56 protein-coding genes (1 of these 56 only partly in view) are annotated in these 55,053 nt (G+C 68.8%); 26 read left to right on the plus strand and 30 right to left on the minus strand.

All coding sequences use genetic code 11. The features are described from left to right. On the plus strand, window positions 1–351 hold a 351-nt coding region (locus tag K0H49_RS30530), incomplete at its 5' end, for a tripartite tricarboxylate transporter permease (protein WP_257624628.1). A 260-nt stretch (window positions 352–611) separates the two neighbouring features. Here the strand turns inward: K0H49_RS30530 and K0H49_RS08145 are convergent. From K0H49_RS08145 to K0H49_RS08165, 5 genes are all read right to left on the minus strand, one after another. Continuing rightward, window positions 612–1,847, minus strand: coding sequence for an acetyl-CoA acetyltransferase (locus K0H49_RS08145; protein WP_219211006.1), 1,236 nt, complete (start codon window positions 1,845–1,847; stop codon window positions 612–614). Next, on the minus strand, window positions 1,844–3,475 hold the full coding sequence (locus K0H49_RS08150; protein ID WP_219211008.1) for a class I adenylate-forming enzyme family protein: 1,632 nt from the start codon (window positions 3,473–3,475) through the stop codon (window positions 1,844–1,846). The genes K0H49_RS08145 and K0H49_RS08150 overlap by 4 nt, the downstream gene beginning before the upstream one ends. Continuing rightward, a complete protein-coding gene (locus K0H49_RS08155) occupies window positions 3,472–4,284 on the minus strand; it encodes an SDR family NAD(P)-dependent oxidoreductase (RefSeq protein WP_219211009.1) in 813 nt (270 codons plus the stop codon). The genes K0H49_RS08150 and K0H49_RS08155 overlap by 4 nt, the downstream gene beginning before the upstream one ends. 35 nt (window positions 4,285–4,319) lie before the next feature. Beyond that, complete coding sequence (locus K0H49_RS08160; RefSeq protein ID WP_257624629.1) at window positions 4,320–5,105, minus strand: SDR family NAD(P)-dependent oxidoreductase; 786 nt, start codon at window positions 5,103–5,105, stop codon at window positions 4,320–4,322. Between the two features lie 144 nt (window positions 5,106–5,249). Beyond that, window positions 5,250–6,509 (minus strand): branched-chain amino acid ABC transporter substrate-binding protein, encoded by a 1,260-nt coding sequence (locus K0H49_RS08165; RefSeq protein WP_219211011.1) that lies wholly within the window; start codon window positions 6,507–6,509, stop codon window positions 5,250–5,252. Between the two features lie 165 nt (window positions 6,510–6,674). Between K0H49_RS08165 and K0H49_RS08170 the strand changes: the two genes are divergently transcribed. Further along, a complete protein-coding gene (locus tag K0H49_RS08170) occupies window positions 6,675–7,349 on the plus strand; it encodes a TetR/AcrR family transcriptional regulator (protein ID WP_219211013.1) in 675 nt (224 codons plus the stop codon). Window positions 7,350–7,352: 3 nt separating this feature from the next. Here K0H49_RS08170 and K0H49_RS08175 read toward each other — a convergent pair whose 3' ends face one another. Genes K0H49_RS08175 through K0H49_RS08185 form a run of 3 tightly spaced genes read right to left on the minus strand, consistent with a single transcriptional unit; the run spans window position 7,353 to window position 10,046 of the window. Next, entirely contained in the window at window positions 7,353–8,282 is a 930-nt protein-coding gene (locus K0H49_RS08175; protein WP_219211014.1) for an alpha/beta hydrolase, read from the minus strand. Between the two features lie 37 nt (window positions 8,283–8,319). Further along, complete coding sequence (gene purT, locus K0H49_RS08180) at window positions 8,320–9,522, minus strand: formate-dependent phosphoribosylglycinamide formyltransferase (protein WP_219211020.1); 1,203 nt, start codon at window positions 9,520–9,522, stop codon at window positions 8,320–8,322. 53 nt (window positions 9,523–9,575) lie between these two features. Beyond that, on the minus strand, window positions 9,576–10,046 hold the full coding sequence (locus K0H49_RS08185) for a hypothetical protein (protein WP_219211021.1): 471 nt from the start codon (window positions 10,044–10,046) through the stop codon (window positions 9,576–9,578). A 151-nt stretch (window positions 10,047–10,197) separates the two neighbouring features. Between K0H49_RS08185 and K0H49_RS08190 the strand changes: the two genes are divergently transcribed. The 7 genes from K0H49_RS08190 to K0H49_RS08220 all read left to right on the plus strand — a co-directional run bounded on the left by K0H49_RS08190 (window position 10,198) and on the right by K0H49_RS08220 (window position 16,836). After that, window positions 10,198–11,046 (plus strand): 3-hydroxybutyryl-CoA dehydrogenase, encoded by an 849-nt coding sequence (locus K0H49_RS08190; protein WP_219211022.1) that lies wholly within the window; start codon window positions 10,198–10,200, stop codon window positions 11,044–11,046. Window positions 11,047–11,192: 146 nt separating this feature from the next. Next, window positions 11,193–12,008, plus strand: coding sequence for a crotonase/enoyl-CoA hydratase family protein (locus K0H49_RS08195; RefSeq protein WP_219211029.1), 816 nt, complete (start codon window positions 11,193–11,195; stop codon window positions 12,006–12,008). Window positions 12,009–12,076: 68 nt separating this feature from the next. After that, complete coding sequence (locus K0H49_RS08200) at window positions 12,077–13,399, plus strand: serine hydrolase domain-containing protein (protein ID WP_219211031.1); 1,323 nt, start codon at window positions 12,077–12,079, stop codon at window positions 13,397–13,399. A gap of 131 nt (window positions 13,400–13,530) precedes the next feature. Further along, window positions 13,531–13,980 (plus strand): MarR family winged helix-turn-helix transcriptional regulator, encoded by a 450-nt coding sequence (locus K0H49_RS08205; protein WP_219211033.1) that lies wholly within the window; start codon window positions 13,531–13,533, stop codon window positions 13,978–13,980. A gap of 73 nt (window positions 13,981–14,053) precedes the next feature. Beyond that, window positions 14,054–14,479 carry an organic hydroperoxide resistance protein gene (locus tag K0H49_RS08210; RefSeq protein ID WP_219211035.1) on the plus strand — a complete coding sequence of 142 codons (426 nt, stop codon included), beginning with the start codon at window positions 14,054–14,056 and terminating at the stop codon, window positions 14,477–14,479. Between the two features lie 169 nt (window positions 14,480–14,648). Then, a complete protein-coding gene (locus K0H49_RS08215; protein ID WP_219211037.1) occupies window positions 14,649–15,767 on the plus strand; it encodes a DUF2855 family protein in 1,119 nt (372 codons plus the stop codon). Between the two features lie 34 nt (window positions 15,768–15,801). Next, the gene (locus tag K0H49_RS08220; RefSeq protein WP_219211039.1) at window positions 15,802–16,836 is read left to right on the plus strand and encodes a serine/threonine protein kinase; all 1,035 of its coding nucleotides are present in this window, start codon (window positions 15,802–15,804) and stop codon (window positions 16,834–16,836) included. On the opposite strand, the gene K0H49_RS08225 is transcribed toward K0H49_RS08220, so the two are convergent. From K0H49_RS08225 to htpG, 3 genes are all read right to left on the minus strand, one after another. After that, window positions 16,827–17,054 carry a 4-oxalocrotonate tautomerase gene (locus K0H49_RS08225; RefSeq protein WP_219211041.1) on the minus strand — a complete coding sequence of 76 codons (228 nt, stop codon included), beginning with the start codon at window positions 17,052–17,054 and terminating at the stop codon, window positions 16,827–16,829. The two genes, K0H49_RS08220 and K0H49_RS08225, sit on opposite strands and share 10 nt — an antisense overlap. A 191-nt stretch (window positions 17,055–17,245) precedes the next feature. Further along, window positions 17,246–17,617 (minus strand): hypothetical protein, encoded by a 372-nt coding sequence (locus tag K0H49_RS08230; protein ID WP_257624630.1) that lies wholly within the window; start codon window positions 17,615–17,617, stop codon window positions 17,246–17,248. 57 nt (window positions 17,618–17,674) lie between these two features. Then, the gene (gene htpG / locus K0H49_RS08235) at window positions 17,675–19,720 is read right to left on the minus strand and encodes a molecular chaperone HtpG (RefSeq protein ID WP_219211043.1); all 2,046 of its coding nucleotides are present in this window, start codon (window positions 19,718–19,720) and stop codon (window positions 17,675–17,677) included. A 342-nt stretch (window positions 19,721–20,062) separates the two neighbouring features. Here htpG and K0H49_RS08240 point away from each other — a divergent pair, with 342 nt between their 5' ends. The 5 genes from K0H49_RS08240 to aqpZ all read left to right on the plus strand — a co-directional run bounded on the left by K0H49_RS08240 (window position 20,063) and on the right by aqpZ (window position 25,640). Continuing rightward, entirely contained in the window at window positions 20,063–20,557 is a 495-nt protein-coding gene (locus K0H49_RS08240) for a Csu type fimbrial protein (protein ID WP_219211046.1), read from the plus strand. A 30-nt stretch (window positions 20,558–20,587) separates the two neighbouring features. Then, window positions 20,588–21,385 (plus strand): fimbrial biogenesis chaperone, encoded by a 798-nt coding sequence (locus K0H49_RS08245; protein WP_219211049.1) that lies wholly within the window; start codon window positions 20,588–20,590, stop codon window positions 21,383–21,385. Window positions 21,386–21,396: 11 nt separating this feature from the next. After that, window positions 21,397–23,757, plus strand: a complete 2,361-nt coding sequence (locus tag K0H49_RS08250) for a fimbria/pilus outer membrane usher protein (protein ID WP_219211050.1) — start codon at window positions 21,397–21,399, stop codon at window positions 23,755–23,757. Next, window positions 23,757–24,755, plus strand: coding sequence for a Csu type fimbrial protein (locus K0H49_RS08255; protein ID WP_219211052.1), 999 nt, complete (start codon window positions 23,757–23,759; stop codon window positions 24,753–24,755). The genes K0H49_RS08250 and K0H49_RS08255 overlap by 1 nt, the downstream gene beginning before the upstream one ends. Before the next feature lie 186 nt (window positions 24,756–24,941). Then, complete coding sequence (aqpZ, locus tag K0H49_RS08260) at window positions 24,942–25,640, plus strand: aquaporin Z (RefSeq protein WP_219211054.1); 699 nt, start codon at window positions 24,942–24,944, stop codon at window positions 25,638–25,640. A 13-nt stretch (window positions 25,641–25,653) separates the two neighbouring features. Here aqpZ and K0H49_RS08265 read toward each other — a convergent pair whose 3' ends face one another. The 6 genes from K0H49_RS08265 to K0H49_RS08290 all read right to left on the minus strand — a co-directional run bounded on the left by K0H49_RS08265 (window position 25,654) and on the right by K0H49_RS08290 (window position 29,858). After that, entirely contained in the window at window positions 25,654–25,995 is a 342-nt protein-coding gene (locus K0H49_RS08265) for a hypothetical protein (protein ID WP_219211057.1), read from the minus strand. A 113-nt stretch (window positions 25,996–26,108) separates the two neighbouring features. Next, window positions 26,109–27,491 carry an ATP-binding protein gene (locus K0H49_RS08270; protein ID WP_219211058.1) on the minus strand — a complete coding sequence of 461 codons (1,383 nt, stop codon included), beginning with the start codon at window positions 27,489–27,491 and terminating at the stop codon, window positions 26,109–26,111. After that, window positions 27,488–28,147 carry a response regulator gene (locus tag K0H49_RS08275; RefSeq protein ID WP_219211059.1) on the minus strand — a complete coding sequence of 220 codons (660 nt, stop codon included), beginning with the start codon at window positions 28,145–28,147 and terminating at the stop codon, window positions 27,488–27,490. Before K0H49_RS08275 ends, K0H49_RS08270 begins: the two co-directional genes overlap by 4 nt. 69 nt (window positions 28,148–28,216) lie before the next feature. After that, the gene (locus K0H49_RS08280) at window positions 28,217–29,029 is read right to left on the minus strand and encodes a pseudouridine synthase (protein WP_219211060.1); all 813 of its coding nucleotides are present in this window, start codon (window positions 29,027–29,029) and stop codon (window positions 28,217–28,219) included. A 52-nt stretch (window positions 29,030–29,081) separates the two neighbouring features. Beyond that, window positions 29,082–29,306: a DUF3606 domain-containing protein gene (locus K0H49_RS08285; protein WP_183028000.1), complete on the minus strand. Its 225-nt coding sequence runs from the start codon at window positions 29,304–29,306 to the stop codon at window positions 29,082–29,084. Between the two features lie 192 nt (window positions 29,307–29,498). Continuing rightward, the gene (locus K0H49_RS08290; protein WP_219211062.1) at window positions 29,499–29,858 is read right to left on the minus strand and encodes a hypothetical protein; all 360 of its coding nucleotides are present in this window, start codon (window positions 29,856–29,858) and stop codon (window positions 29,499–29,501) included. Between the two features lie 244 nt (window positions 29,859–30,102). Between K0H49_RS08290 and K0H49_RS08295 the strand changes: the two genes are divergently transcribed. Together K0H49_RS08295 and K0H49_RS08300 are read left to right on the plus strand one after the other, a co-directional pair. Next, window positions 30,103–30,990 (plus strand): YihY/virulence factor BrkB family protein, encoded by an 888-nt coding sequence (locus K0H49_RS08295; protein WP_219211064.1) that lies wholly within the window; start codon window positions 30,103–30,105, stop codon window positions 30,988–30,990. A gap of 27 nt (window positions 30,991–31,017) precedes the next feature. Beyond that, window positions 31,018–31,446 (plus strand): PPC domain-containing DNA-binding protein, encoded by a 429-nt coding sequence (locus tag K0H49_RS08300; protein ID WP_219211066.1) that lies wholly within the window; start codon window positions 31,018–31,020, stop codon window positions 31,444–31,446. On the opposite strand, the gene K0H49_RS08305 is transcribed toward K0H49_RS08300, so the two are convergent. Then, window positions 31,443–32,153 carry a Crp/Fnr family transcriptional regulator gene (locus K0H49_RS08305; protein ID WP_219211067.1) on the minus strand — a complete coding sequence of 237 codons (711 nt, stop codon included), beginning with the start codon at window positions 32,151–32,153 and terminating at the stop codon, window positions 31,443–31,445. The two genes, K0H49_RS08300 and K0H49_RS08305, sit on opposite strands and share 4 nt — an antisense overlap. A 59-nt stretch (window positions 32,154–32,212) precedes the next feature. On the opposite strand from K0H49_RS08305, the gene K0H49_RS08310 reads away from it, so the two are divergent. The 6 genes from K0H49_RS08310 (at window position 32,213) to K0H49_RS08335 (ending at window position 37,121) form a co-directional block, all read left to right on the plus strand. Further along, window positions 32,213–33,859, plus strand: a complete 1,647-nt coding sequence (locus tag K0H49_RS08310) for an adenylate/guanylate cyclase domain-containing protein (protein ID WP_219211068.1) — start codon at window positions 32,213–32,215, stop codon at window positions 33,857–33,859. A 135-nt stretch (window positions 33,860–33,994) separates the two neighbouring features. Next, window positions 33,995–34,444 (plus strand): hypothetical protein, encoded by a 450-nt coding sequence (locus K0H49_RS08315; RefSeq protein WP_219211069.1) that lies wholly within the window; start codon window positions 33,995–33,997, stop codon window positions 34,442–34,444. A 6-nt stretch (window positions 34,445–34,450) separates the two neighbouring features. Next, window positions 34,451–34,864 (plus strand): DoxX family protein, encoded by a 414-nt coding sequence (locus tag K0H49_RS08320; RefSeq protein WP_219211070.1) that lies wholly within the window; start codon window positions 34,451–34,453, stop codon window positions 34,862–34,864. A gap of 77 nt (window positions 34,865–34,941) precedes the next feature. After that, on the plus strand, window positions 34,942–36,081 hold the full coding sequence (locus K0H49_RS08325) for an MGDG synthase family glycosyltransferase (RefSeq protein ID WP_219211071.1): 1,140 nt from the start codon (window positions 34,942–34,944) through the stop codon (window positions 36,079–36,081). After that, on the plus strand, window positions 36,078–36,593 hold the full coding sequence (locus tag K0H49_RS08330; protein WP_219211072.1) for a hypothetical protein: 516 nt from the start codon (window positions 36,078–36,080) through the stop codon (window positions 36,591–36,593). The genes K0H49_RS08325 and K0H49_RS08330 overlap by 4 nt, the downstream gene beginning before the upstream one ends. A gap of 27 nt (window positions 36,594–36,620) precedes the next feature. Continuing rightward, window positions 36,621–37,121 carry a GNAT family N-acetyltransferase gene (locus tag K0H49_RS08335; RefSeq protein WP_219211073.1) on the plus strand — a complete coding sequence of 167 codons (501 nt, stop codon included), beginning with the start codon at window positions 36,621–36,623 and terminating at the stop codon, window positions 37,119–37,121. A gap of 59 nt (window positions 37,122–37,180) precedes the next feature. On the opposite strand, the gene K0H49_RS08340 is transcribed toward K0H49_RS08335, so the two are convergent. The 7 genes from K0H49_RS08340 to K0H49_RS08370 form a co-directional block, all read right to left on the minus strand. After that, window positions 37,181–38,434, minus strand: a complete 1,254-nt coding sequence (locus tag K0H49_RS08340; RefSeq protein ID WP_219211075.1) for an acyl-CoA dehydrogenase family protein — start codon at window positions 38,432–38,434, stop codon at window positions 37,181–37,183. A 9-nt stretch (window positions 38,435–38,443) separates the two neighbouring features. After that, window positions 38,444–39,811, minus strand: a complete 1,368-nt coding sequence (locus K0H49_RS08345) for an NtaA/DmoA family FMN-dependent monooxygenase (RefSeq protein WP_219211077.1) — start codon at window positions 39,809–39,811, stop codon at window positions 38,444–38,446. A gap of 40 nt (window positions 39,812–39,851) precedes the next feature. Continuing rightward, a complete protein-coding gene (locus K0H49_RS08350; protein WP_219211079.1) occupies window positions 39,852–40,886 on the minus strand; it encodes an NrtA/SsuA/CpmA family ABC transporter substrate-binding protein in 1,035 nt (344 codons plus the stop codon). A gap of 29 nt (window positions 40,887–40,915) precedes the next feature. After that, window positions 40,916–41,683: an ABC transporter ATP-binding protein gene (locus tag K0H49_RS08355; RefSeq protein WP_257624631.1), complete on the minus strand. Its 768-nt coding sequence runs from the start codon at window positions 41,681–41,683 to the stop codon at window positions 40,916–40,918. Beyond that, window positions 41,680–42,609, minus strand: coding sequence for an ABC transporter permease subunit (locus tag K0H49_RS08360; RefSeq protein ID WP_257624632.1), 930 nt, complete (start codon window positions 42,607–42,609; stop codon window positions 41,680–41,682). Before K0H49_RS08360 ends, K0H49_RS08355 begins: the two co-directional genes overlap by 4 nt. A 428-nt stretch (window positions 42,610–43,037) precedes the next feature. Continuing rightward, window positions 43,038–43,742, minus strand: coding sequence for a two-component system response regulator KdpE (kdpE, locus tag K0H49_RS08365; RefSeq protein ID WP_219211090.1), 705 nt, complete (start codon window positions 43,740–43,742; stop codon window positions 43,038–43,040). A gap of 8 nt (window positions 43,743–43,750) precedes the next feature. Continuing rightward, a complete protein-coding gene (locus tag K0H49_RS08370; RefSeq protein ID WP_219213135.1) occupies window positions 43,751–46,477 on the minus strand; it encodes a DUF4118 domain-containing protein in 2,727 nt (908 codons plus the stop codon). 236 nt (window positions 46,478–46,713) lie between these two features. On the opposite strand from K0H49_RS08370, the gene K0H49_RS08375 reads away from it, so the two are divergent. The 3 genes from K0H49_RS08375 (at window position 46,714) to K0H49_RS08385 (ending at window position 48,706) form a co-directional block, all read left to right on the plus strand. Beyond that, window positions 46,714–47,250: a PAAR domain-containing protein gene (locus tag K0H49_RS08375; protein ID WP_219211092.1), complete on the plus strand. Its 537-nt coding sequence runs from the start codon at window positions 46,714–46,716 to the stop codon at window positions 47,248–47,250. A gap of 1 nt (window position 47,251) precedes the next feature. Next, window positions 47,252–47,962, plus strand: a complete 711-nt coding sequence (locus tag K0H49_RS08380; protein ID WP_219211094.1) for a thioesterase domain-containing protein — start codon at window positions 47,252–47,254, stop codon at window positions 47,960–47,962. A gap of 438 nt (window positions 47,963–48,400) precedes the next feature. After that, the gene (locus tag K0H49_RS08385) at window positions 48,401–48,706 is read left to right on the plus strand and encodes a hypothetical protein (protein WP_219211096.1); all 306 of its coding nucleotides are present in this window, start codon (window positions 48,401–48,403) and stop codon (window positions 48,704–48,706) included. Between the two features lie 68 nt (window positions 48,707–48,774). On the opposite strand, the gene kdpC is transcribed toward K0H49_RS08385, so the two are convergent. The 5 genes from kdpC to K0H49_RS08410 form a co-directional block, all read right to left on the minus strand. After that, the gene (gene kdpC, locus K0H49_RS08390) at window positions 48,775–49,350 is read right to left on the minus strand and encodes a potassium-transporting ATPase subunit KdpC (RefSeq protein ID WP_219211098.1); all 576 of its coding nucleotides are present in this window, start codon (window positions 49,348–49,350) and stop codon (window positions 48,775–48,777) included. A gap of 13 nt (window positions 49,351–49,363) precedes the next feature. Beyond that, complete coding sequence (kdpB, locus tag K0H49_RS08395) at window positions 49,364–51,463, minus strand: potassium-transporting ATPase subunit KdpB (protein ID WP_219211100.1); 2,100 nt, start codon at window positions 51,461–51,463, stop codon at window positions 49,364–49,366. A gap of 10 nt (window positions 51,464–51,473) precedes the next feature. After that, window positions 51,474–53,276, minus strand: a complete 1,803-nt coding sequence (gene kdpA / locus K0H49_RS08400) for a potassium-transporting ATPase subunit KdpA (protein ID WP_219211102.1) — start codon at window positions 53,274–53,276, stop codon at window positions 51,474–51,476. A gap of 2 nt (window positions 53,277–53,278) precedes the next feature. Next, window positions 53,279–53,377, minus strand: a complete 99-nt coding sequence (kdpF, locus tag K0H49_RS08405) for a K(+)-transporting ATPase subunit F (RefSeq protein WP_183027985.1) — start codon at window positions 53,375–53,377, stop codon at window positions 53,279–53,281. 239 nt (window positions 53,378–53,616) lie between these two features. Continuing rightward, window positions 53,617–54,360, minus strand: a complete 744-nt coding sequence (locus K0H49_RS08410) for a CPBP family intramembrane glutamic endopeptidase (protein WP_374122319.1) — start codon at window positions 54,358–54,360, stop codon at window positions 53,617–53,619. Between the two features lie 548 nt (window positions 54,361–54,908). Between K0H49_RS08410 and K0H49_RS08415 the strand changes: the two genes are divergently transcribed. Then, window positions 54,909–55,053: the start of a TolC family protein gene (locus tag K0H49_RS08415; RefSeq protein ID WP_219211107.1), read on the plus strand. The gene runs 1,295 nt beyond the window's last position; only the first 145 of its 1,440 coding nucleotides appear in the window; its start codon is at window positions 54,909–54,911; its stop codon lies beyond the right edge, outside the window.

Below are 55,053 nucleotides of genomic sequence, written 5' to 3' on the forward strand. Positions count from 1 at the left end.
ACGGTGCCCTACAAGTTCCTGTTCCCGGCCATCGTGCTGTTCTGCGCAGTGGGCGTGTACTCGACCAACAACAACACCTTCGACGTCTGGATGGTGGGCCTGTTCGGTTTCATCGGCTACCTGTTCCTCAAGCTCAAGGCCGAACCCGCGCCGCTGCTGCTGGGCTTCATCCTGGGCCCGATGATGGAAGAGAACCTGCGCCGTGCGCTGCTGCTGTCGCGCGGCACCTGGAGCGTGTTCGTCACGCGGCCGCTGTCGGCCGGCCTGCTGGTCGCCGCCGTGCTGCTGCTGGGCATCGTGCTGCTGCCGTCGATCAAGGCCAAGCGCGAGGAAGCCTTCGTAGAGGAATGACTCTCCCCCGGGGGCTCGCGCACCGCGTGTCGCTTCGCCCTCCCCCCTTCCGGGGGGCGACACCGGCGGCCCGGCAGAGCCGGTTCCGCGGTAGTACTTGGCTCTCCCCCAAGGGCTCGCGCACTGCGTGTCGCTTCGCCCCTCCCCCTTCCGGGGGCGACACCAGCGGCCCGGCAAAGCCGGTTCCGCGGTGTCTCACGAACAAGAAAGCCGCCCTCTCGGGCGGTTTTCTGCTTTGGGGCGGGATGGTTTGTTTGCGTTCAGCTCGCTTCGACGACGAAGCTCACGACCGTGGTGGCGCTGCCGCCGATGTTCAGGGTCGCGAAGCGGCGGGCGCCTTCGACCTGGCAGGCGCCGGCGCGGCCGGTGACCTGGCGGGCGGCGTCGAGGACCATGCGCACGCCGGTGGCGCCGACCGGGTGGCCCAGGCCGATCAGGCCGCCGCTGGGGTTGATGGGCAGGCGGCCGCCGTGGGCGATGGTGCCGTCCTCGATCGCGCGCCAGCTCTGGCCGGGCGCGGTGAGGCCGAAGTGGTCGATGGCCATGTACTCGGTGGTGGTGAAGCAGTCGTGCGTCTCGATGCCGTCGAGCGCGAAGACGTCGGCCACGCCCGCGCGCCGGAACGCGCCCTGGATCGCCTCGCGCACATGCGGGAACACATAGGGCTGGCCCGCGCTGGCCTGCAGCTTGGGCGCGAGCTGCAGGTGCGCGGTGCGGTGACCCCAGCCCGCGATGCGCGGCAGCGCTTCGAGCGACAACCCCTGGCGTGCAGCCCAGGCTTTCGCAAAGCGCGGCGAGGCGAGGACCACGGCCGCGGCGCCGTCGGTCACCTGGCCGCAGTCCTGGCGCCGGATCATGCCTTCGATCACCGGGTTGGCCTCGTCGTCGGCGGTGAAGCTGGCGTCGGTGTACAGCCAGCCGCGCGTCTGCGCCAAGGGGTTGCGGCGCGCGTTGCCGATGTTGATCTCGGCGATGCGCGCCAGGTGTTCGTACTTCAGGCCGAAGCGCCGCTCGTATTCCTGCCCCACCAGATGGAACATGTGCGGCCAGACGTAGGTCGCGCCCTCGCCTTCCTGGCCGACCCAGGTGGCCGCGCCCAGGTGCTGCGCCGCCACCGCGCCGGGCACGTTGCGCTCGAGCTCCACGCCGGTGACCAGCACGCAGTCGTAGCGGCCGCATTCGATCTCCGCGGTCGCGGCCAGCAGCGCGATGCTGCCCGAAGCGCAGGCCGCTTCGTGCCGGCCCGCGGGCGTGCCGTCGAAACCCGGGTCGATGGCCGCGAGCATGCCGCCCAGCTGGCCCTGGCCGGTGAACAGCTCGCCCACGAAATTGCCGACGTGGCCGGCCTCGATGTCGCGCGCGTCGAGCCGTGCATCGGCCAGCGCGCCCTGCACCGCTTCGCGCATGAGTTCGAACAGGCCGTCGCCAGCGCGCGCGGCGTTGCGCGCGAAGTCGGTCTGGTGACCGCCGAGGATGTAGACAGGGGAGGATGTCATGCGCGTCTTTCTGAGGAAGGGGTGGCGTGGCGCTGCACGGCCGCCTCGCGCGCCTGGGCGCGCAGCGGTGCCTTGACCAGCTTGCCGTTGAGGTTGCGCGGCAGCGGCGTGGCGCTGACCGTGACGAAGTCGGGCGTCTTGTAGTCGGCCAGCATGCGGCGGCACAGCGCGCGCACCGCCTCGGTGTCGATCGCCTCGGTCGCGTGCACGAACACATGGATGCGCTCGCCCAGCACCGCACACGGGCTCGCGACCGCGGCCACCTCGACCACGCCGGGATGGCGCTGGATCACGTTCTCCAGCTCCACGCAGTAGACCTTGAAGCCGCCGCGGTTGATCATGTCCTTGAGGCGGTCGAACACGCGCACGAAGCCCTCGGCATCGATGCTGCCGATGTCGCCCGAGCGCCAGTAGCCGGCCACGAAGGACGCGCGCGTGGCCTCGGCATTGGCCCAGTAGCCGATGGCGTTGCCCGGGCTGCGGATCCACAGCTCGCCCGATGCACCGACCGCCACCTCGAGCCCGTCGGCATCGAGCACGCGGATGTCGACGCAGGGCACGACCGTGCCCACGGTGTCGGGGTGGCGCGCCGCATCGCCGCGCTCGGTGAGCGTGACGGCCGAGGTCGTCTCGGTGGCGCCGAAGCCGTTGTAGAGCGCCAGGCCCGGCAGCGCCTCGGCCAGCCGTGCGATCGTGACCTCGGGCATCGCGGCGCCGCCGAAATGGCCGATGCGCCAGCACGAGAGATCGCGCTGCGGCAACTCCGGATGCAACAGGCACAGGTTGTACATGGCCGGCACCATCACCGCCGCGCTCACGCGGCGCGCCTCGATCAGCGCCAGCGTCTCGCCGGCGTTGAACTGGCGCTGCAGCACCAGGCAGCCGCCCACCTGCAGCGCGACCACGACCACCGCCAGCAGCCCCGAGATGTGCGAGCCGGGGATGGTCAGCAGCAGCCGGTCGTCGGCCGTGTAGCCGAAGCGCCGCACGTAGTGGCGCGCGGTGTGGAAGAAGCCCAGGTGCGACAGCACCGCGCCCTTGGGGTGGCCGGTGGTGCCCGAGGTGTACATGATGCAGGCGGGCTGCGTGTCGGCGAAGCCGGCCGCCACGGGTGCGTCGTTGCCGCCGGCCAGCAGTCCGGTGTATGTCAGCCCATCCGTGGGGTGACCGGCTTCCTCGATGCACACCCGGCAGTGCACGCCCGTGATCTCTTCGCGCGGCGGCAGCCGGTCGGCCAGCGAGGCGTCGAACACCAGCGCCGCCGCACCGCACTGGTTGAGCATGTAGGCCAGCTCGGGCGCGCTCTGCCGCACGCCGATCGGCACCGCGATCGCGCCGAGGCGCCAGAGGCCGGCCAGCAGCACCACGAATTCGGCGCGGTTGCCCACGAACAGCGCCACGCGGTCGCCGGCTTTCACATCCAGCGCGAGCAAGCCGCTGGCGACGCGGTCGGCCAGGCGGTCGAGCTGCTTGTAGCTGAGGGTGCGTTCGCCGTCCTCGATCGCCGGCGCCTCGCCGCGCGCGGCCACCGAGGCGCGCAGCATCGCGTCGAGGTTGCGCGAGCGCTCGGCGTAGCAGGGCACGAGCCGGTCGCCGTAGAGCGCCTCCAGGCGCAGTGCGTCGCTCATGGCTGCGGCCTCGCTTCGCGCGGTGCCGTGGGTTCGCGCATGCGCACCGCGCCGTCGATGCGCACCACCGAGCCGTTCATCATCCCGTTCTCGATCAGCGCCTGCACCATGTGCGCGAACTCCTCGGGCCGGCCCGGGCGCGGCGGGAAGGGCACGTCGTCGATCAGCGTGCGGCGGGTGTGGGTGGGCACCACCTCGTACATGCCGGTCTCGAAGGTGCCGGGCGCGATCGCCATCACGCGGATGCCGAAGCGCGCGAGCTCGCGCGCCAGCGGCAAGGTCATGCTGGCCACGCCGGCCTTCGACGCGCCGTAGGCGGTTTGCGCCGACAGCGCCTCGTAGGCGGCCACCGAGGCGGTGTTGACGATCACGCCGCGGTCCTCGCCGTCGGCCGCATCGTCGCTGCTCAGGCCTTCGGCGAACAGGCGGATGGTGTTGAAGGTGCCGACCAGGTTGACCTCGATCACGCGGCGGAACACGTCGAGTTCGCGCGGCACGACCCTGCCCGTGGCCTTGTCGGTGCGGAACACGCGCGCGGGGCCGAGCACGCCGGCGCAATTGACCAGGATGCGCGGCGTGCCCAACGCGTCGCGCAGCTGGGCGAAGGCCGCTTCCATGCCGGCGTCGGAGCACACGTCGCCGCCGAGCGCGAGCACCTGCGGCATCGCCTTCGCCAGGGCGTCGAGCGGCGCGCCGGCCAGGTCGATCGCGGCCACGCGCGCGCCCTGCGCCGCGAGCCGCTGCACCGTGGCACGACCCAGGCCCGAGGCCGCGCCGGTGACGACGGCCACTGTTTGGTCGATCTGCATCGTGTCCTTTTCTTCTCTATCTTGAAGCGCCCGCGTCAGACGCGGGCCGGCATGCGCAGCCCGCCGTCGAGGCGGATCACCTCGCCGTTGAGCATCGGGTTGGCGACGATGGCCAGCACCAGCGCCGCGAATTCGTCGGCCCGGCCCGGCCGCTTGGGGAACGGCGGCACGGCCGCGAACACCACCTCGCGCGACTTCGGCGCGAGGTTGAGCGTCATCGGCGTCTCGAACACGCCCGGCGCGATGCCCATCACGCGGATGCCGTGTTCGCCCAGCTCGCGCGCCAGCGGCAGCACCATGCCGGCCACGCCGCCCTTCGAGGCCGCATAGGCCGCCTGCCCCATCTGGCCGTCGAAGGCCGCGATCGAGGCGGTGTTGACGATCACGCCGGCCTCGGCGTCGCCGGTGCGGCCTTCGATCATCTGCGGCACCGCGCAGCGGATGCAGTTGATCGCACCCAGCAGGTTGATCTCGACCACACGGCGGAAGGCGGCCAGCGGCATGGCGACGCCGCGGCGCACCACGCTGCCGGGGTCGGCGATGCCCGCGCAATTGACCAGCAGCGCGGTGCGGCCCAGCCGCGCCTCGACCTGCGCGAACACGGCCTCGATGCCCTCGGCATCGGCCACGTCGGCCGCGAAGCCGGTGGCGCCGAGGCGAGCCGCCGCCGCTTCGACCGCCACCGCATCGCGGTCGATCAGCACCACACGGGCACCGGCCGCCCGCAGCGCCTGCGCGGTCGCCGCGCCCAGGCCCGAGGCGCCGCCGGTGACCACCGCCACCTTGTCTGCGATCGTCGAACGCATGTCTTGCACGGGCATCTCAGGCCTCCCTCACACCGTCGCACGAAGCACGAGGCATGACACCGCCAAGGCCAAAGTCCAGGGACACCACGGCACTGGCTCTGCCAGGCCGGGGGCGTCGTCCCTTCGAGGGGGAAGCGCCACAGGCGCGACGGGGGCGGGTCATGCGCCCGGACGGTTCATCTGGCAGTTCACGGGGAGTTCTGTGACCGGCCCCGGTATCTTCGCCACCGTCTTCCACCCCATGCCCAGGCCCTCGGCGTCGTACTTGACGCCCTTCACCAGCTGGTTGATGTAGAGCGGATGCGTGGCCTGGTGGTCTTCCTTGCGCATCTGGATCTTGCCGAAGGGCGAGTCGTACTCCATGCCTTCGAGCGCCTGCGCGATCTTCACCAGGTCGGTGGTGTTGCCCACCTTCTGGATGGCGCGCGCCAGCATGTCCATCTGCACCAGGATCGAGGTGTAGTAGAGGTCCTCGCCGTACTTGGCCTTGAAGTCGCGCTGGTATTTCTCGAGGGCCGGCTGCTTGTCCTCGACCGGCACGTTGGGGTGCCACGACGAGATCTGGAACACCGTGTCTTCCCCCGCGGCGCCGATCGAGGTGGGCACGCCGAACAGGCCGCCGTAGTAGGTCACATAGCGCGCGTTCGAGCCCGACTCCTTGCTCGCGCGCACCAGCAGCGACAGGTCGTTGCCCCAGTTGCCGGTGAGCACCGTGTCGGCGCCCGACTGCTTGATCTTGAGCACGTAGGGCGAGAAGTCCTTGACCTTGCCGAAGGGATGGAAGTCGTCGCCGACGAACTGCACGTCGGGCCGCGCCTTGCCGATGATGGCGCGTGCGTCGGCGCTGACCTGGCGGCCGAAGGCGTAGTCCTGGTTGATCAGGTAGATCTTCTTGATCTGCGGGTTCTGCTTCACGTAGTCGGCGATGGCGTACATCTTCATCAGCTGGTGGGCCTCGAAGCGGAACATCCAGAAGCTGCACTTCTCGCCGGTCAGTTCGGGCAGCGCCGAGCCGTAGTTGAGGTAGAGCACGCGCGAATCGGGGTTGCGCGCGTTGTGCTTTTCCACCGCGCCCTCGAGCGCGCCCGCGATGCCCGAGTTGCCGGCCTGCACCATGAAGCTGATCTTCTGGTCGATGGTGCTGTTGAGCATCGAGATCGCCTTGGCCGGATCGCCCGCGTTGTCCATCGGCACCACCTCGAGCTTGCGGCCCAGCACGCCGCCACGCTCGTTGATCAGGTCCACCGCATAGAGCAGCGTCTTGGCCACCGTGACACCGGTCGAGGCGGTGGGCCCCGAGAAGGTGTCGATGTGCGAGATCTTGAGCGTCGGTTGCGCTTGCGCGTTGGCCGCGAGCGCCCAGGGAACGAGCGCGGCGCCCACACACAGGGAGCGGCACAGTGAACGAAGGAATGCCATGGTTTGTCTCCGGAGGAAGTCGGTGCGCGGGAGGTCCGCACCCGCTCGTTTCTTTGAGGTCAATGAAAGTTACTCTGCAGTAACTTGTCGTTAATATAGGAACGACAAGGCGCCTCGTCAAGCGGGCAGACCCGTTGCGCGCTTGGCCCACAATCCCCTGCATCCATGGCCTCCACGTCCAAAGTCAAAACCCCGCCGAAGCCGCCGCGCTGGAACAATGCGCTGGCCGGCACGCCCGACCCGCGCGAGATCCGCAAGCGCGCGCTGATCGCCGCCGCCGGCCGCACCTTCGGCGTCAAGGGCTTCCACAACACCACGCTGGACGACATCGCGAACGCGCTGGCCGTGACCAAGCCCGCGCTCTACCGCTACGTCAAGAACAAGCACGAGATCCTCTACGAATGCCATCGGCTGGCCATCGGCATGGCCGAGGAGGCGCTGGCCGAAGCCGAGGCCGAGCAGCCCGCGGCGCTCGATGCACTGCGCGACTTCGTCGAGCGCTACATCCGCAAGATGACCAGCGAGCTCGGCACCTGCGTGGTGCTGACCGAGTACTACTCGATGACCGCGCAGCACCACGCGCTGATCCAGCAGCGCCGCCGCGTGGTCGACACGCAGCTGCGCGCGCTGGTCACGCGCTGCATCGACGAGGGCGCGATCGCGCCCTGCGATCCCAAGCTCGCGGTGTTCTTCTTCATGGGCGCGATCAACAACATCAACCGCTGGTTCACCGAGAAGGGCGAGACCCGTGGCGACGCGATCGCCGCGGCCTTCGCGGACCATGTGATCCATGGGCTGCGCCCGGCCGCGAAGGGCCGGCGCGCCAAGGCCGGCACCTAGAAATCAGGCCTGCAAGGCGCGCCGCAGTTCGGCCGCGCACAGCGCGAGCGCGGTGTTCGCTTCGTCGAGCACCCGGCCCATCGGCAGGAAACCGTGGATCTGGCGCTCGAAACAGACGTAGCTGGTGCGGTTGCCGGCCGCGGCGAGCGCATTCGCGTAGGCTAGGCCTTCGTCGCGCAGCGGGTCGTAGCCGGCCGTGAGCACGAGTGCGGGCGGCAGCCGAGACAGGTCGGTGTGCAGCAGCGGCGAAGCGCGCCAGTCGAGGTCGTGCCGAGCGTCGTCGATGTAGTGGTCGTGGAAATAGGCCAGCGTATCGCGCGTGAGCAGGTAGCCCTCGCCGTTGGTGCTGTGCGAGGGCTGGCCGCGCCGCATGTCGGTGGCCGGGTAGATCAGCAGCTGGAAGGCGATCGGCAGGTCGCCCGCATCGCGCGCCGCGATCGCGACCACGGCCGCGAGGTTGCCGCCTGCGCTGTCGCCGCCCACGGCGAGCCGCTGCGCATCCAGGCCCAGCGACGCCGCGTGGTCATGCACCCAGCGTGTGGCCGCCAGGGCATCGTCCACGGCCGCAGGAAAGCGGTGCTCGGGCCCCATGCGGTAGTCGACCGCGACCACGGCGCAGCCCGCGCCGTTGGCCAGGCCGCGGCACAGCACGTCGTGGGTTTCGAGGTCGCCGATGACCCAGCCGCCGCCGTGGAAGTACACCAGCACCGGCAGCAGCGCACCGGGCACCGAACCCAGCGGCCGGTAGAGCCGCAAGGGAATCCCCTCGGCCTGCAGATCGCGGACCTCCGCCACCTCGGGCGCATCGGGCTGGGTGAAGGTGCGGCGCTCGCGGTAGGTGGCGCGGGCCTCGGCCGGCGAGAGCGTGTGCGTAGGCGGCACGCCGCGTTCCTTCATCAGATCGAGCAGGGCACGGGCCTGGGGATGCAGCATGGGACGCTCTCTTCCGGGGGGTGGATGGAGGGGTGGATCAGGCCTGGCGCGGCTTCACGCGCGAGGCGGCTTCCTTGGCGTTGGCGCGTGCGGTGTCGACATCGGCTGCATGCGCGAGCGCGACGCCCATGCGGCGCTTGACGAAGCTCTCGGGCTTGCCGAACAGGCGGATGTCGACGCCATGCACCGACAGCGCATCGGCCACGCCGTCGAACACGATGCCGGTGGCGTCGACGCCACCGTAGATCACCGCGCTGGCGCCGGCGCTCTTGAGCGTGGTGTCGACCGGCAGGCCCAGGATCGCGCGCGCGTGCAGCTCGAACTCGTTCTGCCACTGGGTGGCCATGGTCACCATGCCGGTATCGTGAGGGCGCGGGCTGACTTCGCTGAACCAGACCTCCTCGCCCTTGACGAAGAGCTCGACGCCGAACAGGCCCTGGCCGCCCAGGTCGTCGGTCACGGCGCGCGCGATCTGCTGTGCTTTCTTGAGCGCGACCGGCGACATCGGATGCGGCTGCCAGCTCTCGACATAGTCGCCGCCCACCTGCACATGGCCGATGGGCTCGCAGAAGTGCGTCTGCACCGCCGCCTGGGCGTCGGGCGCGCGCACGGTCAGCAGCGTGATCTCGTAGTCGAAGTCGATGAAGCCCTCGACGATCACGCGGCCGTGGCTCACGCGGCCGCCCGCCATCGCGTAGTCCCAGGCTTTCTGCACGTCGGCGGGCCCGTCGATCTTGCTCTGGCCCTTGCCCGAGCTGCTCATCACGGGCTTGACGATGCAGGGGTAGCCGATGCCGGCATCGATGGCGGCCTGCAGCTCGGCCAGCGAATCGCAGAACTTGTAGGGGCTGGTCGGCACGCCCAGCGTCTCGGCCGCCAGGCGACGGATGCCTTCGCGGTCCATCGTGAGCCGCGCGGCGCGCGCGGTCGGGATCACGCGCACCACGCCCGCGGCTTCGAGCTCCTGCAGCATCGGCGTGGCGATGGCCTCGATCTCGGGCACCACCAGGTGTGGGCGCTCGGCCTCGATCAGCGCCTTGAGCTGGGCCGGATCGCTCATCGTGATGGTCCGCGCATGGTGCGCCACCTGCTGGCCCGGCGCGTTCTCGTAGCGGTCGACCGCGATGGTCTCGACGCCCAGGCGCTGCAGCGCGATCAGCACCTCCTTGCCGAGCTCGCCGGAGCCGAGCAGCATCACGCGGGTGGCCGAGGGGGACAGGGGGGTGCCGAGGGTGGTCATGGTGCAAACGATGAGAGGGTGTCGAGGGTTGCCATCGTAGCGCTGTGCCTGCCTCAGCGCGGCGCTGGCCGCGGCGCGCCGCGCACGACGAATCGGCGCAGGAAACCGAAGGGGCGATGCACGCCGGCAGGCTCCCCGACGAAGGGCAGCCGCCAGGCGGGAACGGCGAGCAGTTGCACGCTCCAGGGCGTGCCGCCCATGAAGTGGAACGCCAGGGTGTCCGGCGGCTGGATCTGCAATGCGCGGAAGTTTCCGGTGGCATAGGCGCTGCCGATGCGCGCCGAGTCCAGCCGCAACGTGCCCGCGGGGTTCAGCAGATGGATGCTCAGCATGTCCTCGAACGGCACGTCGTCGGTGAGGAACAGCAGCCAGCCCGCGTCGCACCGGAGCGCGGCTTCCAGCACCACGCCGGACAGGCACAGCCCGGTGGCGCGCCCGTCGATGCGCAGTTCACAGCGCGGCGGCTGGTCGCTTTGCGCGGGTGGGGCGGGCAGGATCGAGATCTGGTCGCTGAGGTGGAGCATGGGGCGAGGGGTGCGGACGTCGTGCCCGCCGACGACAATGTATCCCTGCAACCGGGTGCCCTCCAGGCCATGGCACGAACGCGACCGCCGACAGCGTGCCGCCTCGTTAGCATTCCACCCATCCTCTTTCTGCATTTTTTGGAGTTCTCGCATGCGCATTCAAACCGTCGGCATCATCGGCGCCGGAACCATGGGCAACGGCATCGCACAGGCGTGCGCCGTCGCAGGCGTCAAGGTCGTGATGGTCGACATCTCGCAGGCCGCGGTCGACAAGGGCCTGACCACCGTGGGCGGCAGCCTCGACCGCCTGATCAAGAAGGAAAAGCTCACGGCCGAGCAGAAGACCGCCGCGCTGGCGCTGATCCAGGGCTCGACGAACTACGACGACCTCAAGGGCGCGCAGCTGGTGATCGAGGCCGCCACCGAGAACCACGCGCTCAAGCTCAAGATCCTGGGCCAGGTCGATGCGCTGCTGGCGCCCGAGGTGATCATCGCGACCAACACCTCGTCGATCTCGATCACCAAGCTGGCGGCCGCCACCTCGCGCGCCGACCGCTTCATCGGCATGCACTTCTTCAACCCGGTGCCGATGATGGCGCTGGTCGAACTGATCCGCGGCTACCTCACCAGCGACGCCACGCACGACGCAGTCAAGGAACTGGCGGTGCGCCTGGGCAAGTCGCCCATCACGGTGAAGAACGCACCGGGCTTCGTGGTCAACCGCATCCTGGTGCCGATGATCAACGAGGCCTTCTTCGTGCTGTCCGAAGGCATCGCGACCGCCGAGGACATCGACGCCGGCATGAAGCTGGGCACCAACCAGCCGATCGGCCCGCTGGCCCTGGCCGACATGATCGGCCTGGACGTGTGCCTGGCCGTGATGGAGGTCTACCTCGAGGAGTACGGCGACTCGAAGTACCGCCCCTGCCCGCTGTTGAAGGAAATGGTCGCTGCGGGCCAACTCGGCCGCAAGACCGGCCAAGGCGTCTACACCTACTGACCCCCGAGGGGCTGGCCCGCTTCGTGTGGCGGCGCCCTTCCCCCTTTCCAGGGGGCCACACCGGCGGCCCGGCAAAGCCGGTTCCGCGGTGTTCCGCGATAAGAGAAGATAGAGCGCAGGAAGAACAAAAAGACAGGAGACAAGAAATGATCGCCACCGGCACCACCCCGCCGCCCGAAGGATGCATCGACACGCAGGTCCTCGACCATGTGCTGTTGATCGGCATCAACCGCCCTGCCAAGCGCAACGGCTGGACGCCGCGCATGTTCCGCGAAATGGCCGAGGCCTACACCCGGCTCGACGACGATCCGTCGCTGCGCGTCGGCGTGCTGCATGCGTTCGGCGATCACTTCACGGCCGGGCTCGATTTGCCGGCCTTTTCCGAATTCATGCAGCGCGGCGAGAAGGTCGTGCCCAAGGGCATGGTCGAGCCGCACGACTTCGGGCTCGAGGGTTATCGCCGGCGCACCAAGCCGATGGTGGTGGCGGTCAAGGGCATCTGCTTCACCGTGGGCATCGAGCTCATGCTGGGCGCCGACATCGTGATCGCCGCCGACAACTGCCGCTTCTCGCAGCTCGAAGTACAGCGCGGCATCATGGCCACAGGCGGCGCGACGCTGCGCATGGCCGAGCGCGCGGGGCTGGGCAACGCGATGCTGCACCTGCTCACGGCCGACGAGTTCGGCAGCGCCGAAGCCCTGCGGCTGAATTTCGTGCAGCGCGTGATGCCGGCCGGCGAGGAGCTTGGCGAAGCCCTGCGCATCGCCCAGCAGATCGCGGCCCAGGCACCGCAGGCGGTGATCGCCACGCGGCTCAACGTGCTCAAGGCCGTCGAGCAGGGGCCGATGGCCGCGGTGGCCGAGTTCATCGACACGCAGAAGCGCCTGGCCAGCAGCGAGGACGCCGCCGAGGGCGTGCGCGCCTTCATCGAGCGCCGACCGGCCCGCTTCACCGGCCGCTGAGACACCCGGGCGACGGCATCCGCACCGCTCGCCCCACCCGCAGGTTTTTCAACAGAGGAGACCCACCCATGCCTGTTCCATCCCTCCTGCGCCGCGCGGCATCGCTGGCCGCTGGCACACTGTTCGCGATGAACATCGCCAGTGCACAGACGCCGCCGCCCAAGCTGCCCGATCCCGCGGCGACCTCGGTCGAGGCGCTGGGCTGGATGCAGGGCTTCCCGCCGCCGCCCGACAAGCTCATCGTCTTCGAGAACGGCGTGGGCGGTGTCTTCCCCCGCAACCGCTGGACCTTCTCGCATGTGCGCGAGACGGTGCCGACGGCCAACGTGTGGCGCGGCAGCGGCGCGGGGTCGCCCCTGCCTGCGGCGCCGCGCGACCTCGATGGCATCAGCTTCCAGGCGATCGGCGGCGAGACGATGAACTTCGGCCAGATGGTGACGCGCACCTACACCGACGGCATCCTGGTGCTGCACCGCGGCCAGGTGGTCTATGAGAAGTACTTCGGCGCGCTCACGCCCGAACGGCCGCACCTGGCGATGTCGGTGACCAAATCCTTCGTCGGCACGCTGGCTGCGATCCTGGCGGCCGAGGGCCGGCTCGACCCCAACGCCCCGGTCACGAAATACCTTCCCGAACTCAAGGACAGCGCCTACGGCGACGCCACCGTGCGCCAGGTGATGGACATGACCATCGGCGTGAAGTACTCCGAGAACTACGCCGATCCCAAAGCCGAGATCTGGGACTACGCACGCGCCGGCGGCATGCTCGCGCAGGCACCGGGCTACACCGGGCCCAAGACCTTCTACGACTTCCTCCAGACGCTGCAGAAGGAAGGCGCGCACGGCGAAGCCTTCGCCTACAAGACAGTCAACGCCGAGGTGCTGGCCTGGATCCTGCGGCGCGCATCGAACCAGTCGCTGGCCGAGTTGATGAGCGAGAAGATCTGGCGCCGCATCGGCGCCGAGCAGGACGCCTACTTCATGGTCGACCGCATCGGCACCGAATCGGGCGGCGGTGGCCTCAACACCACGCTGCGCGACCTGGCCCGCTTCGGCGAAACGATGCGCAACGGCGGCCGGGCCAACGGGCAGCAGGTGATTCCCGCGGCCGCCGTGGCCGACATCACGCGCGGCGCGAGCAAGGCCGACTTCGCCAAGGCCGGCTATGCGCTGCTGCCCGGCTGGTCGTACCGCGACATGTGGTGGATCACGCACAACGAGCACCAGGCCTACATGGCGCGCGGCATCCACGGCCAGAGCATCTATGTCGACCCGAAGGCCGAAATGGTGATCGTGCGCTATGCCGCGCACCCGATCGCCGCCAACGCCGGCAACGACCCGCTGACGCTGCCGGCCTTCCACGCGGTGGCCAAGGCCTTGATGGGCCATTGAGTTCGCCTGCAGCGCCGCCCCTCGACCAGAGGCGGCGCTGCATGACGGCGCTATGACGCCCTCGCTTCAACCCTGCCGGCATCTGGGCGATTACTTTGCACACAATTCAATTGTTCGCTATAGTTCAAGCCATGCGCTCCGCCCCCACCCTCGACGACATGCTCAAGCTGGACAACCAGCTGTGCTTCGCCGTGTACTCCACCTCGCTGGCCATGACGCGGCTCTACAAGCCGATGCTCGAGAAGCTGCAGCTCACCTATCCGCAGTACCTGGTGATGCTCGCGCTGTGGGAACGCGACGGCGAGATGGTGTCCGAGCTCGGCGAACGCCTGTCGCTCGATTCGGGCACGCTCACGCCGCTGCTCAAGCGCCTCGAGGCCAACGGCTACCTGACGCGGATGCGCGATGCAGCCGACGAGCGCCGTGTGCGCATCACCCTCACGTCGGCCGGCCGCCGGCTCAAAGCGCGCGCCGCCGATGTGCCCGCCTGTCTGATGGCCGCGGCCCAGTGCTCGGTGCCCGAACTCGTCGCGCTGACGCAGCAGATCCAGACCCTGCGCGACCGCATCAAGGCCGCGTAGCCACCCACCTGTTTCCATCCCACCGCTTCTTCTTTCGGAAGCATTTTTCCCACCTCCTCTTCAAGGAACGACCATGACCACCAAACTCGACAAGGTTCTCTACACCGCCGAAGCCCACACCACCGGCGGCCGCGATGGCGCAGGCAAGAGCAGCGACGGCGCGATCGACGTGCAGCTGAGCTCGCCAGGTTCGGGCAAGCCGGGCACCAACCCCGAGCAGCTGTTCGCGGTCGGCTACGCCGCCTGCTTCATCGGCGCGATGAAGGCCGTGGGCCCGAAGATCAGCGTCAAGGTGCCCGACGACGTGGCCATCGACTCCAAGGTTTCCCTGGGCCCGACGAATGGCGGCGCGGCCTACGGCATCTCGGTGCAACTGTCGATCACCCTGCCCGGCCTCGACGCCGAGACGAAGAAGAAGCTGGTCGACACGGCGCACCAGGTCTGCCCCTACTCGAACGCCACCCGCGGCAACATCGACGTCGAACTCGTGATCGTCTGATCTCGCGTTCCTCGCCAAGACGAAGCGCCCCGGCCACAAGCCGGGGCGCTTTTTTTCATGGTCGCGCCTGTCTCGCGGGCGACGCCCGGACACGCCACGCGATAGCGCCTTTCACCCAGCCTCGCTAACGTGGCGACTCCCCTCATCACGCCCCGTGGAGATCGCCCCCATGAGCAGCACCACCCGCTTCCAGGTCCGCAAGGACCAGCTCGCCACCACGCGCCTGCAGACCGCCGACGACCAGCCCCTGGCCGATGGCCAGGGGCGCGTGCGCATCGAACGCTTCGCGCTGACGTCCAACAACATCACCTACGCCGCCTTCGGCGACGCGATGCGCTACTGGCAGTTCTTCCCCGCCGGGGAAGAGGGCTGGGGCCAGATCCCGGTGTGGGGGTTCGCCAGCGTGGTGCAGTCGCTGCACCCCGGCGTGGCGGTGGGCGAGCGCCTCTACGGCTACTGGCCGATGGCGTCGGGCACGGTGCTGAGCCCCGACCGGCTCTCCCCCGCGCGCTTCACCGACGCGGCGCCGCACCGCGCCGAACTGCCGGCCGTCTACAACCAGTATTTCCGCTGCAACGCCGATCCGCTCTACACCGCGGACACCGAGGACCTGCAGGCCCTGCTGCGGCCGCTGTTCATCACCTCGTGGCTGATCGACGACTTCATGGCCGACAACGACTTCTTCGGCGCCCGCACCCTGCTGCTGTCCAGCGCCTCCAGCAAGACCGCCTACGGCACGGCCTTCCAGCTGCACCAGCGCCAGGGCATCGAGGTGGTCGGCCTCACCTCGGCCGCCAACGTGGCTTTCTGCGAGAGCCTGGGCTGCTACCACCGCGTCCTGCGCTACGACGCGCTCGACGCCATCGCGGCCGACACGCCCTGCGTCTACATCGATTTCGCAGGCAACGGCGCGCTGCGCACGGCGATCCACACGCGCTTCACCGATCTGCGCTACAGCAGCTCGATCGGCGGCACCCATGTGGAGCAGCTCTCGGCCAAGGGCGCGGGCAAGGACCTGCCCGGCCCGCGCGCCACGCTGTTCTTCGCGCCCGCGCAGATCCAGAAGCGCAGCGCCGAATGGGGCGCCGACGAATTCGGTCGGCGCATGGTGGCCGCCTGGCACGACTTCCTCGCCACGGTGAGCGACCCGCGCCAGCCCTGGCTGCGCGCCGAACACCACGACGGCGGCGAGGCGGTGCAGGCCGCCTACGCGCAGGTGCTGGCGGGCCAGGGCGACCCGCGCGTCGGCCATATCCTTTCGCTTTACACGCAACCGGGCGGGCAGTGATCGCCCCGGGGGTCGGTGTGGCGACAATCGCCGCATGACCTCTTCCAGTGCGCCCGCCAACACCCATCCCTATGAGAGCCTCACGCCCGACGTGGTGCTCGACGCGCTGGCCACGCTCGACCTGCACGGCGACGGGCGGCTGACCGCCCTCAACTCCTACGAAAACCGCGTCTACCAGGTGTTCCTCGACCAGCCGGCCGCCCATGCGTCGGTGGTCGTCAAGTTCTACCGGCCCGAACGCTGGACCACGGCCGAGATCCTCGAGGAGCACGCCTTCGCGCTCGAACTCGCCGCGGCCGACGTGCCCGCCGTGCCACCGATCGAGGTGCACGGCCGCACCTTGCACCACCACGACGGCTTCGCCTTCAGCGTGAGCCCCTACCGCGGCGGCCGCTCGCCCGAGCTCGACGATTTCGAGGTGCTCGAATGGGTGGGCCGCTTCCTGGCGCGCATCCACACCATCGGCGCGGCCCGGCCCTTCGTCGCGCGCCCGGCGCTCGACCTGCAGAGCTTCGGCATCGCCTCGCGCGACTGGCTGCTGGGCCACGACAAGGTGCCGCTCGACGTGCAGCGCGCCTGGGAAACCGCCTGCAACGCCGCGCTCGACCGCATCGCGGCCACCGCGCTCTCGCCCACCGCCACCGACACGCAACTGCGCAAGCTGCGCCTGCACGGCGACGTGCACCCGGGCAACATCCTCTGGACCCCGACCGACCGCCCCCACGGCGGCCCGCACTTCGTCGACCTCGACGACGCGCGCAGCGGCTTCGCGGTGCAGGACCTGTGGATGCTGCTGTCGGGCGACCGCGCGCAGCGCACCGGCCAGCTGAGCGGCCTGCTCGACGGCTACGAGCAGTTCCGCTCCTTCGACCGCCGCGAACTCGCGCTGATCGAGCCGCTGCGCACCTTGCGGCTGATCCACTACAGCGCCTGGCTGGCGCGGCGCTGGGAAGACCCGATCTTCCCGATCAACTTCCCGTGGTTCGGCACCAGCGACTACTGGAAGGGGCAGATCCAGATGCTGGAAGACCAGTGCGAGTCGATGGACGAGGAGCCGCTCTACGCATGAGGGCGGGCCGCGGCGGGCACCGGCGGCGCGCCCGCCTTGTCGCTGGACAGCACGCCCGCGCTGGCCCAGTTGTGCCGGGGCACGTCGAAGAACATGACGTCGACCGCGTCGGCAGGGCTGCCGAGCGTCTTCATGGTGGCTTCGGTGAGCGCGGCCGCCAGGGCCCGCTTCTGCTCGACGGTGCGGCCCTCGAAGAGTTCGACGCGGATCAGAGGCATGGTTTCGTCCTTGAGTGGAATGGAACCCTGACTATGCGCGAAGCCCTCGCATCCGACCAAGGACGGGCCTAGAACGTGTGAAGGAACCGTCGCGAGCGCCCCGAGCCCGCGTCGAGGACCGGAGCCGCACTTGCGTGCGGTGAGGACCGCAGGCGCAGGATCGGGGTGCGCAGCAGGTTCATTCCCACGTTCTACGGCGCGATCGGCTGGGCCGGCGTGCCCAGCGTGCGCTCGGCCGGCGGCACCGCGTTGAAGCGCGGCGGCGCGTTCGGATCGTGCAGCAGCACGCTGGTGCCGACACCCGCACCCACGGCCGCGCCACCACCGACACCGGTGCTCGCCCCCACACCGGCGCTGCCGTAGACCTGCCCGCCCGAGTTCACGCCCACGCCGGCGCCCAGCGGGCCCCAGCCGGTGCCGAGCCCGCCCGAGCCCATGCCGACGCCGAGCGAGAGGCCGGGCACCAGCGGGATGCCGATGCCCACGCCGCCAGCACAGCCCGCGAGCAGGGTGGCCGCGAGCAGCGCAGCGGCGGAAGTGGCAAGACGTGTGGTGGGCTTCATGGTGACGGTCGCTCCCTCGCGATGATGAAACGACCGTCGGGCCGCCTCGTGCGTTCTTTAAACCAACAGCGCGTTGACGCGCCGCACGTAGGCCGCCGGGTCCGCCGGCAGGCCGCCTTCGGCCAGCAGGGCCTGGTCGAACAGGATATTCGCCAGGTCCTCGAAATGGGCCGATTCCCCCAGCTTCTTGACCAGCGGATGGTCTGCGTTGACTTCGAGCACGGGTTTGAGTTCCGGCGCGGGCTGGCCGGCCTGCTTCAACATGCGCGCGAGTTGCGTGCTCATGCCGCCATCCTGCACCACCAGGCAGGCCGGCGAATCGACCAGACGGGTGGTGATGCGCACGTCCTCGGCCTTGTCCTTGAGCGCTTCCTTGAGGCGGTCGAGCACGGGCTTGAAGCTCTCGGCGGCCTCCTCGGCGGCCTTCTTCTCGGCCTCGTCCTGCAGCGAACCCAGGTCGACCGCGCCCTTGGCCACGCTCTGCAGCGGTGTGCCGTCGAAGTCCTGCAGGTAGTTGAGCGACCACTCGTCCACGCGGTCGGTCATCAGCAGCACCTCGATGCCCTTCTTCTTGAACAGCTCGAGCTGCGGGCTGTTCTTGGCCGCAGCCAGCGAATCGGCCGTGATGTAGTAGATGGCCTCCTGGCCTTCCTTCATGCGCGCCTTGTAGTCGGCGAAGCTCACCGTCTGCGCGTCGCTGGCGGTCGAGGCGAAGCGCAGCAGCTTGGCGATGCGATCGCGGTTGCCGTGGTCCTCGCCCAGGCCTTCCTTGAGCACCGCGCCGAACTCGGCGTAGAAGGCCGCGTACTTGCCCGCGTCCGCATCGGCGGCGAACTCCGCGGCGGCCTCGGCCGCGGGCGTGACCGTCTTGTCGACCACGTCGGTCACATCGCTCTCGGTGGGCTCCGGTGCCGGCACCGACTCGCCCGAGCCCACATCGATCTTGGCGGCGGCGCTGTCCGCCGCGGCCTTCTGCTTCTTCGCCAGGTCTTCCAGCATCGACAGCACGCGCTTGGTGCTGCCTTCGCGGATGGCCTTCACGTCGCGGCTTTCCTGCAGCAGCTCGCGGCTCACGTTGAGCGGCAGGTCGGCCGAGTCGATCACACCCTTGACGAAGCGCAGGTAGCTGGGCATCAGCGCCTCGGCGTCGTCCATGATGAAGACGCGCTTGACGTAGAGCTTCACGCCCGCTGTCTTGTCGCGGTTCCACAGGTCCATCGGCGCCTTGGACGGGATGTAGAGCAGCTGCGTGTACTCGGTGCTGCCCTCGACGCGGTTGTGGCTCCAGGTCAGCGGCGCCTCGTAGTCGTGGCTGATGTTCTTGTAGAACTCGGTGTACTCCTCGGTCGTGACGTCCTTCTTGGCGCGCGCCCACAGCGCGCTGGCCTTGTTGACCGGCTCCCATTCGCCGGTCTTGACCATGTCGCCGGGCTGATCGTTCTCGCCTTCCTTCCACTCTTCCTTTTCCATCAGGATGGGCAGCGAGATGTGGTCGGAGTACTTGCCGATCACCGACTTGAGTTTCCAGGCGTTGAGGTAGTCCTCGGCGTCTTCGCGCAGGTGCAGCGTGACGCTGGTGCCGCGTTGCGCGCGGTCGATGTCGTCGACCTCGAAGTCGCCGGCGCCGGTACTGGCCCAGCGCACGCCCTGGTCGGCGGGCAGGCCCGCGCGGCGCGACTCGACCGTGATGCGGTCGGCCACGATGAAGCCCGAGTAGAAGCCCACGCCGAACTGGCCGATGAGCTGCGCATCGGCCTTCTGGTCGCCCGAGAGCTTGCTCATGAAGTCCTTGGTGCCGCTCTTGGCGATGGTGCCGAGGTTGTCGATGGCTTCCTGCTTCGACAGGCCGATGCCGTTGTCGGCAATGGTCAGCGTGCGGGCGGCCTTGTCGAAGGACACGCGCACCTCGAGGTTGGGTGCGTCTTCATACAGCGCGGCGTTGTTGATGCCTTCGAAGCGCAGCTTGTCGCAGGCGTCCGAAGCATTCGAGATCAGCTCGCGCAGGAAGATTTCCTTGTTCGAGTACAGCGAGTGCGTGACGAGGTGCAGCAGCTGCGCGACTTCGGCCTGGAAAGGAAGTTTGGTCGATGCGGTGGTGGTCATGGATTCGAAAAGCCTAGAGAGATGAAACAGGGGCCGCAGTGGCCATGTCGGAAGGTGGCGGCCGTGCCGGTATTTTCAATGCAGCGCAGCCCGATACCGTCGCCCGGATGAAATGAATACTTTGCCCCTAAGGGCCATTCGCGCGTGCCGTTTCTTCGACGCCACGTCTAAGGGAAAGCCAGCCCTACTTGGTGCGAAATTAACGTTTCAATCACTTACATGTTCTTTTGAGTTGCCCGCTGGATTCGCTGCCCACCTAGCATTTGGGCAAGCACCGGATGACGCGTTTCGACGCCTTCGGTGTGTCGGTGTCATCTTTTTTCAACCGTCCGGGAACACACCATGCTCAAACTCACGCTTGCCGTTCTTGTCGCCCTGAGTGCCGTGTCCACGGCCATCGCCGACACGAAGACCACCAGCTTCAACGTGCTGCTGACCATCACCAAGGCCTGCAACTTCACGACCGCCGCCAGCGACGTGGACTTCGGCTCGAACCTGTCGACCGCCACCAGCATCGAGAACGCCGGCACCCTGCGCGTGACCTGCACCAAGGGCACGCCTTTCACCATCGGCCTCGGCGTCGGCAACGGCACGGGCGCCACCACGGCCGCGCGCAAGATGAAGGCCACCACGGCCGGCAACACCGAGGAGGTGCCCTACGTGCTCTACCGTGACAGCGCGCGCACGCTGAACTGGGGCGATGCCGCGAGCCCCGACACCCTGGGCTCCGCCGGTCTGGGCACCGAGCAGGCGATCACGGTCTACGGCCGGGTGCCAAGCGCCAACTTCCCGGCCGACAGCTACAAGGACATCATCGTGGCGACCGTCACCTATTGACCCTCGCAAAGGCATGAGGGCCCGGCCGTCATGACGATGCACACGACCACCGCACGGGCGCTGTCCCTGCTCGCCCTGTGCGGCCTCGCACTGGTGGTCGAACCCGGCCACGCCGCCAGCCTGCAGGTGGCGCCGGTCACGCTCACACTGTCGCCGCGCCAGAACGCCGACGGGCTCTGGCTGAGCAACAGCGGCGATGCGCCGCTGCAGGCACAGGTCCGGATCTACCGCTGGACCCAGGTCGACGGGGAAGACCGGCTGGAGCCGACGCGCGACCTGACCCTCAGTCCACCGATGCTGCAGGTGGGCCCAGGCGAGCGGCAACTGGTGCGCGTGATCCGCCTCGGCCCGCCGCCGGACACGGTCGAGGCGAGCTACCGCGTGATCGTCGACGAACTGCCGGTGCCGGTCGCCGCCAATGCGCCGCCACGGCCCGGGCTCGATTTCGTGCTGCGCTACTCGCTGCCGATGTTCCTGCGGCCGCTGTCCGACGCCGACCGCGCCGCGCCGGCCACGCCCGCCCCGCTGACCGCAACCCTGGTCGACGGCGGCGGCCAGATGCAACTCCAGCTCGAGAACCGGGGCACCGGACATGTTCAGATCGCCGACCTGGTGTTCATCGATCCTGCTGGCAAGCGCCTGGTGCTGCGCCAGGGCCTGGCAGGCTACGTGCTCCCGGGCGGAATCAAACGCTGGCCCGTGGCCAGCCCGGGCGGCATCGACGCCTTGCGCCGAGGCAGCTTCAAGGCGCGAATCAATGGCGCCCTGGAGGAAAGCGCGCTGCTGCCGTCCGAACCCACGCCGCCGCAGGCCAACGGCCCGCGCTGACGCGGTCACGCATGGGCTGCCCGCACGCCGCCATCGTCGCCGTGCTGGCGGGGCTGTGCGGGCCCTGCTTCTCAGCAGCGCCGGTCGCGGTGCCGGAGGCCGGCGTCGCGCTCTACCTCGAAGTCACGCTCAACCAGCGCACCAGCGCACAGTTGCAGCCCTTCGTGCTGCGTGACGGCCAACTGCACGCCACCGCGGGCACCTTGCGCGAACTCGGTTTCACACTGGACAAACAACCGGCCGATCGGCTGCTCGCACTGAGCGAACTGCAGGGCCTCGACATCGCCTTCGACAGCCGCCTTCAACGCGTGGCATTGCAGGCTCCGATCGCGCTGCTGTCGCTGCCCACGACCCGGCTCGACGCCCGGCGCAGCAGCACGCCGACGCTGAGCCCCGAGGCACCCGGCGCGCTCTTCAACTACGACCTCTATGCCTCGCACGGCCGCGGCGGCAGCCAGTGGAACGCCGCGCACGAGACGCGCCTGTTCGGCTTCGGCGCCGGCATCGTGAGCCAGACGATGCTCAACCGCGTGTTGCGCGCGGAAGGCCCTGGCGGCGACGCGTGGCACAGCCGATCCGTGCGGCTCGACACCCAGTGGCAGTTCGCCTGGCCCGAGCGCATGCTGACGCTGCAGCTCGGCGACAGCGTGAGCGGCGCGCTCGACTGGAGCCGTGCGCTGCGCATGGGCGGCGTGCGCATCGGCAGCGACTTCAGCCTGCAGCCCTACCGCGCCACCACGCCGCAGCCGGCCTTCTACGGCGAGGTCGCGGTGCCATCGACGGTCGAGCTCTACGTCAACGGCCTCAAGCAGTACAGCGGCCAGGTGCCGCCCGGGCCTTTCGCGATCGACAGCCGGCCTGGCATCACTGGCGCCGGCCAGGCCCAGATCGTGATCAGCGACGCCTTCGGCCGCACGCGCACGCTGACCCTGCCCTTCTACGGCACGCAGCAGCTGCTGGCTGCCGGCCTGAACGACTGGTCGGCGTCGCTCGGCCGGGTGCGCCTGGACTACGGCCAGAAATCTTTCTCCTACGACGGCGCGACGGTCATGAGCAGCAGCTGGCGCCACGGCTGGAGCGACCGCCTCACGCTCGAGGCGCATGCCGAAGGCGGTGCCGGCGTGCGCAACGGCGGCCTCGGCGGCCTGTGGCTGCTGGGCGCCGAAGGCACGGCCGGTGTGCTGCGCGCCTCGGCCGCGCATGGCGCGCTGAACGCCGACAGCGGGCACCAGTGGGCACTGGGCTACCAATGGAACCGCAACAGCCTGTTCGTCGACCTCCACACGCAGCACACGCGCGGCGACTACCGCGACATCGCCTCGCGCTACGGCCAGCCACCCGCCAGCGTGAGCGACCGCGTCAGCACCGGCCTGAACCTGGCGCCGATCGGCAGCCTGGCGCTGAGCTATGTGCGGCTGGCCTATCCGCAGGGCGACGATGCGCGCTATGCCAGCGTCTCGTGGTCGCGCCAGCTCGGCGGTCGGCTGTCGCTCAGCGCCTCGCTGACCCGGCAACTGAACGACCGTCGCAGCCTGGCGGTCTTCTTCGGCGCCAGCTGGTGCCTCGACGATGGCCTGTACGCCAGTGCGGCCATGCAGCGCGCCTACGGCCGTACCGGCAGCAGCGCCGAAGTGTCGAGTCCGGTGCAGGGCGATGGCGGTGTGGGCTGGCGCACACAGGTGCGCAACGATGCAGGGCAGCCGGGCGCCCAGGCCGAGGCCAGCTGGCTGAATCGTTTCGGCCGCCTCGGCGTCGGCGCGGCGAGCTTCGCGGGCAGCAGCTACGGCTACGCGAGCGCGAGTGGCGCACTGGTCCTGATGAACGGCGGCCTGTTCGCCACGCGCGACATCAGCGACGGTTTCGCGGTCGTCAGCACCGACGGGCTGGTCGGCGTGCCGGTGAAACTGGAGAACCGCGTGGTCGGCACCACCGACGCCGACGGCCGGCTGCTCGTGACGCACCTCAATGCCTGGCAGTACAACCGGATCGGCATCGATCCGATGGACCTCCCGGCCAACGTGCGCGTGCGCGACACCGAACAGAACGCCACGCCGAGCGACCGCGCGGGCACGCTGGTGCACTTCGCGCTGCACCCCGTGCGTGCGGCCCTGCTGGTGGTCCACGACGCCCAGGGCCGGCCGCTGCCGATGGGCAGCCGTGCCACCGTCCTCGATGGCGGCGCACCGGCGACAGAGGCCATCGTCGGCTACGACGGCGAGCTCTACCTGGACGACCTCCCGACGCACAATCGGCTGAGGATCCGGCTGCCCGACAGCGGCACCGCCTGCGAACTTCGCTTCGAGCTGCCGCCCACGGCCGACGGCATCCAGCGGATCGGCCCCTTGACCTGCCTGACGGAGGCACGCCCCTGATGCGACGCTCGGCACTCTACGCACTCGCGCTGCTGACCCTGCTGGTGGCGCTCGCCGCGCCATCGACTGCCCGGGCGACGACCACCTGCACCGCCAGCATGAGCCCGCTGGCCTTCGGCAGCATCACCGACCCCGGGACGGCGAGCACCACCACGGCGACCCTGACCGTGCGTTGCGACACCCGCATCTCGCTGACCACGCTGGCGCGGGTCAAGGTGCGGATGTGCCTGGGCATCGGCAACGCCACCCAACCCCGCACGATGTCCGACGGGGGCACGCATTCGCTCAATTTCCAGATCTACAAGGACGCGCCCCGCACCCTGATCTGGGGCACGCGAACGGGGACGCCGAGCGCCTTGCTGCTCGACATGGAATACGACGTGACGCTGGCCGGCGGCAAGACCCAGAACATCACGGTCTACGCGGCCACCACCGCACAGTCGGCTGCCTGGGCCGGCAGCTACAGCGCGGACTACACCCTCAGCACGGCGCTCGACTACCGTTTCGACGAACCCCTGCTGGTCCTGCCCGCCCAGTATCCCGACACCTGCACCACCGGCGGCGCGGGTGGCGGCACCAACGTGCCCTTCGGCTTCACCGTGTCGGCCTCGGTCCCGCGCAGTTGCACGCTGCTGGTGGGGGCAGACCTCGACTTCGGCCCCCACCCCGGCCCGATCGCTGCGGTGTACGACAACACGACCACGCTGAGCATGCAGTGCCGGGGCGGCACGCCCTGGACCCTGAGCCTGGACAACGGCAAGTACTTCGATAGCGGCACCCGCCGCATGCGCATCGACGGCACCGATTCGTACGTGCGCTACGGCCTGTACCACGACACCGGCCGCAGCCTCCCCTGGGGCCAGAGCGCCGGCGACACGCTGGCCGGCAGCGGGACCGGTGCGCTCGACACGCGCACGGTCTACGGGCGGGTCCCGTCCGGTCAGAACGTGCCGGCCGGCATCTACAGCGACACGGTCACCGCAACCATCACCTACTGAGTTTCATGACGGTTTCTGTCCGCCACGCGGTTGTCGGCCAGAAAGCAGCACGATCCGTGAACTGCTTCCAGCGGGATGACAAACGTTAACCAAAAAGAATACATTCCGTTTCTAGAATCCGCCCGCGCCGGGGCGGAGGCCCTTTCCGCAATTGGTTCAACAACAGCGAAAAAACGGGGTTAGAAAATGGAACACAGCACCTTCAAGAAGTGGTCAGCCGAGTTCATCGGGACCTTCTGGCTCACCTTCGGCGGCTGCGGCAGCGCCGTGCTCGCGGCGGCCTTTCCGGAGCTCGGCATCGGCTTCGCCGGTGTCGCGCTGGCCTTCGGGCTGACGGTGGTGACCGGCGCCTATGCGCTGGGCCCGATCTCGGGGGGCCATTTCAACCCCGCGGTGTCGGTCGGTCTGGTGGTCGGGGGGCGCTTCAAGGCCTCGCAGCTGCCGGGCTACGTGATCGCGCAGGTGCTTGGCGCGATCGTCGCGGCCGGCGTGCTGTACCTGATCGCCACCGGCAAGCCCGGTGCCGACATCGGCGGCTTCGCCACCAATGGCTATGGCGAGCATTCGCCGGGCAAGTTCAACATGGTAGCGGCGCTGATCACCGAGGTGGTGCTCACCGCGATCTTCCTGATCGTGATCCTCGGCGCCACGGCCAAGCGCGCGGCCGCGGGCTTCGGCGGCCTGGCGATCGGCCTGTGCCTGACGCTGATCCACCTGATCTCGATCCCGGTGACCAACACCTCGGTCAATCCGGCGCGCAGCACCGGCCCGGCGCTGTTCGGACCGTCGTACGCGGTGTCCGAACTGTGGCTGTTCTGGGTGGCGCCGATCGCCGGCGCCGTGATCGGCGCGCTGATCTACAACGCGCTGCTCAAGGACGAGTGAAGCCCGGGGTGGCTCAGCTGCCCGTGGCCGATTGCACGCGCGGCATCGCGGTCGACTGGCCGATCGACTCGGTGCCGGTCGGGTGGCTCGCCTGCACGGCGCCGCGGTAGACCTCGTCGGGCGACACGTTCGACGTCGGCATCGGCATCGCGGTCGACTGCCCGATCGATTCGGTGCCGGTGGGGTGCGATGCGGCGATGGCGCCGGCCTGCACCTGGGCATTGGTCGGCGAATTCATCAGCAGCGGATGAAAGTCCGAACCGTCGGTCGTCTCGGCCGAGGCCATGCCCGCGCCCAGGGCGGCGAGCGTGACGAAGGCGGTGGTGGCGAGGCGGCGTGTGAGGGATGCGGTCATGGTTGTCTCCTGAAGGAGGAAGAGAAGGACCGGCGCCGCGGGGCGGAATGCCCCGTGGTCGGCCTTCGCCCACTCTAGGCCGCCAGAATGAGCCCTGAATGAGCAAGCCGCCCTCAGGCCGGCATGTGCACCCGTGCGATCAGCCCCGTCGCCGCCAGGGCTTCGACCTCTCTCTCGTCGCACCGGTTGCGCAACTCGATGCGCAGCCCGTGCCGATGCGCCGCGGCCTGCGCGATGGCCAGGCCCAGCCCGCTGCCGCCTGCGGCGGTGCCGGCCACCCGGTAGAAGCGGTCGAACACCCGCTCGATGCAGTCGGGCGGAATGCCCGGCCCGCTGTCCACCACGTCCACCACCACCGTGCCGCCGGGCACGCGGTGCAGCCGCACGTCGACCGTGCCGCCTTCGGGCGTGTAGCGCAGCGCGTTGTCGATCAGGTTGTCGAACAGGCTGCGCAACGCGCTGGTGGAGGCCACCAGCACCAGCGCGGCCCGGCCGTCGAAGCCGACATCGATGCGGCGCTGGTCGGCCAGCGGCATCAGCTGGCTCACGCTGTCGCGCAGCAGCACGGCGATGTTGACCGGCTCGGTGGCGCCGTCCGCCTGTGCATCGTCCTGGCGCGACATGCGCAGCAACTGCTCGATCAGGTGCTGGGCACGCAGCACGCCGGCCTCGAGCTGCGCGAAGCGCTCGCTCGCCTCGCCGTCGGGCACGTGGCCGCGCAGGTTGTCGATCTGCAGGCCGATCGCGGCCATCGGCGTGCGCAGCTCGTGCGCCGCCTCCTGCACGAAGCGGCGCTGGGTCTGCATCACGCCGCGCGTGCGCGCCAGCAGGCTGTTGAAGGCCTCGACCAGCGGCGCGATCTCCTCGGGCACGCGGTCCGGCGAGACGCCCGCCGGACTGCGCTCGTCCTGCCGCGCCACATCGCGTGCCACGGCGCGCAGCGAACGCGAGGCGCCCGAAACGATGGCCCACAGGATCCAGAACGCCACCGGCAACAGCAGCAGGATCGGCAGGCCTTCGAGCAGCGCGCGCTGCAGCACCCGGCCCTGGCGGTAGGCCTCGCTCTGCAGCACCTGCACGCGCGGCAGCGCGGGGTCCTCGGCGGGCGCGGTGTAGACGCGCCAGGCCACCGACTCGTCGTTGCCGGTGCGCGCCTCGCCGAAGCCGCTGTCCGAGCGCAGCGGCGAGGCGAGCGCCGACAGCGAACTCGCGATCAGGCGCGTGCCGTCCGGGCTCCAGAGCTGCACCACCACCGCCCCATGGCGCTGCACGTCGTCGATGCTCAACGGCACCAGCGCCGAAGCCATGGGGTGCGCCGCCTGCGACAGCGCCACCCGCTGCATCTGCTCGTCGAGGAAGTGGTGGACCAGCCGGCCGAAGGCCAGGTAGGAGTAGCCGGCGGTCGCTGCCATGGCCAGCAAGTGCAGCACCACCAGCCCGCGCAGCAGGCGACGGCGCAGCGAGGGCGCGCTCTGGAATGGCGCGTCGGCCGTCATGCTGCCGCCACCCGCCAGCCCAGGCCGCGCACGTTGCGGATCGCGTCGGGGCCGAGCTTGCGGCGCATGCCGTAGATCAGTACGTCGACCGCGTTGCTGCTGACCTCCTCGCCCCAGCCGTAGATGCGGTGCTCGAGCTGCTCGCGCGACAGGATCGCACCGGGCCGCTCGAGCAGCGCATGCAGCAGCGCGAATTCGCGCGCGGTGAGCGCCTCCCGCACGCCCGCGACCAGCACCTCGCGCGTGCCCAGGTCGAGCTGCAGCGCGGGGGTGCCGATCAGCGACTGGGCGGCGCCGTCGCGCCGCCGCACCACCGCGCGCATGCGGGCCATGAGCTCGCGGAAGGCGAAGGGCTTGAGCAGGTAGTCGTCGGCGCCCAGGTCGAGCGCGTCGATACGGTCCTCGAGGCCGCCGCGCGCGGTCAGCACCACGATCGGCGTCACGTCGCCGCGCGCTCGGGCGCGGCGCAGCACGTCGGTGCCGTCGCGCTCCGGCAGGCCCAGGTCGAGCAGCACGCAGGCGTAGCCGCCGTCGTCCAGCGCGCTCTGTGCCAAGCTGCCGTCGCGCACCCAGTCGACCGACCAGCCCGCGCCCTCGAGCGCCTGCCGCAGGCTGCGGCCGATCATCTCGTCGTCTTCGACCAGCAAGGTGCGCATCGGGATCTCCAGTGAGAAGCCGAAGGCTAGGCGCCGATTCTTAGAGGAGGCTGAGAGCCCCCGCAGGCCTCAGAACTTCTCGTGCGCGCCCAGGTAGCGCCACTGGCCCACCGGCAGGTTGCCCAGCACCACGCGGCCGATGCGGATGCGCTTGAGGCCCACCACCTTCAGGCCGACCTGCTCGCACATGCGACGGATCTGGCGCTTCTTGCCCTCGGTCAGGATGAAGCGCAACTGCTCGGGGTTCTGCCAGTCGACGCGCGCCGGCTTGAGCGGCTGGCCGTCCAGGCTCAGTCCGTGGCGCAGCCGCGCCAGCATCGCGGGCGGAAACACGCGCTGCACGTCGGTCGTGACGTCGCCGTGCGCCCCGGGGCCGCCGGTGGCGCCGGCCTGCGGCGACCAGGTCACGCGCACCAGGTATTCCTTCTCGATGCCCGAGTCCTCGCCGATCAGCTGGCGCGCCACGCGGCCGTCCTGGGTGAGCACCAGCAGACCCACCGAGTCGATGTCGAGCCGGCCGGCCGGCGCGAGGCCGCGCAGTTGCGGCGGCGAGAAACGGTGGGTGCTGGTGTCTTCGCGCCAATGGGTGCGCGGGTTGATCAGCATCACGGCCGGCTCGTGGCCGTCCTCGGCCTGGCCGCTCACGTAGCCCATGGGCTTGTGCAGCAGGATCGTGACCTGCTGCGCCTGCTGGCCATGGGCGCGCTTGTCGACCTCCACGCGGTCGGCCGGCGTGACCTTCACGCCCATCTCGGCCGGCTGGCCGTTGACCCGGACCCAGCCCTGCGCGATCCAGTCGTCGGCCTCGCGGCGCGAGCAGATGCCGAGTTCGGCCATGCGTTTGTTGAGTCGGACGGGTTCGGAAGTGTTTGGCGCTGTCATGTCGGGCGCCAGTCTACCGTCCGGCCCCGCAGCGGCGCGCGGCGCGGGCCGCTCAGATCTGGTCGGCTTCCTGCAGCGCGGGCGCCTGTCGGCTCACGCGCGGGATGCCCAGGTAGCGGCACACCGCCTGCGTCGAATCGCCGGCGGCGCACACGGCGCTGCGCAGCCGGGTCTCGGTCACGGCGAAGGTTCGCGTCCAGTAGCGGACCTCGCGGGGTTCTTCAAGGTTGATCCAGCCCGTGTCGCGCGGGCTGCGAACGTCGAGTTCGTAGGCCATCTCAGTGTCTCCGTCGTTTGCGTCAATGCGCAGGAACTTTCCCCTGCGGGAAGGCGCGGCGCGACAGGACGAAACGGATCGACGTTGCAGGATGTGTCCGACACGGCGCGACGCGCGCCGAAGTGCACGGCCAGGCCCGCGATGGCCAGCGGGATGAAGACCGTGCCGAGCGCGCAGAGCGCCCGCAGCCATTCACCCGCCATGGGCCACACCGCAGCGCCGCAGGTGGGCGCGCCAGCTGGTCAAGGCACCGATCTCGCCGTCGGGCACGCAGTCGAGCAGGCAATGCAGCACCTCGGCATAGCGCGCGAACGGCAGCCGGACCATCAGCCTCACCCGGGGCGCAGTCGTCGCCCAGGCGGCCCCGGTGTGCAGCAGCGGCTCGCAGCGCAGCACGCCCACGCCCTGGCACGCGGCCAGCGCGCGCCGCACGCGGCAGGCATCGACCGAGGCGACGGTCACATCGAGCACCTGGAACACCGTCTCGCCGACGGCAGCGGCGGCGGAGGCGGAAATGGCGCCGGGAGGTTCCCGGTAAGCGGCATAAGCCATGAGGGTCCTGCTTGGAAAAGAACAGGCATCCAGTGTCGGCACGGGCCCGTCAAAACGGTGCAAAGCTTGGGGCGGGCGGTGCAAAGGCGGTGTAAATGCCCGCCGGCACCCGTGCCTACAGCGAATCAGGCGATTGCCGTCCCGTGGCACGCGGGGTAGCCTCGAAGATCGTGGCTTCGCCTCTCTTCTTTCCCCTGCACCGCCTCATGCCCGCCGGCCCTCTCCCCTTCGGAGCGCACGCCCCATGAACCGCCTGGGCGAGCTCTGGCGCCGCGTGCGCGACGGTGCGCTGGCCACGCCGGGCCTGTGCGCGGTCCTGCTCGCCATCCGCAACTACATCCTGCACCAGAGCGCCAACCAGGCCGGCAGCCTGGCTTTCTCCTCGGTGCTGGCCATGTTCCCGCTGCTGATCCTGGTGTCGGCCGCGGCGGGCTACGTCGGCCAGCCCGGCGATGCGGCGGCGCTGGCCGACCGGGTCATGGGCTATGCGCCGCAGGTGGTGCGCGACGCGATGCAGCCGGTGATCCGGCAGGTGCTGGCCCAGCGCAACCAGGCGCTGCTGACCATCGGCGTGCTCGCCACGCTGTGGACCGCGTCCTCGGGCATGCAGGCGGTGCGCAGCGCGCTCAACCGGGCCTACGGCATCGAGCGCGGCCTGCCCTTCTGGAAGGCCCGCATCAAGGTCACCCTGTTCACCGCGATCGTGGGCCTGGGCGTCGTGGCCACCTTCAGCTCGGTGGTGATCGTGCCCTCCCTGTGGCAACTGCTCGAGGCCAGCCTCGGGGCCGGGCAGGAGTCGCTCTGGCTGCGCAACAGCGTGCGCTACGGCTCGGCCTTCGGGGTGCTCGCGCTGCTCTACGCGCTGATGTACGGCTGGCTGCCCGACATCCGCCAGCGGCTCTACACCGTGCTGCCCGGCGCGCTGCTGGGCGCGGCCCTGTGGGTGGGCGCGGCCGCCACGCTGTCGTACACGCTGCGCACCGCCGGCAAGCTGGCCCTGCTCTACGGCAGCTTCGCCGGCGTGGTGGCCACGCTGGTCTTCCTCTACATCAGCGCGACCACGCTGATCTTCGGCGCCGAGCTCAACGGCGTGCTTCGCGCGAAGCTGGAGCCGCCGGCCAAGCCGGACTGATCCGCACCGCTTTGGCATGATCCGCGCATGACGACGGCACCGGACTTCTCCCCGCGCCCCCTGCCGCTGCGGCTGCAGCCCGGCGACGACCTGCGGCGCGCGCTCGAAGCGCAAGTCGTGGCATCGGGCGTCAGTGCGGCCTTCGTCGTGGCGGGCATCGGCAGCCTGCGGACCGCGGCCATCCGGCTGGCTGGCGCGCAGAACGCTTCGATCCTCGACGGCGACATGGAACTGCTGACCCTGTCAGGCAGCCTGGGCGTCGACGGCGGGCACCTTCACCTCAGCGTAGCCGATACGCAGGGCCGCGTCACGGGCGGTCACGCCGGCTACGGCTGCATCGTGCGCACCACGGCCGAGATCCTGCTGTGCCTGCTGCCGGACTGGCACTTCTCGCGCGCACCCGATGCGGCCACGGGCTGGAACGAGCTCGCCATCCGGCGCCACCCTTCGCCCTAACGGTCGCCGCGCGCCAGTGCCAGCGTGTCGGACAGTTGCCGCACATCGGCCACGACCAGCGCCTTGCCGTCCTTGTGCAGCACGCCCCGGCGCACCAGCGCGTTGAGTTCGCGCGTCACCTGCTCGCGGTTGGTGCTGATCTGGCTGGCCAGCGCGGCATGCTTGGGGGCCGGCTCCAGCCGGGCGCCGTTGCCCGACACGCCCGCGGCCTGCGCCAGCCGGAGCAGCTCGGCGTGCAGGCGCCCGGCCACGTCGAGCGTGCTCAAGTCGATGATGCGTTCGGAGAGCTGGCGCACCAGCGAGGCCAGGCGCAGCATCACGCGCTCGGCCAGCAGCGGCTCCTCGCGCAGCAGCGCGCGGAAGGCCGTCGGCGCGAGGCTGGCGACCACGCTGGGCGCCAGCGTGACGACGTCGGCCGAACGCGGCCCGCCGTCGATCGCGGCCAGTTCGCCGAAGAGTTCGCCCTCGCCACAGTCGCGGAAGGTCACCTGCCGGCCCTGGACCGCATAGGTGGTGATGCGCACGCGGCCCGAGACGATGAAATAGACCTCGCCCTGGTCCTGCGCACGCAGCACCAGCGGATGGTCGGCCTCCACGCTCTGCCAGTGGCAGGCCTGCGCGATGCGGTCGAGCCGGTCGTCGGGCAGCGCCTCGAACAGCGCGATGCGGCGCAGCGCGAGGGAAGAACGGAGGACAGGTGAGGTCATGGAAGGGCCGGCCGCGGGGCTGCGCGGATTATGCTCGGGGCCCGTCTTCGAGCCCCTTCATGCCCCTGCGTTCCCCTCCTCGCTTCGCCCTGCCCACGCGGCGCGACCTGCGATGGATCAGCGGGCTGGTCCTCATGGGCTACGTCAGCGCCCATCTGCTGAACCACGCGCTGGGCCTGGTGTCGCTGGCCCTGGCCGAAGCGGTGCTGCACGCGGTGCATTCCTTCTGGCACAGCCTGCCGGGCACGCTGCTGCTCTACGGCGCGGCCACCACGCACATCGTGCTGGCCCTGCGCAGCGTCTGGGACCGCCGCAGCCTGCGCATGCAACCCCTCGATGCGCTGCGGCTGCTGCTGGGCTTCTCGCTGCCGCTGCTGCTGGCCTCGCACCTGAGCGCGATGCGCTGGGCCTACGAGGCCTTTGCGCTCGAACCGTCCTATGCGCGCGTGGTGCGCGGGCTCTGGAGCTTCGCCGGCGCGGGCGGCCAGTTCGCGCTGATGGCCGCCGCCTGGGCGCACGGCTGCCTGGGCGTGCACATGGCCTTGCGCGCGAAGGCGGGCTATCGCCGGCATTCGCACGGGCTGCTGGTGGCGGCGGTGCTGCTGCCGGTGCTGGCGGTCGCGGGCTTCCTCAGCATGGGCCGCGAGCTGGAGTGGTCGGGCACCGTGGCGGTCCAGGGACCGACGCCGGCGCAGGGCGAGGCCATCGAGACCACCGAACGCCGCATCGAGGTCTTCTACGGCCTGCTGCTGCTCGCGCTGTTCGCGGCGCGGCAGTTGCGCAGCCGCCGCGAACGCAGGCCCGACAGCGGTGCGATCACGCTGCGCTACCCCGAACGCAGCGTGCGCGTGCCGCGCGGCTGGAGCGTGCTCGACGCCAGCCGCGCCCACGGCATCGCGCACCTGTCGGTCTGCGGCGGGCGCGCGCGCTGCTCGACCTGCCGGGTGCGGGTGCAGGGCCCGCCCGCGCACCTCGAGGCGCCGGGCCGCGACGAGCGCCGCACGCTGGAGCGGGTGCGCGCGCCGGCCGACGTGCGCCTGGCCTGCCAGCTGCGCCCGCGCGGCGACATCGCGGTCACGCCGCTGTTCGCGCCCGCCGCCACCGAGCGCTCGGGCCACTTCGGCCGCGAGCGCGACGTGGCGATCCTGTTCGTCGACCTGCGGCGCTGGTCGGGCCTGTCGGAGAACCAGTGGCCTTTCGACCTGGCCTACCTGCTGGAGCGCTATTTCGCCACCGTCGGCGCCGCGGTGCGCGAGAGCGGCGGCGTGCCCAACCAGTTCATCGGCGACAGCGTGATGGCGATCTTCGGCCTCGAGGTCGACCTGCCGACCGCCTGCCGTCAGGCCGTGCGCGCGGCCGAATTGATCGGCGAGCGGATGGACGCCTGGAGCAGCGGCTTCGAATCGCAGTTCGGCCACCGGCTGGATTTCGGCATGGGCCTGCACGCCGGGCGCACCGCGGTCGGCGAGGTGGGCTACCTCGAGACCACCACCTTCACCGCGGTCGGCGAGGTGGTCAACACCGCCAGCCGGCTGCAGGACCACTCGAAGGTGGCCGACGCACGGCTGGTGATCTCCCTGTTCGCCGCGCGGCAGGCCGGCATCGCCGAGCGGCTGGCCACGACGCAGGCGGTGCAGACGGTGCAACTGCGCGGGCGCAGCGAGCCGCTCGAGGTGCTGCACGTGCCGCGGCCGGTCCCCGGCTGACCACCGGCCGACCCCGCGCAGTTGCCGGAAACTGTGCGCTGGCGCACATCGCGATCCGGCGCCGGCGATGAGACTGAGGGCCTCGTCACTGCTGTTCCCTGCGGTGACCCGAACCCTTCAGTTCAGGAGCCCCTCATGCAAGTCAAATCCCTCCTCGCCCTCGCCGCCCTGGCCGCCACCCTCGGCACCGCCTCTGCCCAGACCGTTCCGGCCGAACAATGGGTCGGCGCGCCCATTGCCACCACCGGTGCCGTGAAGCGCGCCGACGTGGTCGCCGATCTGCAGCGCAGCGCCCGCAGCGCCAGCGCACCGGCCGAGCAATGGGTCGGATCGCAGGCCTCGGCCGGCATCGCCGCCGGTTCGCTGAGCCGCGCCGAAGTCGTGGCCGACCTGAACCTCTGGCGCCGTGCCGGCCTCGAGAGCGCCGCGCTCGCCGACACCGTCGACAGCGCCAACCCGCGCTATGCCCAGCAGCTGGCCGCCTACAGCCACGCCCGCAACAGCAACGTCTACACCGCCGAGGTGCAGCGCGTGCAGGGCAACGCCAACGCCGTCGCCGGCACGCCTTCGATCAACGCGCAGTAAGCACCGATGAACGCCACACGCAACGACGACCTCGGCAAGCTGCTGCTGCGCATCACGCTCGGCGGGCTGCTGCTGTTCCACGGCCTGTCGAAGGTCTTCCAGGGCGCCGACGGCATCCACCGCATGGTCGGTGCGGCCGGACTGCCCGACTGGCTGGCCTACGGCGTGTACCTGGGCGAGTTCGTCGCCCCGCTGCTGGTGCTGGGGGGCCTGTTCGCCCGCCCGGCCGCGCTGGTGATCGCCTTCAACATGGCGGTGGCGCTGCTGCTGGTGCACACCGGCCAGTTCTTCACGATGTCGAAGATGGGCGGCTGGTCGCTCGAGCTGCAGGCCTTCTTCCTGCTGAACGCCGTGACCATCGCGGTGATGGGGGCCGGCGCGTTGCGCGTGGGCAAGCCCTCCGCGCGCTGGTGGGCCTGATCCCGGTCCGGACGAGACATCCGTCACGGCCGACGTCGGCCGGCACCGGGGGGTCATGGCCATAATCCGCCGGACCCATGACCCAACTCCTGATCCTCAGCGTGAGCGCCGGCAACGGCCACGTGCGTGCGGCCCAGGCGCTCGCCGCCACCGCCCAGACCCTCAGCCCGCCGTGCACCGCGGTGCACATCGACGCCATGGCCCATGTGGCGGGGGGCTTTCGCAAGGTCTACACCGAGGGGTACATCCAGCTCGTGAACCGCGCACCCGACCTGTGGTCGTACCTGCACCAGCGCGCCGACGTCACGCCCCACCATGCGGCCTCGCAGCGCCTGCGCCGAGGCATCGAGCGGCTGAGCACCGGCGCGCTGCTGCGCGAGATCCGCCGCGCCAGGCCCGACGCCGTGGTCTGCACCCACTTCCTGCCGGCCGAACTGCTGATGCGCGAGCGCCGGCGCGGCCGCATCGACTACCCGGTATGGCTGCAGATCACCGACTACGACCTGCACAACATGTGGCTGGTGCCCGAGATGACGGGCTACCTCGCCGCCACCGAGGAGGTCGCCTTCCGGCTGCGTGCACGCGGCATACCGGCCGAACGCATCCACGTCACGGGCATCCCGGTGATGCCGGCCTTCTCGCAGCCCGACGCGCCGGCGCTCGCGCGCGCCCCCTGCGCCACCAGGCTCGGCCTCGACCCCGCACACCCGATCCTGCTGATGGCTTCGGGCGGCGCCGGGGTGGGTGACCTGCCGAGCATGGTCGAGCGCGTGCTGGCCACGACGGATGCGGCCCAGGTGATCGCGGTCGCGGGCCGCAATGCCGAGGCGCACGCCAGGCTCGAGGCCATGGCCGCGCGCCACCCCGGCCGCCTGGTGGCCATCGGCTTCACCGACGAGATGCACAAGCTCATGGCCGCGGCCGACCTGGTGGTCACCAAGCCCGGCGGCCTCACGGTGTCCGAATGCCTGGCGCTGGGCAGGCCCATGCTGCTGATCTCGCCCATCCCGGGCCAGGAGGAGCACAACGCCGGCTTCCTCATGGAAGAAGGCGCGGCCTGGCTGGCCTACGACGCCATCGGCCTCGACTACAAGGTGGCGCGCCTGATGGCAGACCGGCCCAAGCTCGCGCGCATGGCCGAGCGCAGCCGTGCCCTGGGCAAGCCCCGGGCCGCGGCCGCGGTGCTGCAACGCGTGCTGCAGCGCGCGTCCGCATGACGTCGTCGGCCATCGGGCAGCCCCGCCTGCGCCACACGCTGGTCTACCTGGCCTGGGTGCTGGTGATGGCCTTCTTCTTTGCCAAGGTCGAGATCCAGATCGAGGGCGGCGCAGGCTGGGCCGCATCGCTGCCCACCTGGCGCATCGAGCACAGCCTCTGGCTCGACATCTTCTGGGGCGGCCGGCCCATGACGGGCTACCACGCCTGGGTGTTCTCCTTCATGGCGCTGGCCTTCCTCTCGCCGCTGGCCTTCAACGGCCGCTGGACGCTGCGCGACCTCGGGCTGGCGCTCGCGGGACTCAGCCTGTTCTGGGTCTGCGAGGACGGGCTGTGGTTCCTGCTCAATCCGGCCTACGGCTGGGAGCGCTTCAACCCGGCCGGCATCGCCTGGCACAAGCGCTGGCTCTGGGGCCTGCCGGTCGACTACTGGAGCGGCCTCGTGGTCACGGCGGTGCTGCTGGCCCTGCGCCACCGCCGCCGCGGCGCGCCACGCGACCACGAACTACGATAGCGCCACATCCCGAAAGAGTGTCCCCCCATGGCAAGCACACAAGAAGACATCGGCAAAGCCACCGCAGCCGATCTGGAAGGCATCCTGGACCTGCAGGCCGCCAATCAGATCACGCGCGGCGGCATGCTCTCGGCCGAATTTCCGCGCGCACGCATCGAAGCGATGATGCACAGCATGCCGCTGATTGTGGCCCGACGCGAGGGCCGCGTGACCGGCTTCCTGATGTCCACGACACGCGCCATGAATGCCGACGTTCCGGTGATTCGCGCGATGTTCCAGGCCTACGCCGGGGCCGAGGATGCATACGTCTACGGGCCGGTGTGCGTCGGGCAGGAGGAGCGCGGGAAAGGCCTGGCCGAAGCCATGTTCGCCGAGCTCCGACGGCACGAGCCGGGACGCGAAGGCGTGCTCTTCATTCGCGCCGACAACGAGCCCTCGTTGCGCGCGCATCGGCGCATGGGCATGCGGGAGGTCGCGCACTTCGAGCTCAACGCCGCGCGCTATCTCGTTTTTTCGTACGTCGGATAGCGGCGCCGCATCGGCCCGCGGGGACGACCCGTGCCGCGCGCTCGCGAAGACCCTTTCAATCAGAAATACGCTCCGAGCGGGAGGTCTGTTCCATTGATGTAGTGGTCGCCGAGCAGGCGCTCCTTGTAGGTTCTCGGATTGTGCGAGGACAGAACCTTGATGTTGCGCCAATGCCTGTCGAGCGCGGATTGCACCGAAACCCCGCTGCCGCTCGCCACATCGATCAGGGTGCTGGCAAGGTTGGCAGCGGTCTCGTCCACGACCACTTTCGCCTCCGATGCAGCAAGTGCAGCTTCAAGTGACAGGGGCCATGCATCGGGCGTACCGACCGCCTTCCAGGCACGGTCGAGCTTGTGGGCGGCTCTGTCGGTGATGGCCTCCACGGCACTGCGCCATGCCGCGATGCGGCCAATGGTCGATTGCACCTCCGGCTCGTGCGCCGGCAGCTCGGCCACGCCATGATAGAAATTGCGACTGCGTTGGCGCACCAGCGTCAGCGCATCGGCGTGGATGCGATTGACGATGCCCACGATGACCGTCGTGAGATAGACCTGGTGAAAGGTGAAGCCGAACAACGGTCGTTCGCCTTCGGGCGTGGTGGCGGTCGCTCGCTTTGGAATGGTGAAAAGGTCTTCTTCACGAACCCGAACCTTGTCAAAGACGGTGGTGCCGGAGCCCGTCAGTTTCTGACCGAACCCGGACCAGTCGTCTTCCAGCACGATGCCGGCCGTGCTGGAGGGAACGAGGAATTGCCGCTCGGTGTCTCGCCCGGGCTCCGACGCATTGGCCAGGATGAAGTCGGCGTACAGGTTCCCGGTCGAGTAGATCTTGATGCCCGAAGCTTCCCAGGCTTGATGCGACGCGGACCATTCCAATTGCATTCCTGGGCGGCGCCCCACTTGGCCTGACGGCTTGTTGGTCTGCTCGTGCAGCGCCAATCCGATGATCTTTCCCTCGGCGGCGATGGACAGCAGGCGTTGCGCAAAGACGCTGGACGGAGCGGCCAGATGCTGCTCGACCGAGAACAGGTGATTGCGAAAGATGTGGGCGATGTTGGGGTCGGCCGAGGCCAGGTCGCGCGTCAGCGCGAACAGGTCTGGAAGCGCGATGCCCGCGCCGCCCAGCGCCTTGGGCAATCGCAAGGCGCCGTAACCGCGGCGCTTCAGTTCGGCCACCTCCGGGTGGATGGCCTGACGCTGCACATCGCGCTGCGCCGCCCCTTCGGCGAACTGCTGAAACAGGTCCGCGTAGCCCAGGCGATGGGTCGCTTCGTGCCACGTCAACGGGCTGTCCGTCGTGTTGTGTCGGGTCATGGCACCACCTCAGGCTGCGATGGCGTCGACACGGCGGCGATTCGCCTCGGCGCGGTACAGCGGAAGGCCCAGGTTCTCCCGCAACGTGGTGCCTTCATATTCATGGCGGAAGCGGCCGGCTTTTTGCAATTCTGGAATCAGGTGGTCCACCACCGCTTCCAGGCCATCGGTCTGGACGTCGATGTTCAGGTTGAAACCGTCCGCAGCGCCGCTGTCGACCCAGTTCACGATGTTCGCAGCCACCTGCTCGGGCGTTCCGACGACCACCCGATGGCCGCCCGTGAGGTTGTCGCGCAGTGTCTGGCGAACCGTCCAACGGTGCCTGCGGGCCTCGTCGAGCACCTTGATCATCTCGCGCCGTCGCCATCGCGCGGCCAGAGGCACGCGACTCTCCGCCTGCTCGATCTTGTCGAAAGGCAGCGGCTCGTCAAAAGGCAGGTCTTCAGGTTCCAGGGCCAGATGACGGGCCAGCGCCTCGCGCAGCGCCGTGTGGTCCAACCCTTCGTCGAGTTCGTCCTTGCGCCGGAGAGCCTCGGCTTCCGTGCCCCCAAGGATCGGGAACAGACCCGGCACAACCAGCAGATGCTCCGGATTTCGCCCATGACTCCGCGCCAGCGCCTTCACATCGGCGTAGAAATTCTGACCCTTCTCGAGCAGGCGCTGGCCCGTGAAAAGCGCATCGGCCCAACGCGCTCCGAAGGCTTTGCTGTCCTCGGAGTCACCGGCCTGGAAGATGACCGGGCGACCCTGCGGACTGGTCGGCAAGGAGAGCGCTCCGGCGGCCTTGAAGTGGCGTCCTTGAACGTCGATCGGATGCAACTTCGCGGGATCGACGAAGACGCCCGACTGCGGATCGGCGACGACCGCATCCCATGGAAACGAATCCCAGAGCCCGGTGACGATCTCGGTGAACTCACCGGCGCGTTCATAGCGCTGATGCTGCTCGAACCCCTTGTCGAAGCCATAGGCTGCGAGCGCCACCGGGGCCTGACTGGTGATGATGTTCCAGGCCGCGCGGCCCTTGCTGAGGTGATCCAGCGAGGAGATCTGCCGCGCCACCGTGTGGGGGTGACCGAACAGGCTGGTGGTCGTCACCACCAGTCCGATGTGATGCGTGGCCTGGCTGAGCGCCGCGTTGAGAGCGACCGGATCGAAGGCGCGCCAGGGGCGCTCGTAGGCTTCCGGCACCAGGCCGCCCGGGCCGTCGGCGAGAAACAGTGCATCGATCTTTCCGCGCTCGGCGAGCTGCGCGATACGGATGAAGGTGTCGATATCGGTGGGGAGCTTCGCCGCATCCGGCAACGTTTTCCAGGCCGCATCGTGGCGGCCCGAGGCCAGCACGTTGAGTCCCAGGCGAACAGGTTTCTTGTTGGACATGGTGGGCAATTTCAGAGATCTGCGCGATGGTTCTGGCGTGTCAGGTGCGCACGACCAACTCACTCACATTGACTTTCTTGGGCAGGACCCCGTGGCTGGTGAGCCAATCGGCAGATCGCTGGAAGCGGCGTAGAAACTCCTGGTCCGTCGGCTCGTACAGGTGATGCTGGCGGTTGTAGGCAATCAGGTGATCACGCACGGCATCGTTGTACTTGGCGTCTTTCTGTACGACCAACTCCGCATCGCGCACGTGACCGTTGACCCATTTGGCTTCGTCTCGGAATGCACTGATGACCTCGCGGACCACGGCCGAGTTGTCGGTTGCATACTGGCGCAGCGCCGTGAGACCGGAGAAGTCCAGCGCGAAATCCAGATCCTTGCCTTCGTTGAAGATGTCTTTCGCATCGTATTTGTCGCGGGCAATGTCCACGAAAGGCGCCCACATGGACCAGGCATCCACCTTGCTTTGCCCAAAGGCCAGTGAAGCATCGGCCGGATTCAAGTAGACGAATTCGACGGCATTGCGGTCCAGGTTGAACTTCTCGAGCGCGGCGACCAGCAGGAACTCTCCGATGCCGGATCGGTTGACCGCGACCCGCTTCCCGATCAGGTCCTTGACGGAATGAATGCCAGAGTCTTTCTTGACGATGATGGTGGAACTGCGCGGCGTCCGGTCGTCGAACTGCGTGAACACGAGCGGCGTCCCGGCAATCGTGGATGCCAGTGCGGGGGCCGCACTGCCCCAAAACGCGAAATCCGTGCTGCCGCCCACCATGGCCTGGATCGCCGGCGCGAGATTGGGAAAGGGCCCCACCCACTCCACCTTGATGTCCTTGGCCGCCAGCGTCTTCTGGAGTTCCCCGCGTTCGCGGGCGATATGGGACAGAACGCCCCGGCTGTAGGCAAGGCGCACGCTATCGGTATTGCGCTTGTTCTGCGCGCCTGCGCCTTGCGGAAGCCACAGCCCGGAGGCTGCTGCGGCAGCGATGCCCGCGCCCTGAAGAAGGCGGCGGCGGTTCACTGCGACAGGCTCGGAGCCGGCATCGCCGGGGTTTGCAGAAGGGAGGAAGTTCATGTCAATTGAGATGGAGTGATGGATTGACTTCACGCCGCCAAGCTGATGCTTTCAGCTTTCCGAGGACGTTCTGGGTCTGAAGGGTTTCGGATGTCGACACCGAGCTCCTGCAGCAGCTGCAGGCGCAAAGGCTCGCGATCGATATGCGCGGCCGTTCCGACGTCGTAGGAGGCAGCGACCTTTCCTTTGCGCATCACCAGGATGCGATCGGAGATTGAAATCGCCTCATCGACATCGTGCGTAACCAGCAATACACCCGGCTGGTGGCGTGCGACGAGTTCCTTGATGAGCACATGCATCTTGATGCGCGTCAAGGCATCGAGCGCGGCAAACGGCTCATCCAGCAGCAGCAGGCCCGGGCCCCGCACCAAGGCGCGCGCAAGCGCTACGCGTTGCGATTGCCCCCCCGAGAGTCGCCGCGGCCAATCGTCTTCGCGTCCGGCCAGGCCGACTTCGCGCAGCGCTGCTTCGGCCAACGGGCGGCCCGTGGCATCGTCCATTCCCAGTGCCACGTTGCGCCAGAGCGTTGCCCAGGGCAAGAGACGGTGCTCTTGAAACACCACGGCAGGCTGCGCCGGGCTGACGATGGTTCCGGCATCGATGACATCCAGGCCGGCCAGTGCTCGCAGCAGGGTCGTCTTGCCGCAACCGCTTTCCCCGAGCAGGGCGACGAACTCGCCATGACGAATGCTGAGATCCAGTCCGTCGATGACCACACGGCTGCCGTACTGCCGGCGCAAGCCCCGTACGCGCACCGCTTCCTGACCTGGATTCAATGTGGGGGTCTCGGCGCTCAACGATTTTCCTTGTCGTAATTGGGGTGCCATTGCAGCAATCTGCGCTCCAGCCAGCGGGCTACGCCATCCGCCAGAACGCCGATGAATGCATAGATCAGGATGGTCAGAACAATCACATTGGTTTGCAGGAACTCTCGCGCATCCATCGCGAGGAAGCCGATGCCTTTGTTGGTCGCCAGCGTCTCTGCAACCACCAGCGCCAGCCAGGCAACGGCCAGCGCGTAGCGCACGCCCGTCAGGATCGACGGCATCGCGCCCGGAAGGATGATTCGACGCACGAGACCTGCCCAGCTGAGACCGGTTATTCGGCCGAGCTCCAGCAATTTGGGGTCCACCTGCCGGATGCCCAGCACCGTGTTGATGTAGATGGGAAACATCACGCCCAATGCGACCAAAAAGATCTTTCCGCCTTCGTCGACACCGAACCAGATGATCACCAGTGGCAGCAATGCCAGGAATGGAATGGCTCGAATCATCTGTATCGGGCGGTCCAACACGGCCTGTGCGAGCGGAGAGAATCCCACCAGAATGCCCAGTGCGAAGCCGATGCCGCCGCCAATCAGAAAGCCAATGGTCGCGCGCACCAGGCTGTAGCTCAGGTGCTCAATCAGCGTCCCGTCCAGCAGCATCTGCCAGGCTGTGGCCGCCACGCTGCTGGGCGCAGGAAGAAGTTGGGGGCGGATGTAACCGATGCGCGAAAAAAGCTCCCAGACCACCACCACCACCACGGGCACCAGCCAAGAGAGCAACTCCAGCTTTGCGCGAGTCAGTCGCTGCCTTGTTTGTGATTTTTCTTGCGTGTCGCCGCTGGATGCAGACGGAATAGAAAGCGCTTCGGAGCCAGCAGGAGACATGAGAACTTTTCGCGAATGGTGAAGCAGGGCGAAGTAGTTCGATTGAACGATCAGTCTCCCGATGAGTTTCAATGATTTGGCATTGAGAACGGATTTAGTTTATTTGGCCGACACCAGAACCCATAAGAAATTAAATCGTCTTTAGTTATTCTGTTTTTAGATAATCGAATCATGCGCATTGAATCCGCGCATGCAACTTCCGCTCGGACGCAAGGCCGAATGCCCATCTGGTGGGTGCGGTGCGTTGGTGCGCCGAGGTGGGCGGGACGCGACGAACCGCCCGCACGGTCGAGCCGACGAACGCTTGCAAAGGGCACTCGCCCGGGAGTGGCATCTTCTTCGCGGGCGATGCGGCTGCGCTGGGCACTGCCAACGCGCGCTCAGTGCCGACGGGGCTGTGTGCGAAATGATCCGCGGCGCAACTGTTGCCCCGATACGCGCCGGAGAACGCCTGTCGTCTCGGCGCTCGACGCAAGCAACAGGCTCTGGATAGCGTGCCTTTAGACCACCAGCCGATACCCCACCGCCGTCTCCGTCAGCAGATGCCGCGGTTGCGCCGGGTCGGCTTCGAGCTTCTGCCGCAGGTGGCCCATGTAGATGCGCAGGTAGTGGCTCTGCTCGGCATGCGACGGGCCCCACACCTCGCGCAGCAACTGCCGTTGCGTGAGCACCCGGCCCGCATTGGCGACCAGCACGCCGAGCAACCGGTATTCGGTGGGCGTGAGGTGCACTTCGACGCCGGCGCGCCGCACCAGCCGCGCGGCGCGGTCGACCTCGATCTCGCCGAAGCGGAACACCGGCTCGCCGGCTTCGGCCGTGGCGGTGCTGCCCGCCGCGGCGCGCGGGCGCCGCAGGTTGGCGCGCACGCGGGCCAGCAGTTCGCCGGTGCCGAAGGGCTTGGTCAGGTAGTCGTCGGCGCCGGCATCGAGGGCCGCGATCTTGTCGGCCTCGTCGACGCGCGCCGACAGCACGATGATCGGCACCGCCGACCAGCCGCGCACGTCGCGGATCAGCGAGAGCCCGTCGCCGTCGGGCAGACCGAGGTCGAGCACCACCAGGTCGGGCTGGCGCGTGCCGGCCGCGGCCAGGCCATCGCGCAGGCTGCCGACCTCATGCACCTGCCAGCCCTCGGCCTCGAGCGCGCCGCGCACGAAACGGCGGATCTGCGGTTCGTCTTCGATCACGATGGCAACAGGGGAAGGCATGGCGGGACTCAGGCAGGAAAAGGATCGTCGGACGTGACAGGCGAAACCGGCGGGGCCCGGCGCGGCAGCGTGATGGTGAATTCTGCGCCGCCGCCCGGCGCGTTCGCGGCCGTGATCTCGCCGCCGTGTGCCGAGACGATGGCCTTGCAGATGGCCAGCCCGAGGCCCACGCCCGGCGTGGCCGACTCGGCCTGGCCGCGGGTGAACTTGTCGAACAACAGGTGCTCGCGGCCGCGCAGTGCCAGCGGCAGGCCGGCGCCATGGTCGCGCACGCTGAGCACCAGGCTCTGCGTTTCGGCGCGCGCGCCGACCACGATCGGCGGTGCGCCGTACTTGGCCGCGTTCTCCAGCAGGTTGACCAGTACGCGCTCCATCAGCACCGCATCGAACTCGACCAGCGGCAGGTCGGGCGCGAGCGCCGTCTGCACCGTGCCGCCGGCCAGCGCCGGGCCGGCTGCGCGGATGGCCGAGCCGACCACCTCCTCCACCGACTGCCAGTCGCGCCGCAGATTCACCGCGCCGCCCGCGATGCCGCTTTCGAGCCGGGCCATGTCGAGCAGGTTGTTGACCAGCGCGTTGAGCTGATGCGCCTGCCCCACGATGGCCTGCGTGGTCTGCACGCGGGTGTCGGCATCGGCCGTCTGCAGCGATTCGGCCAGGCCGATGAGTGCGGTCAGCGGCGTGCGCACGTCGTGCGAGATGGCGGCCAGCAGCGTGTTGCGCAGCCGTTCCGATTCCATCTCGACGACCGCCTGCTGCGCGACCTCGACATAGTGCACGCGCTCCAGCGCGATCGCGATCTGGCGCGCCAGCGTGTCGAGCTGCTGCGCCTGCTCGGGAATCAGCAGCCAGCGCGGCTGCGCGGGCTCGAGCGCCAGCACGCCGCGCACCCGCATCGGCGCCTGGAGCGGCACGTAGTGCCAGGGCTGCGCGGCCAGCGTGGCGGTCGCCAGGCCGGCCGGCTGGCCCTGGCGGAAAGCCCAGTCGGCCACGCTGGCATCGAAGCCCGGCGGCGGGGTCTCGGGCAGCTGCAGCCGGTCGGCCGCATCGGCCACCAGCACCAGCGCATGGCCGCCGAAGTGGCCCTGCACGGCCGCTGCGCCGAGCGCCACCACCTGCTCGCTCTGCAGCGCGGCCGAGAGTTCGCGCGTGAGCTCGAACAGCGACTGCGCGCGGCGCTCGCGGCTGGTCGACACGCTGGCCGCGAAGCGCAGACCGGCGGTGAGCTGGCCCACCAGCAGGCCCACGCCCAGCATCACGGCGAAGGTCACGACGTACTGCACGTCGCCGATCGCGAACGACAGCCGCGGCGAGACGAAGAAGAAATCGAAGGCCGCCACGTTGAGCATCGCGGCCAGCGCCGCCGGCCCGCGGCCGAAGCGCATCGCGATGCCCACCACGCCGAGCAGGAACAGCATCACGATGTTGACCTGCTCGAGCACGCCCGACAGCGGTGTCGCGACCAGCGTGACGGCGATGCCCATGGCCGCGGCCCAGACGTAGCCGGGCCAGCGCGCATGCGGCCGGTCGGCATCGTCGTCGGAGCGTTCGTCGCCGTTCGCCAGCTCGCGCGCCGCGCCCAGCGGCGTGCGCGGCAGGCGGCGCGCGCTGTCGGCGCGGGCCGTCTCGACGATGTCGAGCGCGGGCCCGCGGCGCGCCAGCTCGCGCGTCAGCGCAGGCGACGACCACCAGCGCCGCCAGCCCGTGGCCGGCTCGGCGCGCCCCACCACCAGCGTGGCGCAATTGAGCCGCTGGGCCTGCGCGGCCAGCGCCTGCGCCACATCGTCGCCGGTCAGCACCGCGGTCACCGCGCCGAGTTCCTCGGCCAGCTTGAGCACCGCCAGCACGCGGTCGCGCTGCGCCGCCGGCAGCCGCTGCAGCGCCGGCGTCTCGACGTAGGCGGCATACCAGCGCACGCTGAGCTGGCCGGCCAGCCGCGCGGCGCTGCGCACCGTCTGGGCCGCGCCCTCGTGCGGGCCGACGCAGGCCAGGATCGCGCCCGAGGTGTTCCAGGCCTGCAGGCCGTTGCCCTTGCGGCCCGGGCCGGACTGCTCGACCCGCCAGCCGCGCACGTCGTCTTCCACGTGTTCGGCGGTGCGGCGCAGGGCGATCTCGCGCAGCGCGATCAGGTTGCCCTTGCGGAAGAAGTTCTGCTTGGCGCGTTCGGCCTGCTGCGGCAGGTAGACCTTGCCGGCCGCCAGCCGCGCCGTCAGTTCGTCGGGCGTGACGTCGACCAGCACCACCTCGTCGGCCTCGTCGAGCACGCTGTCGGGCACGGTCTCGTGCACCCGCACGCCGGTGATGGTGCCGACCGTGCCGTTGAGGCTCTCGAGGTGCTGCACGTTGAGCGCCGACCAGACCTCGATGCCCGCGGCCAGCAGCTCCTGCACGTCCTGCCAGCGCTTGGCATGGCGCGAGCCCGGCGCGTTGGAGTGCGCGAGTTCGTCGACCAGCAGCACCGCGGGCTTGCGCGCCAGTGCGGCATCGAGATCGAACTCGGCCAGCGTGCGGCCGCGGTAGGCCACGTCGCGCAGCGGCAGCCGCTCGAGGCCGTCGAGCAGCGCGGCGGTCTCGCTGCGCCCGTGGGTCTCGACCACGCCGATCAGCACCTCGCGGCCCGCGGCGCGCTCGCGCTGCGCGGCCGAGAGCATGGCCCAGGTCTTGCCGACGCCCGCGGTGGCGCCGAAGTAGATGCGCAGCCGCCCGCGGCGCGCGCGGGCTTCGTCGCTGCGCATCTGCGCGAGCAGCGCGTCGGGGTCGGGGCGGGTATCAGTCAAAACGAAAGTTCAAAAGATGATGAAGGGCTGCGGCGCATTCAGAAAGAGAACGCAATCCAGCTTTGTTTCGCGCGCTTCTCTTTGGTGATAGGCTGCACCGCGCCATACATCTGGGTGTCCGTGCGGCACGGCAAACCCGAGAGGCAGCGTTGACGAACAGTAGGCCAGCACGCTGGCACAAGGAGGTACTGATCATGGCAGAACGGCCCATCATTTGCGTGGGAGATACGACCTCGCACGGCGGCACCGTGCTCGAGGGTTTCCCGACCTTGAACGTGTATGGACGGCTTGCGTCCGGCATGGGCCACAAGGTTCGATGTCCGCGTTGCAAGGGCATATTCAGCATCATCGAAGGGGCGGAGAACCGCACCGTCAACGGCATACCGATCGCCTTGGAGGGCATGCTGACTTCGTGCGGTGCGGCGCTCGTTGCGTCTCAACGAAACGCTCGCGTAGCGATCGACCACACGGCGGCAGCGGGCCTCGCGTTCGGGCCTGCAGTCGAAGGCATGCTTGACGATCATCATTCGGACGCATCTCCCAAAGACTTTGACCAACATTTCGAGGTTCTCGATGAAGTGACGGGCCAGCCGATGGCGAACCGCCGCTACCGCATCAGCGTCGACGGCCTGCGCTTCGAGGGCGTGACCGACAGCGAAGGTCGGACGCAACGAATCCTTGCCAAGGACGCAATGCAAGCGACGTTGGAAATTCTCCCAGGGGGTGAGTGACATGGTCCTCCAAGCGGTTGTACCCATTGCGACGTTCACTGCAGCGCTCACGCTCAAGAGCGATACGGCGCCGGTCAAGGTCTATGTCAAGACACCACGAGGCACGCTTTACTGGGGCGGTGCCGGCCTGAATGGTGACTACATCAAGCCGACCCTGGCTGCATTTCAGGTGGCGGGCATCAAGAACCTGAGCGTGGGTCTCACGAACACCGGCGGCGCGAATTTCCCCTACGGAAAGGACATTGGCGGCACCTTTATTGACGCATTCAGGGCTGGCTTGGTCATTCGCTATGAAGACAGCGGCGATTGGGTCTTGACAACTGGGATGGACGCAAAAGAAGGCCAGTTCAACTTGATCGGTTATTCCTATGGCTCGCTGCTCGCGGCCCAGACCGCCAACTTTTATGCAAACAAGGGCCACATCGTCGATCACCTCGTACTGATCGGATCGCCCATCGACCGTGAGTTCCTTGCCAAATTGCGTGCCAATCAGCACATCCAGAGCGTGGTGGTCGTCGATCTGACCGACAAGGGAGACGTGCTCCACGCGGGAATGACACAACTTGAAGTTGCACTGGCGATTCCAACGCTGGGCAGGCAATTCGGATCGGGCAAGGCAGAAGGTCATTTTTATTACGCCCAAGTGGTCAAGGATTCGCCGGCACGCTGGAAGTCTCTGGCCCAGAACGTCTTTGATGCCGGTGTCCGATAGCGCTGCCAGAGCAATCTGGCTCGGCCGGCTTGCAGGAATCGCGGTTGCGGCATCAGTGGCACCGTTGCTGGCAGCCGTTCTTCTCTTCCCTATCAATAGGGGGACCGTTTTTGTAGGGCCTATTACCTTGTTGACGGGCCTATCGCTTCTCTCTTGGGTGCTAACGAGTGTGGCGGGCTTCGGCATGGCGCTCTGGACTCACTTCAAACGGCCCATCCTCAGGCGGCATGCGTGGTTTGCGTTGCTCGCGGGGGAGTTTTTCTATGCCACGGGGTTCATGTGCATCGGAGCTGTCGTAAGCCGAGTTCTCGACGGTCATTGGAGCACCGATGTTTCGAGCTTCATGATCTTGAGTGCCTGCGTTGTCGGCTGCGTCTGGAGCATTGCCAAAGCCCGTGGCGGCGGCGCACGAAGCCCCCCTCCCTGAGCGATGCGTCGTTGGCTTCTTCGCTGATCCTGCTGCTGAACTTCCCGCAAATCGTGGTGTCTGCGGCAACGGCCAGCTATGCCATCTGGTTTGCCGACCACGAGCAACGCAATGTCGGGGCCCGTTGTCAGTCAGGCGGCAGAGACAATCCTGGTGATCGCCGCAACGCAGGTGCTCAATGGCTTGCTCTGGTGGATGCTCCGAAAGCATCCAACGGAGATCAGGTTCTTGAGAAAAAAATTGCTGTCGCGTCCTTGCTTGGCGTGATCCTGCTCTTCGGGCTCGGCAGTCGTTTCATCTGCGCGGGAGCAGGTTGAGACGCAAGCCTTCTCCCATGCTCTCGCGCTAACGGCAACAAAAGCGCCGGACATGCGTTGCAACAACGCTACTTCGCCAGCGCATCGAGCGCCAGGTTCAGCGCCAGCACATTCACCCGCGGCTCACCGAAGAAGCCGCCCAGCGGCGTCTCGGTCTGGCGATGGACCAGTGCCGTCACCTGGTCGAGCGGCAATTGCCGCAGGCGCGCGATGCGGGGCACCTGATAGAGCGCGGCCGCGGGGCTGATCTCGGGATCGAGGCCGCTGGCCGAGGTGGTCACCAGATCGACCGGCACCGGTGCGGTGTGGCCCGGGTCGGCTGCGCGCAGCGCCTCGACACGGCCCTTGACGGCGTCGACCAGCGCCGGGTTGAGCGGGCCCTGGTTGGCGCCGCCCGAGGCGCTGGCGTTGTAGGGCATGGGCGCGGTGGCCGAGGGACGGCCCCAGAAATGCTGGGGGTCGCTGAAGTTCTGGCCGATCAGCCGCGAGCCGACGGCTTGGCCGTCGCGCTCGACCAGGCTGCCCGCGGCCTGGTCGGGAAACACGGCCTGGGCGGCGCCGGTCACGGCCAGCGGATAGAGCAGGCCCGTGAGCACGCTGAGTGCGACGAAGAGAACCAGCGCGGGGCGAAGGATGTTTTTCATGATGGTGGTGTCCTCAGACGAGATGGATGGCAACCAGCAGCCAGTCGATCAGCTTGATGCCGATGAAGGGCACGACCAGGCCGCCGAGGCCGTAGATCGCGAGGTTGCGGCGCAGCAGCGCGGCCGCGCCGACCGGCCGGTAGCGCACGCCCTTGAGCGCCAGCGGGATCAGGAAAACGATCACCAGCGCATTGAAGATCACCGCGCTCAGGATGGCCGACGAGGGGCTCGCGAGCCGCATCACGTTGAGCGCGCCCAGTTGCGGGTAGGTGCTCACGAAGATCGCGGGAATGATCGCGAAGTACTTCGCCACGTCGTTGGCGATCGAGAAGGTGGTGAGCGAACCGCGCGTCATCAAGAGCGCCTTGCCGGTCTCCACCACCTCGAGCAGCTTGGTCGGGTTGGAGTCGAGGTCGACCATGTTGCCGGCCTCCTTCGCGGCCTGCGTGCCGCTGCCCATAGCCACCGCCACGTCGGCCTGCGCCAGCGCGGGGGCGTCGTTGGTGCCGTCGCCGGTCATCGCGACCAGCCGGCCCTCGGCCTGGTACTTGCGGATCAGCGCCAGCTTGTCCTCGGGCGTGGCCTCGGCCAGGAAGTCGTCGACGCCGGCCTCGGCCGCGATGGCCGCGGCCGTGAGCTTGTTGTCGCCGGTGATCATCACCGTCTTGATGCCCATCGCGCGCAGTTCGGCAAAACGTTCCTTGATGCCGGTCTTGACGATGTCCTTGAGCTCGACCACGCCGAGCACGCGGTTGCCTTCGGCCACGGCCAGCGGCGTGCTGCCGCGGCGGGCCGCTTCCTCGGCGGCGCGCAGCACCTCGGGCGGCACGCTGCCGCCCAGCGCCTCGACATGGCGGCGCAGGGCCTCGACCGCGCCCTTGCGCAGGAGCACCGGATCGGTGTCCAGGCTGTTCGGGGCGGCGGGCAGGTCGACCCCACTCATGCGGGTCTGCGCGGTGAAGGGCACGAAGCGCGCATCGGCGATGGCGCTGTCGTCGGTGCCGCCGCGGCGTGCCAGCTCGACGATGCTGCGGCCCTCGGGCGTTTCGTCCGGCAGCGACGAGAGCAGCGCGGCGCGCGCCAGGCGCTCGGGCGTCACGCCAGGTGCCGGGAGGAAGGCGCTGGCCTGGCGATTGCCGTGCGTGATGGTGCCGGTCTTGTCGAGCAGCAGCACGTCGACGTCGCCTGCGGCTTCCACCGCGCGGCCCGAGGTCGCGATCACGTTGGCCTGCATCATGCGGCTCATGCCGGCCACGCCCACGGCCGACAGCAGGCCGCCGATGGTGGTCGGGATCAGGCACACCAGCAGCGCCACCAGCGCGGTGAGCGAGACCACGGTGCCCGTGCCCATCGCGCCCACGCTGAACACCGAGTAGGGCAGCAGCGTGACCGTGACCATCAGGAACACCAGCGTGAGCGCGACCAGCAGGATGGTCAGCGCGACCTCGTTGGGCGTCTTCTGGCGCTTGGCCGCCTCGACCATGCCGATCATGCGGTCGAGGAAGGACTCGCCCGGGTTCACGCTGATGCGCACCACCAGCCAGTCGGACAGCACGCGGGTGCCGCCGGTCACGGCCGAGAAGTCGCCGCCCGACTCGCGCACCACGGGTGCCGATTCGCCGGTGATCGCGCTCTCGTCGACCGAGGCCACGCCTTCGATGACCTCGCCGTCGAGCGGGATCACGTCACCGGTCTCGACCAGCACGACGTCGCCCTTGCGCAGGTTCGGCGCCTGCTCCGGCAGGAAGGCCGCGCCATGGAAAGGCTCGCTGAGCTTCTTGGCCCAGGTGTCCTTGCGCAGGCCACGCAGCGAGGCGGCCTGCGCCTTGCTGCGGCCTTCGGCCAGGGCCTCGGCGAAGTTCGCGAACAGCACGGTGAACCAGAGCCAGACCGAGATCGCGAGCACGAAGGCCGGCGGCATGCCGCTGTCGCCCGGGAAGCTCAGCGCATGCAGCCACAGCAGCGTGGTCATGATGCTGCCGATGTAGACGATGAACATCACCGGGTTGCGCCATTGCACCCGCGGGCTCAGCTTGGCGACCGCGCCCCACAGGGCCGGCCGGACCAGCGCCATGTCGAACAGGGAAAGGGAACTTGCAGTTTTCGAGGTCATGGTGCGACCCTCACTTCCAGAGCATCAGGTGCTCGACCATCGGGCCCAGCGCGAGCGCCGGCACGTAGTTGAGCAGGCCGACCAGCAGCACGGTGCCGATCAGCAGTGCCACGAACAGCGGTCCGTGCGTGGGCATGGTGCCGGCCGTCACCGGCAGGCGTTTCTTGGCGGCCAGCGCGCCGGCGATGGCCAGCACCGGCACGATCATCGCGAAGCGGCCGAACCACATCGCGATGGCCAGCAGCGCGTTGTAGAAGGGCGTGTTGGCCGACAGGCCGGCGAAGGCGCTGCCGTTGTTGTTGGCGGCCGAGGTCAGCGCATAGAGGATCTCGGAGAAGCCGTGCGCGCCGGGGTTGGCGATGCCCGCCTTGCCCGCGCCCAGGCTCACCGCGACGGCCGTGCCGGCCAGCACCAGGATCGGCGTGACCAGGATCGCGATCGACGTCAGCTTCATCTCGTGCACCTCGATCTTCTTGCCCAGGTACTCGGGCGTGCGGCCGATCATCAGGCCGGCGATGAACACTGCGAGGATGGCGAAGATCAGCATGCCGTAGAGCCCGCTGCCGACGCCGCCGAAGACCACCTCGCCCAGCTGCATCAGCACGATCGGCACCATGCCGCCCAGCGGCGTGAAGGAGTCGTGCATGGCGTTCACCGCGCCGCACGAAGCGGCGGTGGTGACGGCCGCGAACAGCGCCGAGGCGGTGATGCCGAAGCGCGTTTCCTTGCCTTCCATGTTGCCGCCGGCCTGCAGCGCGGACTGCACCTGGTCGACGCCCAGCGGCGCCAGCAGCGGGTTGCCCACCTGCTCGGCCGGGATCACCACGATCACGGCGATCACGAACAGCACCGTCATCGCGGCCAGCACGGCCCAGCCCTGGCGCAGGTCGCCGACCACGCGGCCGAAGGCGAAGCACAGCGCGACGGGGATCAACAGGATCGCCAGCATCTGCACGAAGTTGGTGAGCGCGGTCGGGTTCTCGTAGGGGTGGGCCGAGTTGGCGTTGAAGAAGCCGCCCCCGTTGGTGCCCAGCATCTTGATCGCCTCCTGCGACGCGACCGGGCCCATGGCGAGCGTCTGGGTCGTGGTGTTCGCGTCTTCGGTCACCGGCGCGCCGGCCTTGTCGAGCAGCGGCTGGCCGGCCGCGTCGAGCTTGGGCGCCTTGTAGGCCGTGGCCTCGAGCGTGGTCACGGTCTTGTAGGCATCGAAGTTCTGGATCACGCCCTGGCCCGCGAAGAACAGCGCCAGCACGAAGGAGATCGGCAGCAGCAGCCAGGTCGTGATGCGGGTCATGTCGACCCAGAAGTTGCCCACGAAGCCCTTGCCATCGGTGCGCCGCGCCGCGAAGCCGCGCGCCAGCGCGAAGGCCACCGCGATGCCGGTCGCGGCCGAGAGGAAGTTCTGCACCGTGAGGCCGAGCATCTGCGTGAGATAGCTCATGGTCGACTCGCCCGCATAGCCCTGCCAGTTGGTGTTGGCGACGAAGCTCACCGCGGTGTTGAAGGCGGAATCGGGCGACACCGCCGCCATGCCCGCGGGGTTGAGCGGCAGCAGGCCTTGCAGGCGCTGCAGGCCGTAGACGAAGAAGGTGCCGATGGCATTGAAGGCCAGCAGCGCCAGCGCGTAGGTGCGCCAGTGCATCGACTCGCCGGGCGCGACGCCGGCCAGCTTGTAGAGCGGGATCTCGATGCGCTGCATCCAGCGCGGCAGGCGACCGTCGCACAGCGCCGCGATGAAGCGGCCCAGCGGCCAGCCCAGCACGAGCAGCGCGACCAGCAGAAGGGCCAGCAGGCCCCAGGCGGAGGAAGTCATGGTCAGAACTCCTCCGCGCAGATCAGCGCGAAGACCAGGTAGGTGAACAGGATCACCGCGATCAGGCCGCCCGCGCCATAGAGCACGTCGAGGCCGATCACGAGCGATCTCCTTCGGTGGCCTTCGGCCGGGCCAGCCTGTTCAGGCCGACCACCATCTCCGCGACCACCACCCACAGCACGGCAACCGCCGCCATCCATACGATGTCCATACAGCACTCCTCAAGTTCGAGACACGGGTGTCAGTCTCGGCAGAGGGGCGTAAAAACGGGGAACAGAGGCGTGTGGGGGGCGTAAAGAAAGCGTAAAAACGGCGTGCGGAGACCGTCGGGAAAAGCCTGTCAGCGCACGGCGCGCTCGCCGCCCAGAAGGCGTCGCAAGGCGAGTGCCCCGCAGACTGCGGCCACCAGCGACAGCAGACCGAAGGCCATGCCGTCCTCGGCCCTGTGCGGCGCCTCGGACAACATCGTGGCGCCCGTGTTGTAGGCCCCGTGAAGCGCAATGCAGGGAATGAGCGAACGCGTGCGCTCGTACAGCCACCCCAGGATCAGGCCCGCCACCAGGCCGCCCATGAACTGGTACATGTTCAGATGAACCGCACCGAACAGCACGGCCGATCCGACGATCGCCGTGGCGCGGCTGTAGCGTTGCAGAAAGCCGCGCAGCACGATGCCACGGAAGAGCATTTCCTCCAGCACGGGCGCGAGCACGCACACCGCCAGCAGGGACGCGAATTCATCCGATCCCATGCGCGCGAAGCCCTGCTCCTCCCATGCGGACAGCGGAAAGAAATGAGTCATCACTGCCTGCACCCAGCCCATGACCAGGAGCAGCAGGGGCACCAGCAGCAGCGTGGGCGGCACGATCAAACCCAGCGTCGCCCTGGCCGACGATGCGCCGCTGTGGAACAGGTCGCGATAGCCGAGATCCTGGAAATGCATCACCAGGGCGAAGACACAGCCGTTGCCCAGCAGCACGGTCAATGAACTTCGCTGAGCTTCCGTCAGGTCGAGCAGCGCCCGGGCATCGAACAAGGCATAGGCGATCAACTGCTCGAACAGCACCAGGGCGATGAACAGCAGCACGGCCTGGAAGGCTGTCGGAAAAGGGTCGGAGTGAGGTCGCATCGCAGTGCACGCCTGGCGGCGGAAATGAAGCGACGACTCTAAGGGGGGATTGCACCGCGGCCGGGCCCGTGCGGCATCGAAAATTCACTCGCGTGACGGATGTCTCGGCGAATCGGGGCAGCGCGCCTGCGCTCACCGCCCGCTGGCAAGGTTCGGTCGGCCGGTGGGCATCGCAGGCGATCGCGGCGGCCTGGCCCGCGGCTTTCGAATCGGCCCGAGTCCGCCGGCGCTTTCGCCGAAGTTGCCGGTCGCCAGCGCGCCGCAGCTGCGATCGAAAGTCGAAAGGCGCCGGTCGTGGACCGGCTTCTCCGGGTTCGCGGCTTTCGATCTCTGTAACATCGTCGATGTAACAATTGATCGACCCCCTGAATGCAAGCTAGACCTCGCGCTCGGCCTGCCACTCGGACCCGTGATCCATATGCCGGAATCCCTGGCGCGGTGCAGGCGACGTCCCCGTGAACCTGCAGCAAGCGCCAGACATGCTCTGCGCAAGGCAACCTGAAACGATGCAACGACACCGCCCCGCACTCCGCTCTTCCCTGCTGTGGCTGCCGGCTCTGCTGGGGTTCGGTGCCGCGGCCCTCGCACAGGCACCGGCGCCGCCCAGTGCCGACACTCTCGCACTGAGCTTCGACGCGGCCCGCGCCCGCA

Source organism: Variovorax boronicumulans (genome assembly GCF_019352895.1).
GTDB lineage: Bacteria > Pseudomonadota > Gammaproteobacteria > Burkholderiales > Burkholderiaceae_C > Variovorax > Variovorax boronicumulans_A.

Bases quoted from the DNA above. Each gene is read 5' to 3' on its own strand.
- K0H49_RS08270 (WP_219211058.1), bottom strand. From the start codon at position 27,491: ATGACGGCCGACGCGCCATTCCAGAGCGCGCCCTCGCTGCGCCGTCGC.
- K0H49_RS08185 (WP_219211021.1), bottom strand. From the start codon at position 10,046: ATGCTCCACCTCAGCGACCAGATCTCGATCCTGCCCGCCCCACCCGCG.
- K0H49_RS08310 (WP_219211068.1), top strand. From the start codon at position 32,213: ATGCCCCTGCGTTCCCCTCCTCGCTTCGCCCTGCCCACGCGGCGCGAC.
- K0H49_RS08220 (WP_219211039.1), top strand. From the start codon at position 15,802: ATGACCTCTTCCAGTGCGCCCGCCAACACCCATCCCTATGAGAGCCTC.
- K0H49_RS08335 (WP_219211073.1), top strand. From the start codon at position 36,621: ATGGCAAGCACACAAGAAGACATCGGCAAAGCCACCGCAGCCGATCTG.
- K0H49_RS08205 (WP_219211033.1), top strand. From the start codon at position 13,531: ATGCGCTCCGCCCCCACCCTCGACGACATGCTCAAGCTGGACAACCAG.
- K0H49_RS08145 (WP_219211006.1), bottom strand. From the start codon at position 1,847: ATGACATCCTCCCCTGTCTACATCCTCGGCGGTCACCAGACCGACTTC.
- K0H49_RS08290 (WP_219211062.1), bottom strand. From the start codon at position 29,858: ATGGCTTATGCCGCTTACCGGGAACCTCCCGGCGCCATTTCCGCCTCC.
- kdpC (WP_219211098.1), bottom strand. From the start codon at position 49,350: ATGAAAAACATCCTTCGCCCCGCGCTGGTTCTCTTCGTCGCACTCAGC.
- htpG (WP_219211043.1), bottom strand. From the start codon at position 19,720: ATGACCACCACCGCATCGACCAAACTTCCTTTCCAGGCCGAAGTCGCG.
- K0H49_RS08250 (WP_219211050.1), top strand. From the start codon at position 21,397: ATGGGCTGCCCGCACGCCGCCATCGTCGCCGTGCTGGCGGGGCTGTGC.
- K0H49_RS08280 (WP_219211060.1), bottom strand. From the start codon at position 29,029: ATGACAGCGCCAAACACTTCCGAACCCGTCCGACTCAACAAACGCATG.
- K0H49_RS08380 (WP_219211094.1), top strand. From the start codon at position 47,252: ATGGTCCTCCAAGCGGTTGTACCCATTGCGACGTTCACTGCAGCGCTC.
- K0H49_RS08350 (WP_219211079.1), bottom strand. From the start codon at position 40,886: ATGAACTTCCTCCCTTCTGCAAACCCCGGCGATGCCGGCTCCGAGCCT.
- K0H49_RS08230 (WP_257624630.1), bottom strand. From the start codon at position 17,617: ATGAAGCCCACCACACGTCTTGCCACTTCCGCCGCTGCGCTGCTCGCG.
- K0H49_RS08160 (WP_257624629.1), bottom strand. From the start codon at position 5,105: ATGCCCGTGCAAGACATGCGTTCGACGATCGCAGACAAGGTGGCGGTG.
- K0H49_RS08175 (WP_219211014.1), bottom strand. From the start codon at position 8,282: ATGCTGCATCCCCAGGCCCGTGCCCTGCTCGATCTGATGAAGGAACGC.
- K0H49_RS08305 (WP_219211067.1), bottom strand. From the start codon at position 32,153: ATGACCTCACCTGTCCTCCGTTCTTCCCTCGCGCTGCGCCGCATCGCG.
- K0H49_RS08240 (WP_219211046.1), top strand. From the start codon at position 20,063: ATGCTCAAACTCACGCTTGCCGTTCTTGTCGCCCTGAGTGCCGTGTCC.
- K0H49_RS08255 (WP_219211052.1), top strand. From the start codon at position 23,757: ATGCGACGCTCGGCACTCTACGCACTCGCGCTGCTGACCCTGCTGGTG.
- K0H49_RS08170 (WP_219211013.1), top strand. From the start codon at position 6,675: ATGGCCTCCACGTCCAAAGTCAAAACCCCGCCGAAGCCGCCGCGCTGG.
- K0H49_RS08370 (WP_219213135.1), bottom strand. From the start codon at position 46,477: ATGCGCAGCGACGAAGCCCGCGCGCGCCGCGGGCGGCTGCGCATCTAC.
- K0H49_RS08275 (WP_219211059.1), bottom strand. From the start codon at position 28,147: ATGCGCACCTTGCTGGTCGAAGACGACGAGATGATCGGCCGCAGCCTG.
- K0H49_RS08340 (WP_219211075.1), bottom strand. From the start codon at position 38,434: ATGACCCGACACAACACGACGGACAGCCCGTTGACGTGGCACGAAGCG.
- K0H49_RS08225 (WP_219211041.1), bottom strand. From the start codon at position 17,054: ATGCCTCTGATCCGCGTCGAACTCTTCGAGGGCCGCACCGTCGAGCAG.
- K0H49_RS08190 (WP_219211022.1), top strand. From the start codon at position 10,198: ATGCGCATTCAAACCGTCGGCATCATCGGCGCCGGAACCATGGGCAAC.
- K0H49_RS08200 (WP_219211031.1), top strand. From the start codon at position 12,077: ATGCCTGTTCCATCCCTCCTGCGCCGCGCGGCATCGCTGGCCGCTGGC.
- K0H49_RS08285 (WP_183028000.1), bottom strand. From the start codon at position 29,306: ATGGCCTACGAACTCGACGTTCGCAGCCCGCGCGACACGGGCTGGATC.
- K0H49_RS08300 (WP_219211066.1), top strand. From the start codon at position 31,018: ATGACGACGGCACCGGACTTCTCCCCGCGCCCCCTGCCGCTGCGGCTG.
- purT (WP_219211020.1), bottom strand. From the start codon at position 9,522: ATGACCACCCTCGGCACCCCCCTGTCCCCCTCGGCCACCCGCGTGATG.
- K0H49_RS08375 (WP_219211092.1), top strand. From the start codon at position 46,714: ATGGCAGAACGGCCCATCATTTGCGTGGGAGATACGACCTCGCACGGC.
- aqpZ (WP_219211054.1), top strand. From the start codon at position 24,942: ATGGAACACAGCACCTTCAAGAAGTGGTCAGCCGAGTTCATCGGGACC.
- K0H49_RS08295 (WP_219211064.1), top strand. From the start codon at position 30,103: ATGAACCGCCTGGGCGAGCTCTGGCGCCGCGTGCGCGACGGTGCGCTG.
- K0H49_RS08325 (WP_219211071.1), top strand. From the start codon at position 34,942: ATGACCCAACTCCTGATCCTCAGCGTGAGCGCCGGCAACGGCCACGTG.
- K0H49_RS08265 (WP_219211057.1), bottom strand. From the start codon at position 25,995: ATGACCGCATCCCTCACACGCCGCCTCGCCACCACCGCCTTCGTCACG.
- kdpE (WP_219211090.1), bottom strand. From the start codon at position 43,742: ATGCCTTCCCCTGTTGCCATCGTGATCGAAGACGAACCGCAGATCCGC.
- K0H49_RS08150 (WP_219211008.1), bottom strand. From the start codon at position 3,475: ATGAGCGACGCACTGCGCCTGGAGGCGCTCTACGGCGACCGGCTCGTG.
- K0H49_RS08320 (WP_219211070.1), top strand. From the start codon at position 34,451: ATGAACGCCACACGCAACGACGACCTCGGCAAGCTGCTGCTGCGCATC.
- K0H49_RS08215 (WP_219211037.1), top strand. From the start codon at position 14,649: ATGAGCAGCACCACCCGCTTCCAGGTCCGCAAGGACCAGCTCGCCACC.
- K0H49_RS08315 (WP_219211069.1), top strand. From the start codon at position 33,995: ATGCAAGTCAAATCCCTCCTCGCCCTCGCCGCCCTGGCCGCCACCCTC.
- K0H49_RS08245 (WP_219211049.1), top strand. From the start codon at position 20,588: ATGACGATGCACACGACCACCGCACGGGCGCTGTCCCTGCTCGCCCTG.
- K0H49_RS08210 (WP_219211035.1), top strand. From the start codon at position 14,054: ATGACCACCAAACTCGACAAGGTTCTCTACACCGCCGAAGCCCACACC.
- K0H49_RS08330 (WP_219211072.1), top strand. From the start codon at position 36,078: ATGACGTCGTCGGCCATCGGGCAGCCCCGCCTGCGCCACACGCTGGTC.
- kdpA (WP_219211102.1), bottom strand. From the start codon at position 53,276: ATGACTTCCTCCGCCTGGGGCCTGCTGGCCCTTCTGCTGGTCGCGCTG.
- K0H49_RS08165 (WP_219211011.1), bottom strand. From the start codon at position 6,509: ATGGCATTCCTTCGTTCACTGTGCCGCTCCCTGTGTGTGGGCGCCGCG.
- K0H49_RS08195 (WP_219211029.1), top strand. From the start codon at position 11,193: ATGATCGCCACCGGCACCACCCCGCCGCCCGAAGGATGCATCGACACG.
- K0H49_RS08155 (WP_219211009.1), bottom strand. From the start codon at position 4,284: ATGCAGATCGACCAAACAGTGGCCGTCGTCACCGGCGCGGCCTCGGGC.
- K0H49_RS08345 (WP_219211077.1), bottom strand. From the start codon at position 39,811: ATGTCCAACAAGAAACCTGTTCGCCTGGGACTCAACGTGCTGGCCTCG.
- kdpB (WP_219211100.1), bottom strand. From the start codon at position 51,463: ATGACCTCGAAAACTGCAAGTTCCCTTTCCCTGTTCGACATGGCGCTG.